37 protein-coding genes (1 of these 37 cut by a window edge) are annotated in these 40940 nt (G+C 72.6%); 10 read left to right on the plus strand and 27 right to left on the minus strand.

What is annotated here, in order from left to right; all coding sequences use genetic code 11:
• Positions 1-190, plus strand: the 3' portion of a protein-coding gene (locus ABZ479_RS24435) for a gamma-glutamyl-gamma-aminobutyrate hydrolase family protein (protein ID WP_500463544.1). The gene continues 533 nt to the left of window position 1, outside the view; 190 of the gene's 723 nt are visible here — the last part of the coding sequence; the start codon falls outside the window, past its left edge; the stop codon is at positions 188-190.
• On the opposite strand, the gene ABZ479_RS24440 is transcribed toward ABZ479_RS24435, so the two are convergent.
• Positions 174-626 (minus strand): GNAT family N-acetyltransferase, encoded by a 453-nt coding sequence (locus tag ABZ479_RS24440; RefSeq protein WP_500463545.1) that lies wholly within the window; start codon positions 624-626, stop codon positions 174-176. The genes ABZ479_RS24435 and ABZ479_RS24440 overlap by 17 nt on opposite strands.
• A gap of 886 nt (positions 627-1512) precedes the next feature.
• Here ABZ479_RS24440 and ABZ479_RS24445 point away from each other — a divergent pair.
• Complete coding sequence (locus ABZ479_RS24445) at positions 1513-4602, plus strand: alpha-L-rhamnosidase-related protein (RefSeq protein ID WP_500463546.1); 3090 nt, start codon at positions 1513-1515, stop codon at positions 4600-4602.
• A 78-nt stretch (positions 4603-4680) separates the two neighbouring features.
• Here ABZ479_RS24445 and ABZ479_RS24450 read toward each other — a convergent pair whose 3' ends face one another.
• The 3 genes from ABZ479_RS24450 to ABZ479_RS24460 form a co-directional block, all read right to left on the minus strand.
• A complete protein-coding gene (locus ABZ479_RS24450) occupies positions 4681-5457 on the minus strand; it encodes a helical backbone metal receptor (protein WP_500463547.1) in 777 nt (258 codons plus the stop codon).
• A 106-nt stretch (positions 5458-5563) separates the two neighbouring features.
• Positions 5564-7369, minus strand: coding sequence for an ABC transporter permease/substrate binding protein (locus ABZ479_RS24455; protein WP_500463548.1), 1806 nt, complete (start codon positions 7367-7369; stop codon positions 5564-5566).
• On the minus strand, positions 7362-8495 hold the full coding sequence (locus tag ABZ479_RS24460; RefSeq protein WP_500463577.1) for a quaternary amine ABC transporter ATP-binding protein: 1134 nt from the start codon (positions 8493-8495) through the stop codon (positions 7362-7364). The genes ABZ479_RS24455 and ABZ479_RS24460 overlap by 8 nt, the downstream gene beginning before the upstream one ends.
• Positions 8496-8679: 184 nt before the next feature.
• Here ABZ479_RS24460 and ABZ479_RS24465 point away from each other — a divergent pair, with 184 nt between their 5' ends.
• On the plus strand, positions 8680-9597 hold the full coding sequence (locus ABZ479_RS24465) for a 5'-3' exonuclease (RefSeq protein WP_500463578.1): 918 nt from the start codon (positions 8680-8682) through the stop codon (positions 9595-9597).
• On the opposite strand, the gene ABZ479_RS24470 is transcribed toward ABZ479_RS24465, so the two are convergent.
• Positions 9566-10924: a cytochrome P450 gene (locus tag ABZ479_RS24470; RefSeq protein ID WP_500463549.1), complete on the minus strand. Its 1359-nt coding sequence runs from the start codon at positions 10922-10924 to the stop codon at positions 9566-9568. The two genes, ABZ479_RS24465 and ABZ479_RS24470, sit on opposite strands and share 32 nt — an antisense overlap.
• A gap of 165 nt (positions 10925-11089) precedes the next feature.
• Between ABZ479_RS24470 and ABZ479_RS24475 the strand changes: the two genes are divergently transcribed.
• The 3 genes from ABZ479_RS24475 (at position 11090) to ABZ479_RS24485 (ending at position 13348) form a co-directional block, all read left to right on the plus strand.
• The gene (locus ABZ479_RS24475; RefSeq protein WP_500463550.1) at positions 11090-11947 is read left to right on the plus strand and encodes a siderophore-interacting protein; all 858 of its coding nucleotides are present in this window, start codon (positions 11090-11092) and stop codon (positions 11945-11947) included.
• Positions 11948-12052: 105 nt separating this feature from the next.
• A complete protein-coding gene (locus ABZ479_RS24480; RefSeq protein WP_500463551.1) occupies positions 12053-12280 on the plus strand; it encodes a DUF6011 domain-containing protein in 228 nt (75 codons plus the stop codon).
• A gap of 126 nt (positions 12281-12406) precedes the next feature.
• Complete coding sequence (locus tag ABZ479_RS24485; protein WP_500463552.1) at positions 12407-13348, plus strand: ADP-ribosylglycohydrolase family protein; 942 nt, start codon at positions 12407-12409, stop codon at positions 13346-13348.
• Between the two features lie 21 nt (positions 13349-13369).
• Here the strand turns inward: ABZ479_RS24485 and ABZ479_RS24490 are convergent, their stop codons facing one another.
• From ABZ479_RS24490 to ABZ479_RS24500, 3 genes are all read right to left on the minus strand, one after another.
• Positions 13370-14047, minus strand: coding sequence for a TetR/AcrR family transcriptional regulator (locus tag ABZ479_RS24490; RefSeq protein WP_500463553.1), 678 nt, complete (start codon positions 14045-14047; stop codon positions 13370-13372).
• A 324-nt stretch (positions 14048-14371) separates the two neighbouring features.
• Positions 14372-17203 carry a DEAD/DEAH box helicase gene (locus ABZ479_RS24495; protein WP_500463554.1) on the minus strand — a complete coding sequence of 944 codons (2832 nt, stop codon included), beginning with the start codon at positions 17201-17203 and terminating at the stop codon, positions 14372-14374.
• Between the two features lie 158 nt (positions 17204-17361).
• Complete coding sequence (locus ABZ479_RS24500; protein ID WP_500463555.1) at positions 17362-18630, minus strand: ABC transporter substrate-binding protein; 1269 nt, start codon at positions 18628-18630, stop codon at positions 17362-17364.
• 358 nt (positions 18631-18988) lie between these two features.
• On the opposite strand from ABZ479_RS24500, the gene ABZ479_RS24505 reads away from it, so the two are divergent.
• Both ABZ479_RS24505 and ABZ479_RS24510 read left to right on the plus strand, forming a co-directional pair.
• Complete coding sequence (locus ABZ479_RS24505; protein WP_500463556.1) at positions 18989-20239, plus strand: helix-turn-helix domain-containing protein; 1251 nt, start codon at positions 18989-18991, stop codon at positions 20237-20239.
• Positions 20236-21438 carry a PucR family transcriptional regulator gene (locus ABZ479_RS24510; protein ID WP_500463557.1) on the plus strand — a complete coding sequence of 401 codons (1203 nt, stop codon included), beginning with the start codon at positions 20236-20238 and terminating at the stop codon, positions 21436-21438. Before ABZ479_RS24505 ends, ABZ479_RS24510 begins: the two co-directional genes overlap by 4 nt.
• 26 nt (positions 21439-21464) lie before the next feature.
• On the opposite strand, the gene ABZ479_RS24515 is transcribed toward ABZ479_RS24510, so the two are convergent.
• The 11 genes from ABZ479_RS24515 to ABZ479_RS24565 form a co-directional block, all read right to left on the minus strand.
• Entirely contained in the window at positions 21465-22358 is an 894-nt protein-coding gene (locus ABZ479_RS24515) for a diacylglycerol kinase (protein ID WP_500463558.1), read from the minus strand.
• Between the two features lie 151 nt (positions 22359-22509).
• On the minus strand, positions 22510-23397 hold the full coding sequence (gene tatC / locus ABZ479_RS24520; RefSeq protein WP_500463559.1) for a twin-arginine translocase subunit TatC: 888 nt from the start codon (positions 23395-23397) through the stop codon (positions 22510-22512).
• A gap of 112 nt (positions 23398-23509) precedes the next feature.
• Positions 23510-23806: a Sec-independent protein translocase subunit TatA gene (tatA, locus tag ABZ479_RS24525; RefSeq protein ID WP_500463560.1), complete on the minus strand. Its 297-nt coding sequence runs from the start codon at positions 23804-23806 to the stop codon at positions 23510-23512.
• 307 nt (positions 23807-24113) lie between these two features.
• Positions 24114-24314, minus strand: coding sequence for a hypothetical protein (locus tag ABZ479_RS24530; protein WP_499603542.1), 201 nt, complete (start codon positions 24312-24314; stop codon positions 24114-24116).
• A 19-nt stretch (positions 24315-24333) separates the two neighbouring features.
• Complete coding sequence (locus tag ABZ479_RS24535; protein ID WP_500463579.1) at positions 24334-24603, minus strand: hypothetical protein; 270 nt, start codon at positions 24601-24603, stop codon at positions 24334-24336.
• A 29-nt stretch (positions 24604-24632) separates the two neighbouring features.
• A complete protein-coding gene (locus ABZ479_RS24540) occupies positions 24633-25580 on the minus strand; it encodes a helix-turn-helix transcriptional regulator (protein ID WP_500463561.1) in 948 nt (315 codons plus the stop codon).
• 18 nt (positions 25581-25598) lie between these two features.
• Positions 25599-26585 (minus strand): helix-turn-helix transcriptional regulator, encoded by a 987-nt coding sequence (locus ABZ479_RS24545; protein WP_500463562.1) that lies wholly within the window; start codon positions 26583-26585, stop codon positions 25599-25601.
• A gap of 195 nt (positions 26586-26780) precedes the next feature.
• On the minus strand, positions 26781-27152 hold the full coding sequence (locus ABZ479_RS24550; protein ID WP_500463563.1) for an FKBP-type peptidyl-prolyl cis-trans isomerase: 372 nt from the start codon (positions 27150-27152) through the stop codon (positions 26781-26783).
• A gap of 39 nt (positions 27153-27191) precedes the next feature.
• Positions 27192-28178, minus strand: a complete 987-nt coding sequence (locus ABZ479_RS24555; RefSeq protein WP_500463580.1) for an FKBP-type peptidyl-prolyl cis-trans isomerase — start codon at positions 28176-28178, stop codon at positions 27192-27194.
• Positions 28179-28290: 112 nt separating this feature from the next.
• Positions 28291-29652, minus strand: a complete 1362-nt coding sequence (gene pafA / locus ABZ479_RS24560) for a Pup--protein ligase (protein ID WP_431952161.1) — start codon at positions 29650-29652, stop codon at positions 28291-28293.
• Positions 29653-29661: 9 nt separating this feature from the next.
• Complete coding sequence (locus ABZ479_RS24565) at positions 29662-30909, minus strand: MFS transporter (RefSeq protein ID WP_500463564.1); 1248 nt, start codon at positions 30907-30909, stop codon at positions 29662-29664.
• A gap of 134 nt (positions 30910-31043) precedes the next feature.
• Between ABZ479_RS24565 and ABZ479_RS24570 the strand changes: the two genes are divergently transcribed.
• A complete protein-coding gene (locus ABZ479_RS24570; RefSeq protein ID WP_500463566.1) occupies positions 31044-32057 on the plus strand; it encodes a LacI family DNA-binding transcriptional regulator in 1014 nt (337 codons plus the stop codon).
• Positions 32058-32127: 70 nt separating this feature from the next.
• On the opposite strand, the gene prcA is transcribed toward ABZ479_RS24570, so the two are convergent.
• The 6 genes from prcA to arc form a co-directional block, all read right to left on the minus strand.
• Complete coding sequence (gene prcA / locus ABZ479_RS24575; protein WP_499603554.1) at positions 32128-32928, minus strand: proteasome subunit alpha; 801 nt, start codon at positions 32926-32928, stop codon at positions 32128-32130.
• 50 nt (positions 32929-32978) lie between these two features.
• Complete coding sequence (gene prcB / locus ABZ479_RS24580) at positions 32979-33824, minus strand: proteasome subunit beta (protein ID WP_500463567.1); 846 nt, start codon at positions 33822-33824, stop codon at positions 32979-32981.
• Positions 33776-34252 carry an endonuclease VII domain-containing protein gene (locus tag ABZ479_RS24585; RefSeq protein ID WP_500463581.1) on the minus strand — a complete coding sequence of 159 codons (477 nt, stop codon included), beginning with the start codon at positions 34250-34252 and terminating at the stop codon, positions 33776-33778. The genes prcB and ABZ479_RS24585 overlap by 49 nt, the downstream gene beginning before the upstream one ends.
• Positions 34253-34426: 174 nt before the next feature.
• Positions 34427-34645, minus strand: a complete 219-nt coding sequence (locus ABZ479_RS24590) for a ubiquitin-like protein Pup (RefSeq protein WP_500463568.1) — start codon at positions 34643-34645, stop codon at positions 34427-34429.
• 136 nt (positions 34646-34781) lie between these two features.
• Positions 34782-36293: a depupylase/deamidase Dop gene (dop, locus tag ABZ479_RS24595; RefSeq protein WP_500463569.1), complete on the minus strand. Its 1512-nt coding sequence runs from the start codon at positions 36291-36293 to the stop codon at positions 34782-34784.
• A gap of 207 nt (positions 36294-36500) precedes the next feature.
• A complete protein-coding gene (arc, locus tag ABZ479_RS24600; RefSeq protein ID WP_500463570.1) occupies positions 36501-38267 on the minus strand; it encodes a proteasome ATPase in 1767 nt (588 codons plus the stop codon).
• A 240-nt stretch (positions 38268-38507) separates the two neighbouring features.
• Here arc and ABZ479_RS24605 point away from each other — a divergent pair, with 240 nt between their 5' ends.
• Positions 38508-38798, plus strand: coding sequence for a ferredoxin (locus ABZ479_RS24605; protein WP_499603566.1), 291 nt, complete (start codon positions 38508-38510; stop codon positions 38796-38798).
• 4 nt (positions 38799-38802) lie between these two features.
• On the opposite strand, the gene ABZ479_RS24610 is transcribed toward ABZ479_RS24605, so the two are convergent.
• Together ABZ479_RS24610 and ABZ479_RS24615 are read right to left on the minus strand one after the other, a co-directional pair.
• A complete protein-coding gene (locus tag ABZ479_RS24610; RefSeq protein WP_500463571.1) occupies positions 38803-39390 on the minus strand; it encodes a hypothetical protein in 588 nt (195 codons plus the stop codon).
• A 161-nt stretch (positions 39391-39551) separates the two neighbouring features.
• Positions 39552-40457, minus strand: coding sequence for a tRNA (adenine-N1)-methyltransferase (locus ABZ479_RS24615; protein ID WP_499603570.1), 906 nt, complete (start codon positions 40455-40457; stop codon positions 39552-39554).
• Between the last annotated feature and the right edge of the window lie 483 nt (positions 40458-40940).

The following is a 40940-nucleotide window of genomic DNA, read 5'->3' on the forward strand; positions in this document are numbered from 1 at the left end:
CCGCGGGCTCGTGGTCGCCGCCCACGCGGAGGACGGCACGCCGGAGGCCGTGGAGCTGCCGGGCGACCACTTCGTGCTGGGGGTGCAGTGGCACCCCGAGATGGACGCGGACGAGCGGGTGATGCGGGCGCTGGTCGCTGCCGCGGCGGTCAGGGCTGCGGGCGGGGCCACGGTCAGAGCTGACGTTTGAAGCCGACGTGCGAGGCGGTGAAGCCGAGGCGCTCGTAGAAGCGGTGCGCGTCGGTGCGGGCCCGGTCCGAGGTGAGCTGCACCAGCGTGCACCCCAGCCGGCGGGACTCCTCGACCGCCCACTCGATCATCCGGGTCCCCAGGCCGTCCCCGCGGGCGTCGCGGTGCACCCGTACGGCCTCGATGACGGAGCGCGTCGTGCCGCGCCGTGACAGCCCCGGTATCACCGACAGCTGCAGCACGCCGGCGAGGGCGCCGTTCCGCTCCGCGACGACCAGGTGCTGGCCGGGGTCGGCGATGACGCGTTCGTACGCCGCGTAGTACGGCTCCAGGTCGTCCGGGGTCTCGCGGTTCCGTCCGAGGCCGTCGTCGGCGAACATCGCGACGACGGCGGGGATGTCGGGGCGGGTGAGGGGGCGGATGTGGAGGTCGCTCATGCGTGCAGCGTAGATCGTTGTGTGCCTGGTGGGTTGTGTGCGGCGCCGCTGTGGTTGCTGTTGGGTTCCTCCCCCACCCTCCCGCCCTCCCCCAGCCTTCGGCCGGGGGGACCCCCATCCGGCGCGGTTGGTGCGGGCCTCGCACCTCGTGTTGGGGTCGGGGCCGCGCCGGCGCACGTCCTCAACGCTCGCGGTTTACGTCAACATCCTTGGGCGCCGGGTCCGCCGCTCGTCGTTTCCGGGCGCACCCCGCCACACCCCCTCCGGCCGGTGTATGCGCACGACGGCCGGTGGGGGGTAAGGAGGCAGTCCGGGGCGCCCCGAACCACTCTCTGACCCCCACGGCCCCGCGGTTCCAGCCCCGCATCATTCGGCACCAGGTCCGCCACCCGTCTCCTCCGGCCTGCGGCCAGGGGGGGTACCCCGCCACACACCTCCCTCTTGTGCGGGCGCAGGGTGTCCAGTTGGGGGTACGTCGGACAGGTGCGGTGCCCCCGCACTGCCTTCTGACCTCCCACCGGCGGTTGTGCGCCCATACGACGGGAGGGGGTGTGTCGGGGTGCGCCCGGAAACGACGAGCGGTTAAGTGCGGTGCCGAATGACGTTGGCGTAAACCGCGAGCGTTGAGGACGTGCGCCGGCGCGGCCCTGACCCCACAACGACGTGCGCAGACCCGCACCAACCGCGCCGGGCAATCGGGCGGGAGGGCGGGGGAGAAACCCAACAGCAACCACAACGCACCCGCACACAACCACCGGCCGCAACCACACCCGGGCACATTGACAGTGGCCCGGAGGGCTCCCTAGGCTCGCCGTTCACAGGATTGAAACGTATCAATAACTCACGCACGCGGATTGAAACGTTTAAACCTCGCCGAAAGGTGCCCATGAAACGGCGTCCGCCCCTCCCCCGTCCCCTCCCCCGCCGCCTCACCCTCCTCGCCCTCTCCCTCGGCCTGACGCTCGCCGCCGCCGCGCCCCAGGCCTACGCCGACCACACGCCCCGCAACCACGCCCCCGGCGCGCCCACGGGCCTGACCGTGGACGACCGGACCGACCCGCTCGCCCTCGACGGCGCACCACGCTTCGGCTGGCTGCCGCGTGACGCCGACTCGGACGAGGTCCAGACCGCCTACCAGGTCGTCGTGCGCACCCCCGGCGGCCGCACCGTCTGGGACAGCGGCAAGGTCCGCGGTTCCGGGCAGTCCTGGGTGCCGTACGGCGGGCACGCGCTCACGCCCGGGACCGTGTACCAGTGGAAGGTTCGGACCTGGGACCGGGCCAGCGAGGCCTCCCCCTACTCGGCCGGCGCCTCCTTCGGCACGGGCCTGACGGACCAGGACTGGTCCGGCGCCCAGTGGATCCGCCGTCCCGCCACGGGCAACGACGCCAGCAACGAGTGGACGGCGGCCCGCAAGGTCGTACGGGTGTCCGCGGGCAGCCCCGTGGTCGGCGCCCGGGTGTACGTCGCGGCCTCCGGCGACTGGCAGGTCGACGTCGACGGCAGGACCGTGCAACGCAGTTCGTCCTACGAGTACGCCGGTGAGGGCTTCTACGACGTCGCCGCCCTCAAGGGCGTCAAGGCGGGCCGGGACCTGGCCGTGGGCGTGCTGACGCACTACTGGTCCTGCAAGTGCCAGGGCCGGGCCAACGGCCCGAACGCCCCCGAGGGGCCCTCCGGCCTGCTGGTCAAGGTCGTGGTGGAGCACGCGGACGGCACCCGTGACGTGGCGGTCTCCGACGGCAGCTGGAAGGTCCACCGCTACGAGCCGCAGCGGGTCGACACCCTGACCTACCGCAACGGCGACGCCGGCGACCGCGTGGAGTACTACGACGCCACCGCCGAGCCGACCGGCTGGAACACGTCCGGCTACGACGACTCCGCCTGGGCCCCCGCGACCGTCGTCGGCGCCCACCCGCGGCCGAACCCGGACAACTGCGCGCCCTACGAGGGCGCTTCGTCCCCGTGCGCCTTCACCCACCTGTCGGCGCTGCAGGCGCACCTCACGCAGGAGACCGTCCACCCGGTCTCCCTGCTGCACCTGCCCGACGGCACCGTCCTGGCCGACTTCGGGAAGGTGTACGCCGCGGTGCCCTCGGTACGGCTGCGTTCCGGCACCGCCGGCCGGCAGTTGACGTTCACCACGAGCTACCGCCGCAGCAACTCCACGCTGACCGCCGCGGTGCGCACCGGGGACACCTCCGTGACGCTGGTGAACACGGCGAACGTCCACGCGGGCGACGAGATCGTGGTCGACGCCCCCGCCACCGGTTACGGCGCCGGGCGTCCCGAAACGCGCACCGTCGAGGCCGTGGACGGCACGGCCGTGACCCTGGACCGTCCCCTGCGCGAGGACCACGCCGCCGCGACCTGGGTGGAGAACTCCCGCGCGGGGACGTCTGGCCTGGACACCCAGGGCAGCAACATGCGCTTCTTCTACACCGAGAAGGACGGCCCGCAGACCGCCCGGGCCTTCACCTACTGGGGCTGGCGCTACCTGCAGATCAGCGATCCGGGCGAGAAGCTGACCGCGCGCGACGTCAGCGCCGTCGTCCAGAACACCGACGCGGCGCACCCCGCCACGTTCCGCAGCAGTGACAACACCCTGGACCAGGTCTTCTCCCTGATGCAGCGTTCGGCGCTGCAGTCCGCGCAGAACGTCTTCCTGGACACGCCGACCCGGGAGAAGGGCCAGTTCCTCGGCGACACCGTCGACGAGTCCTTCGCGACGATGGCCGCGTCGGGCGAGCGCAGCCTGACCCGCCAGGCCATCGTGTCCTTCATGAACTCCCAGGCGCGCTACTGGCCGAACGGCGCCCTGAACTCCGTCTACCCCAACGGCGACGCCAAGCGGGACATCCCCGACTACACCGAGATGTTCCCCGAGTGGGTGATGCGCTACTACCGCACGACGGGCGACCGTGAACTGCTCACCCGGGCCCTGCCCGTGATGCGCAACGTCGCCGACTACGTCTCCGCCGCGGTGGACGACCGCGGCCTGGTCGCCGACCTGCCCGGCGGCAGCGGCGCCTACCTGCACGGCATCATCGACTGGCCCTCGCCGATGCGGTACGGCTACGTCACCGACGGCAACGTGAACCGCACCGTCGTCAACGCGCTCGGCGTCGGCGCGATGCGCTCGGTCGCCGAGGCCGCCGAGGCGCTCGGCGACCACGCCACCCGGGACGTCTACGCCGGCCGCGCGGACGAACTGACGGCGGCGATGCGCGAGCGCCTGCGGGACGGCACCGGGCTCTGGTCGGACGGGCTGTCCGCGGACGGCGCCCTGATCGCGCACCGGAGCGAGCACGCGCAGAGCTTCCCGCTCGCCTACGGCGTCGCGGAGCCCGCCGAGTACGCCGCGCTGGGCGCGGAACTGTCCCGGCAGGGGATGCGGCAGGGGCCGATGACGCTGCGGACGCTGCTGGAGGCGCTGCGGGTGACCGACCGGCCGGACACGCTGGTGCGGATCCTCACCGATCCCTCCGCGGACGGGCCGGCGCAGGTCCTCGCCGAGGGCGGCACCTTCCTGTGGGAGCAGTGGACACCGGGCTGCGCGAGCAGCGACTGCGCGCCCGGCCAGGTGTCGCAGAGCAGCAGCGAGAGCATGTCGCACGGCTGGGGCGGCGCCGGTGTCGTCGGGGTGCTGGAGGGTGTCCTCGGGATCACCGTGACCAGCCCGGGCGGCGCGTCGGTGCGGATCGCCCCGGCGGACGCGGGCGTGAGCCACGCCTCGGGCAGCCAGTGGACCGAGCACGGCACCGTCGGCGTCGACTGGCGGCGGAACCGGCACGGGGTGGACACGACGGTCGAGGTGCCGGTCAACGTGACGGCGACGGTCGCGCTGCCGGTGGTGGCCGGCGGCCACTACTCGGTTGCCGGCAGTGACGCCACGTACCTGGGCGTCGAGGACGGGCGGGCCGTCTACCGGGTCGGTTCCGGACGGACCGTCTTCAAGGCCGCGTCGCACGGCTGACCCGGCCCGCTCCCCGGCGTACGCGGTGGCTCCGGCCCCGCGTACGCCGGGGTGCGTCCGCGGTGGGGGCCGTCCGGCTCAGCCGCCGCGCCGGGCGGGGGCGGGGCCTGCGGGGGCCGGTGGGGCGAGGGCGGCGGCGAGCACGGCCGGCGCCTCGGCGAGGGAGGGGCCGTACCAGGTGAGGTGACGGCCGCTGACCAGGGCCGCGGGTATGTCCGGGAAGGCCTCGGGGCCGTCGTCCGCGGTGAAGCGGTACGGCTCGTCCGGGAGCACGACGAGGTCCGCGCCGCTCCCGGTGAGGTCGTCGACGGGCACCCGCGGGTACCGCTCCTGGTGGCCGCCGTAGACGTTCTCGACGCCCAGCCTGGCCAGCAGGTCGCCGGCGAAGGTGTCCCGGCCGAGCACCATCCAGGGGCGGCGCCAGACGGGGACGAACGCCGTGCGGGGGCGGGCGACGGGCGGCAGCGACGCCCAGGTCTTCTCCGCCGCGTCGAGCCAGGCCGGCCGCGGCAGCCCGCAGGCCTCGACGACCACGCGGTGCAGTTCCCGGAAGGCCTGCGGAAGGCTGCGCACCTCCGTGACCAGCACCGTCAGCCCGGCCGCGCGCAGCGCCGCGAGGTCGGGCGCGCGGTTCTCCTCCTCGTTGGCGATGACCAGGTCGGGAGCGAGCCGGACGATCTCCGCGATGTCGGGGTTCTTCGTGCCCCGGACCCGCGTGACGCGCAGGTCCGCCGGCTGGTTGCACCAGTCGGTGGCGCCCACGAGGAGGGCGGGCGCCGTGGTCGCCACCGCCTCGGTGAGCGAGGGGACGAGGGAGACCACACGCCGTGCGGGTCCGGAGTCGCGACGGGTCATGTCTCCACCGTATCCATCCCCGCCGGGCGGGGAGGGCCGGACGGCGCGGCTCCGGCACCAGGGAGGGGAAGTGCCGGGCGCCGCGCCGTCCGGGGCGGGGGGCCGGTCAGCCGACCGGGGCGAGCCGGTCCGTGAGGCCGGGGTGGGCGTCGAGCCAGTCGCGGACGCCGTCCTGCTCACGGCCCTGGCCGGCCTTGTGCACGGCGCCTTCCAGCCCGGTCAGTTCGTCCTCGCTCAGCTGGAAGTCCCGCAGCCACTTCGCGACCTTCGGCTCGTCGCCGGCGAAGCCGTCGCGGGCGAGGGTGTGGATGCCGTCGCCCTTGCCCCAGGCGCCGAGCGGGTCCTTCAGCTTCTTCAGGCCGTGCTCGTCGTAGGCCCAGTGCGGGGACCACAGGGTGACGACGACGGGCTCCTTCGCCTTGATGGAGCGGTCGAGCTGGGCGAGCATGCTCGCCGTCGAGCCGGTGGTGACCTGGTACTCGCCCTCCAGGCCGTACTTCTCCAGGACGGTGTCGTTGAGCATCTTCATCATCCCGGCGCCGGGCTCGATGCCGATGATCCGGCCGCCGAACCGCTCGCCCTTGCCCTTGAGGTCGGCCAGCGAGTCGATGCCCTTGACGTAGGAGGGCACCGTCAGTTCGAGCGAGGTGGAGCCGTACCAGGAGCCGTAGTCGTCCAGCTCGTTCTTGTACTTCTCCCAGTACGACCGGTGCGTGACGGGCAGCCAGGAGTCGGTCTCGAAGTCGACCCGGCCCGCGGACATGCCGGTGTACAGGGCGCCGACGTCGTACTGGGTGACCTTCGGCCGGTAGCCGCGCCGTTCCAGCAGTTCCTTCCACAGGTAGGTGGAGGCGACGCCCTCGTCCCAGGGGATGTAGCCGATGTCGACCTGGCGGCCCTTGCCGACGTCGTCGGCCTCGGGGACGGATGTGCCCTCGTCGCCGCCGGCGAGGACGCCCGTCCCGCCCGCGACCAGGGCGAGGGCGACGATGCCGACGACGGCGACGGAGGTCTGCGGGCGGTACTTCCACAGCTGCAGACCGCGCGGGGAGGCCGCGGCGGCCGCGGCCACGGCGCGCCGGCCGAGCGGGGAGACGCGGGTGCCGAGGGCGCCCGTGACGCGGTCGAGGTACATGGCGAGGATGACCACGGACAGGCCCGCCTCGAAGCCGAGGCCGATGTCGACCTGGCTGATGGCGGTGAAGACGGAGGCGCCGAGACCGCCGCCGCCGACCATGCCGGAGATGACGACCATGGACAGCGCCAGCATGATCACCTGGTTGACGCCCGCCATGATCGTGGGCAGCGCGAGGGGCAGCTGCACCCGCAGCAGGGTGCTGCGCGGGGCGGTGCCGAAGGCTTCCGCGGCCTCGACGAGCTCCTCGTCGACCTGCCGGATGCCGAGCTCGGTCATGCGCACGCCCGGCGGCAGGGAGAAGACGATGGTGGCGATGATGCCGGGCACCTGACCGACGCCGAAGAAGAAGATGCCGGGGATCAGGTAGACGAAGGCGGGCATCGTCTGCATGAAGTCCAGCACCGGGCGCAGGGCCGCGGAGACGGTGCGGTTGCGGGCCGACCAGATGCCGAGCGGCACGGCGAGCACGATGGTGATCACGGTGGCGACCAGCACCAGGGACAGGGTGTCCATGGCCTCGTCCCACTGCTGCACGGAGACGACGAGGGCCAGGCCCGCGAAGGCGAGCACGCCCGCGGTCAGTCCGCGCAGCCACAGCGCGACGATCGCGAGCATGCCGGCGAGCAGCAGCGGGGCGGGGGCCCGGAGCACGGCGTCCAGGCCGTCGTACATGCCGGAGACGACGGCGCTGATGACGTCGAAGAGCGGACCGAAGTGGTCGCGCAGGTAAGTGACGGCGCTGTCGGTCCAGTCGCCGAGCGGCAGCCTAGGCACGCGCCGCCTCCTTCCGCGGCCCGCCCGGCACTCTGGGCGCGGCTCCCTTCGCGGGCGAGGGGTCGGCGGCCCGGACCGGTTCGTCGGTGCAGGGCGTCACCGAGCCGTCGTGGTCGCCGAGGGCGGCCAGCAGCCCGTCCTTGGCGATCACGCCGACCACGTCGCCCGCCTCGTCGCGGACGGCCACGGGGTGCGGGACGCGCGCGCTGACCGGCAGGACGTCGGCGAGCGGGGTGCGCGGGGTGACCGTCTCGCAGCGGCACTCGCCCGCGTCGGGGCGGTGCGGCGGCCGCATGACGGTGCCGGCGGTCAGCACGCGGGAGCGGTCGACGTCGTGCACGAAGGAGCTGACGTAGTCGTCGGCGGGGCGCAGCAGGATGTCCTCGGGGGTGCCGATCTGGACGATGCGCCCGTCGCGCATGACAGCGACGCGGTCGCCCAGGCGCATGGCCTCGTTGAGGTCGTGGGTGATGAAGACGATGGTCTTCTTCAGGCCGCGCTGGAGCTCGAGCAGCTGGTCCTGCATGTCGCGGCGGATCAGCGGGTCCAGGGCGCTGAAGGACTCGTCCATGAGCAGCACGTCGGCGTCGGTGGCGAGCGCGCGGGCCAGGCCCACGCGCTGCTGCATGCCGCCGGACAGCTCGTCGGGCCAGGAGTCGCCCCAGCCGGACAGCCCGGTGAGCTCCAGGGCCCGCGCGGCGCGCTCCTCGCGTTCCCTGCGGCCGACGCCCTGCACCTCCAGGCCGTACGCGGCGTTCTGGAGCACGCTGCGGTGCGGGAAGAGCGCGAAGTGCTGGAAGACCATGCTGATGCCGTGCGAGCGCACCCGGCGCAGTTCGCGGGGGCTGAGTGCGGTGAGGTCCCGGCCGTCGAAGAGCACCCGTCCCGCGGTGGGCGGATTGAGTCCGTTGAGCGTGCGCAGCAGGGTGGACTTGCCCGATCCGGACAGGCCCATGACGACGAAGATCTCGCCCTCGCGGACGTCGAAGCTCGCGTCGATCACCGCGGCGGTCGTACCGCTCCCGCGCAGTTCGTCGCGTCCGGCACCGGCCTCCAGACGGCGCACGCCGTCCTCGGGGTCGGCACCGAACACCTTGTACAGATGCTCTGCCTGCAGCCTGTACACATACACCTCACGTGTCGTAGGGAGGACGACCGGCTGCCCCCGCGCGCTGGTCGTGGAGCGCTCCTGTCCCGCTCCGGGACGGCGGCTGCCCCGAGGCAAGCGGAGCAAACCGTTCCGTGACGGAGGTCACGGCGGCCGGGGTGTCGGCGGCGTGCGGCATCATCGGCATGTGACTCGACGCCTGATGCTCCTGGACACCGCCAGCCTCTACTTCCGCGCCTACTTCGGCGTGCCCGACTCGGTGCGCGCCCCGGACGGCACGCCGGTCAACGCCGTGCGCGGGCTGCTGGACTTCATCGCCCGCCTGGTCTCCGACCACTCCCCCGACGACCTGGTGGCCTGCATGGACGCGGACTGGCGGCCGCAGTGGCGGGTGGACCTGATCCCCTCCTACAAGGCGCACCGCGTGGCCGAGGAGGTGCCCGGCGGCTCGGACGTCGAGGAGGTCCCGGACACCCTCTCGCCCCAGGTCCCGGTGATCGAGGCGGTGCTGGACGCGCTGGGCATCGCCCGGGTGGGCGTCGCGGGGTACGAGGCGGACGACGTCATCGGCACCCTGACGGGACTGGCGGCGGGCCCGGTGGACATCGTCACGGGCGACCGCGACCTGTTCCAGCTGGTGGACGACGCCCGCGGGGTGCGGGTGCTGTACCCGGTCAAGGGCGTGGGCGCGCTCGACGCGGTGGACGAGGCCTGGCTGCGCGCCAAGTACGGTACGGACGGCCCCGGTTACGCGACCCTGGCGCTGCTGCGCGGCGACCCGAGCGACGGCCTGCCGGGCGTGCCGGGCATCGGCGAGAAGACGGCGGCGAAGCTGCTGGAGGCGTACGGCGACCTGGCCGGGATCATGGCCGCGGCCCACGACCCCGCCTCGAAGGTCACCCCGGCGCAGCGCAAGCGCCTCCAGGAGGCCCGGGAGTACGTGGCGGTCGCGCCCGAGGTGGTGCGGGTCGCCTCGGACGTGCCGCTGCCGGAGTTCACCCCGGAGCTGCCGCGCGAGCCGCGCCGTCCCGAGGAGCTGGCCGCGCTGGCCGAACGCTGGGGACTGGGCGGCTCGCTGCAGCGGCTGCTCAGCGTGCTGGGGCCGGAACGGGCCGGGTGACGGCGAGCACGTCGCGGTCGGGCTGGAGGGTGAGGCCGACGGCCGGCCCGATCTCCTCGTCGCCGGTGTCCAGGTGGAAGCGGCTGCCGAGGGTGGCCAGCACGATCACGGCCTCGACCATCGCGAAGCGCGCCCCGAGGCACGCCCGGGTGCCCCCGCCGAAGGGGAACCAGGTGTGGTCGGTGATCGTGTCGGGTGCGCCCTCCAGCCAGCGCTCGGGGCGGAACTCCTCGGGCCGCGGCCACCAGCGCGGGTCGCGGTGGGTGGCCCAGGGGCTGATCCAGACCTGGGTGCCGGCCGGTACGGGCTCGCCGCCCAGGGTGGCGCCCTCCTCGGCGACGGCGAGGTTGAGCCAGACCGTGGGACGTACGCGCAGGGTCTCCTTCACCACGGCCTCGGTCCAGCGCAGTTCCGAATAGTCGTCGAAGCCGGGGGTGCGGCCGCCGAGCACCCGGTGCAGTTCCCCGGTGAGCGCCTCGCGCGCGTCGGGGTTGCGGGACAGCAGGTGCCAGGCCCAGGTGAGGGTGGTGGCGGTGGTCTCGTGGCCGGCGTTGTAGAGGGTGACGGTCTCGTCCCGGATCTCCTTGTCGGTGAGCGGGACGCCCTCCTCGTCGACGGCGGCGAGCAACCGGCCGAGCAGGTCGTCGCGTTCACCGCCGGTCTCGCGGCGTGCGGCGACGATCCGGGCCACCTCGGCGTCGAGGGTGTCGACGGCGGCCTTGAAGCGGATCCGGCCCGGGGTGCGGAACCAGTCGGGCAGCATCGCGCCCAGTCCGCGGAACTCGGCGCCCATCTGCCGCTGCGCGACGTCCATGCAGCGGCCGATGACCTCCTCGCGGGCGGCGGCGTCGGTGCCGAACACGGTCCGTACGGCGATGCGCTGGGTCAGGCCGGTCATCTCGCGGCGCACGTCGATCCGTTCGCCCCCGTCCCAGCGGTCGGCGAGCTCCCGCGCGCAGTCGGCCATGGTCCGCGCGTACGCCCGCACCTGCCGGGGGCGTACCGAGGGCTGGACGAGGGAGCGCTTGCGGCGCCAGTCGGCGCCCTTGGCGACGACGACGCCCTCGCCCATCAGGTAGCGGAAGGACCAGCCGAGGTCGGGCAGGGAGAAGGTGGACTCGCGGGCCGACAGCAGTTCCCCGATGAGTGCGGGATCATTGAGGAAGCGCGCGGGGGTGCGGCCCATGGCCCAGGTGACCTGCCCGGCCCCGCACTCGCGGAGCGCGGTGAAGAAGGTGAGCGGGTCCTTGGCGAACTGCGGGAGGTTGCCCAGCAGTGGCAGTCCGCGCGGTCCTGCGGTGATCGCGGTGGCGGTGTCGGAACGCATGCGCGCGGGCCTCCCGGGTAGCGTCTGATCGCGTCCGTCCCATCAAAATCGCAGGACCACGGATCGGAACCGCCGTTCCAAGATCTCGTGATCTTTCCGAGACCGGGCTGCACGGGACGGGGCGAATGGGTTAGGCTTGCCTAACTTGATGCGAGGAGTGTGCTCATGGCAGACCGTCCGGTGCGCAGGAAGCCGCAGCTCAACCGCGCGCGGGTGCAGCACGTGGAACGGCTGTCCCCGCACATGATCCGCGTGGTGCTCGGCGGCGAGGGCCTGACGGGCTTCCCCGTCGGCGAGTACAGCGACCACTACATCAAACTGCTCTTCCCGGCCGAGGGCGTGCGCTACCCCGAACCCTTCGACATCCAGCGGATCCGCGCCGACTTCCCGCGCGAGCAGTGGCCGCGCATCCGGACGTACACGGTGCGCCGGTGGGACGCCGAGACCCGCGAGCTGACGGTCGACTTCGTCTACCACGGCGACGAGGGCCTGGCCGGCCCGTGGGCCGCACGCGTCCGGCCCGGCGAGGAGGTCCTCTTCCTCGGCCCCGGCGGCGCCTACGCACCCGACGCGGCCGCCGACTGGCATCTGCTCGTGGGTGACGAGAGCGCGCTGCCGGCGATCGCCGCCTCCTTGGAGCGGCTGCCCGAGGGGGCGCCCGCCCGCGTGTTCCTCGAGGTCTCCGGCCCGGAGGAGGAGCAGAAGCTCTCCACGCCCGGTGACGCCGAGATCGTCTGGGTCCACCGCGGCTCCGGCCGGGTGGGCGAGGCCCTGGTCCGGCTCGTGGCGGGGCTGGAGTTCCCGCCAGGTGACGTACAGGCCTTCGTCCACGGCGAGGCGGGCTTCGTCAAACAGCTCCGCCGTCTGCTGCGGGTCGAACTCGGCGTGCCGCGCGAGCGGCTGTCGATCTCGGGCTACTGGCGCACCGGGCACGACGAGGACGGCTGGCAGGCCTCCAAGCCGGAGTGGAACCGCCGCATCGAGGAGGAGCAGGAGAACCCTCCCCGGGCCCTGGCTTCCTGACGCACCGTCACTGCTTCCGCGGCCCCGGGCCTGCCGTGAGCACGTGAGCGCCCCGAAGCCGGCGGCACCCGCGCACACGGCGGCCGGCGCTGCCACACTGGCCCCATGGCCGCACCCGTACCCGAACCCTCCCCGCTCCCCGGCCTGATGACCGACGGGCAGCCGACCGGGGAGCGTCCGCGGGTCCTCTGCGCCGACTGCCACCGGCCGCTGACCGCGCACGACGCCCGGCTGTGGGGCCGCGGCCGCGGCTGCCGCCGCAAGCACGGCCTCGGCACGGCCCCCCGCGTCGGACGCTTCGACGTCGAACAGGACCGCCTGCCGGGCACGTAAGGCCCCCGCCCCACCGGACGGCGCGGCGAGCGCCTACGGTTCAACCGTGCACCCCACGCCCTGGAACCTCGTCGCCCCGGCCGTCATGCCCGCGCCGCCGCTCACCGCCGGCCCAGGAGGCGGGAAATGACGCCCCGTGAGGAACGCGCGGCGGGCGCGGTCGTCGGATCGGCCGTCGGCGACGCGCTCGGGGCGCCCTTCGAGTTCGGCCCGCCGGGCGCGTTCAGCGCCCGCTTCCCGGAGCCCGGCACGGGCCACGAGATGTGCGGAGGCGGCGGCTGGGACCCCGGGGAGGCCACCGACGACACGCAGATGGCGGTGCTCGTCGCCGACTCCCTGCTCGAACGGCGCACCCTCGACCTGCCCGACGTCTTCGCACGCTTCGTGCGCTGGGCGGCCGCGGACCCCAAGGACATCGGGCTGCAGACCGAGGCGGTCCTGCTCTCCGGGGACCCCTGGAACCTGGCGGCGGCGGTGCACTTCCAGACGAACCACCGGGCAGCCGGCAACGGCGCCCTGATGCGGGCCGCCCCCGCCGCCGTCCACTTCGCCGGACGGGGACGCGCGGTCTCCCTCGACGCGGCCCGCAGGCTGGCCGCCCTCACCCACGGCGACCGCGCCGCCTGGGAGGGCAGCGCGATCCTCCACGACCTCGTACGCGTCGCCCTCGACGGCGACGACCCCGTCGCGCCCGCCGTCGTGGCCGACGCCCTGGCGCAGGTGCCCGAACCCTTCCACGAGCGGTGGGCGGCCGTCCTCGCGCCCGGCTGGCACCCGGACCTGGCCACCGAGTTCAACGGCGCCGTGTGGCCCTGCCTCGGTTCCGCGGTCTGGGCCGTGCGGACCACCGGTGACTTGGAGGCCGCACTGCGCGCGGCCGTCGACGTGGGCGGCGACACGGACACCGTCGCCGCCGTCACGGGCACCCTCGCCGGCGCGGTGTACGGACTCACCGCCGTACCCGAACGCTGGACGGCTCCCCTGCACGTGCCGATGCCCGGCTCTCCGGGGCGTGTGCTGCGCCGTGCGGACCTGGTAGCCCTCGCGGTCCGGCTCGTCGGGGACTGAGCGGACGGCCGCCGGGCCGCGTCAGTGCGCCGGAAGTGCCTCGGCGGCGCGGTGCAGGGCGGGCAGGGCGCCGTCCGGGCAGCCGGCGGCGCGCAGTGCCGCGTCGGCGGTCGCAAGAGCAAAGGAGGCGGGGTCGGGGACCGGGCCGTCACGCCGGATGAGGATCACGCCCTCGATGAGGCCGAAGACGAGGCCGGCGCGGACGGCCAGTTCGGCGGCGGGCAGCGCGGCGCCCGGGGTCGTCGCGGCCAGCAGGGCGGTGTACGCAGCCTTCAGTTCGTCCCGGACGGCACGGAAGCCGGCGAAGCGCCCGGCACGGACCTCGGGGAGCAGGTAGAGCGCGCCGAGGTTGTGCGGGCCGTCGCAGAGCAGCGCGACGTCCGCCCGGCACAGCGCCCACAGCCGGGCCTCCGCGGGGGCGTCGGTGCGGGCGACGAGCGCATGGGCGAGGTCCAGGGACGGGCGGACGGTGCCCTCCAGGAGCACGGCGAGGAGGTCCTCCTTGCCGCCGAAGTAGTGGTACATCGAGGCCTGCCGCATCCCGGCACGCTCGGCGACGGCGCGGGTCGTGGTGGCCGCGTAGCCCTGCGTGGTGAAGAGTTCGGCCGCGGCGGTCAGCAGTTCCTCGCGGGCGGTCATGCCGCTGTCCGGCCTCGCCTGCGCACGCGGGCGCCCGACGCGCCGTCCCGTGGTGCTCACGCCCCGATCCTCGCACAGGGGCCCCCGTTCGGGTCCGTTACGGCGGGCGCGCCACCCACCGTGAGGAGGCGTGGTCACCGGCCATCTGCACTCGCGGACGGCAACGAGCCCGCGACCGCACGAACAACCAGCCCCGCTCCGGCGCCTGAACTTCAGCCGCCCACCGGGCCGCACCCCGCCCTCCCCATCCGCAGCCGGCGCCGCGCGCCCGCAGGGCGCGAGACGCCGGGACAGCCGGACAACCGGCCCCGACACCCGCACCCGCCGGGACCCCGCTCCGGCCAACGGCAGCCGAACACCGGCGCCGGGCGCGCCCCGCGGGCGTCAGCCCACCGAGGAGTACGCCACGACGCCCCGCAGCAGCCCGTCGACGGCCTTGCGGGCGTTGCGCCGCACCGGGCTGCCCTCGGGCGCGGCGTCGGCGATCTGGCCGAGGACGTCGATGAGTTGCTTCGTCCAGCGCACGAAGTCACCCGCGGGCATGTCGGCGTCGCGCAGCACCGCGTCCAGACCGTGGCCGGAGGCCCAGCGGTGGGCCGCCCAGGCGAAGCCGAGGTCGGGCTCGCGCTGGCCGACGCCTTCGGCCTGGTTGATGCGGTGGTCCTCCTCCAGGGCGTCAAGGCGGCCCCAGATGCGGACCATCTCACCGAGCGCCTGCTTGGCGCTGCCCGACGGCAGCCGCGGGGGCAGGGCGTCGTCCGCGGAGCGGGACTCGTAGACCAGCGCGGAGGCGCAGGCGGCCAGGTCCGCGGGACCGAGGCCGTCCCAGACGCCGTCGCGGAGGCACTCGCTGGCCAGGAGGTCGAGCTCGCCGTAGAGCCGGGCCAGCCGGCGGCCGTCGGCGGTGACCTGATCGGCCTCGAGGTAGCCGAGGTCGGTGAGCAGGGCGCAGATCCGGTCGAAGGTGCGGGCGATCGTGTTGGTGCGGCCCTCGATGCGGCGCTCGAGCTGCTTGGTGTCCCGCTGCAGCCGCTGGTAGCGCTCGGCCCAGCGGGCGTGGTCCTCGCGCTCGTCGCAGCCGTGGCAGGGGTGCGAGCGGATCTCGGTGCGCAGCCGGGCGATCTCGGTGTCGTCGGCGGCGGCCGAGCGCTGGCGGCGCTGCCGCTGCGGCGCGATGCCGGCCGTGCCGGCCTTGGAGCGCATGGCGGAGGCCAGGTCGCGCCGGGACTGGGGGCTGCGCGGGTTGAACGACTTGGGGATGCGCATCCGGTCCAGCGCCTCGACCGGCACCGGGAAGTCGATCTGCCCGAGCCGCTTGACCTGCCGTTCCGCGGTGAGCACCAGCGGACGGGGGCCGTCGTGGTGGAACGGGTCGTGCCGGTTGTGGTGGCCGGAGCTGCGGCCGGCGGGCACGCCCGGGTCGAGGACCAGCGCCAGGCCGGCGAACTTGCCGGCCGGGACGTGGATGATGTCGCCGGGACGGAGCTTCTCCAGCGCCTCGGAGGCGGCCGCCCGGCGCTGGTTGGCGCCCTGCCGCGACAGGTCGGCCTCGCGGTCCTTCAGCTGTCTGCGCAGCGCCATGTACTCGTCGAAGTCACCGAGGTGGCAGGTCATGGAGGCGCGGTAGCCGTCCAGGCCCTCCTCGTTGCGCTGCACCTGGCGGGAGATGCCGACCACCGATCGGTCGGCCTGGAACTGCGCGAACGAGGTCTCCAGCAGCTCCCGGGAGCGGTGCCGCCCGAACTGGCCGACGAGGTTGACGGCCATGTTGTACGAGGGCTTGAAGGAGGAGCGCAGCGGATACGTGCGCGTGCCGGCCAGGCCCGCCAGGTGGACCGGGTCGAAGGCGCGCTGCCACAGCACGACCGCGTGGCCCTCGACGTCGATGCCGCGGCGTCCGGCACGGCCGGTGAGCTGGGTGTACTCGCCGGGGGTGACGTCGGCGTGGGCCTCGCCGTTCCACTTGACGAGCTTCTCCAGGACCACGGAGCGGGCCGGCATGTTGATGCCCAGCGCCAGCGTCTCGGTGGCGAAGACGGCCTTGACCAGGCCCTTCACGAAGAGTTCCTCGACGACTTCCTTGAAGGTCGGCAGCATGCCGGCGTGGTGCGCGGCGATGCCCCGCTCCAGGCCCTCCAGCCACTCGAAGTAGCCGAGGACGTTGAGGTCCTCGTCGGGGATGGACTTGGTGCGCTCCTCGACGATGGCGCGGACCTTGGCCCGGTTCTCGTCGTTGTTGAGCCGCAGGCCCGCGTAGAGGCACTGCTGCACCGCCGACTCGCAGCCGGCCCGGCTGAAGATGAACGTGATGGCGGGCAGCAGCCCTTCCGCGTCCAGCCGCTCGATGACCTCGACGCGGCTGGGCGTCCAGATCCGGCGCTGCTGGCGGCGCTCCCGCTCGCGGTCGGCCTCGCGCATCTTGCCGCCGCGCCGGTCGCGGCGGTTGAAGGCGCGCTGGTTCTCCGTCCGGGCCAGCCGCACCAGGTCGGGGTTGACGGCGCGCTGCGCCCCCGGGCCTGCGCCCTGCTTCTCCTCGAACAGGTCGTACATCCGGCGGCCCGCCAGGACGTGCTGCCACAGCGGCACCGGGCGGTGCTCGGACACGATGACCTGGGTGTCGCCGCGGACGGTGTCGAGCCAGTCGCCGAACTCCTCGGCGTTGGAGACGGTCGCGGAGAGCGAGACCAGGGTCACGGACTGCGGGAGGTGGATGATGACCTCCTCCCAGACCGCGCCGCGGAAACGGTCGGAGAGGTAGTGCACCTCGTCCATGACCACGTAGCCGAGGCCGTCGAGCGCCTGGGAGCCCGCGTACAGCATGTTGCGGAGCACCTCGGTGGTCATGACCACGATCGGCGCGTCGCCGTTGACGCTGTTGTCGCCGGTCAGCAGGCCGACCCGCTCGGCGCCGTAGCGCTTGACGAGGTCGGTGAACTTCTGGTTCGACAGCGCCTTGATGGGGGTGGTGTAGAAGCACTTGCGGCCCTCGCCGAGGGCCAGGTGGACGGCGAACTCGCCCACGATGGTCTTGCCGGAGCCGGTGGGTGCCGCCACCAGCACGCCCTTGCCGTCCTCGAGGGCCCGGCAGGCCTCGATCTGGAAGGGGTCCAGCCCGAAGTCGTACAGCTCGCGGAAGCCCGCGAGAGCGGTGGCCTGCTCGGCGGCGCGGACCCGGGACGCCGCGTAACGCTCGGCGGGAGACATCTCGTCGTTCATCTTGAAAACGAGACTACCGGGCCGCACTGACAGTCGACATGATCTTTTTGCCGAAGCAAAACCCAGGGCGCGGGGGCCCGGGCGTGTCGCGCCCCGGGCGCCGCCCCCGCACCACGCCCCGGGCACCGCGCCGCGCCCGCGCCCCCGTCCCGGACGGCTCAGATCATGCGGGCGATGTACTCCTCCACCAACGGGACCTTGAAGGCGTCCTTCACCCCGGCCAGACCGCCGGGCACCCCCTTCGCCGGCTTGACGATGTAGCTCTGGGTGGCGCTGGGCCGCCACGGGTCGGAGAAGTCGAGGGCCGGGCCGAGCCCGGGGTCGAACCCCTTCAGCCCGCGGTGGGCGGCGATGATGCCCAGCCTGCTGAGGTCCTTGGCCTCGCAGGCCGACTTCAGGTCCTGGACGGCGACGGCCATCGTGTTGTGCCCGGTCTCCAGCCCCTGGTCCAGCGGGGCCCCCGGGTAGCGGCGCCGGTACTCCTCGACGAGCTCGACGGCCTCGGGGGAGTCGTCGGTCAGCGCCGGTGTCGGGGCGACGAGCTCCAGCATCTTCAGCAGCGCCGGGGCCGCGGGGGTCTTCAGCAGCTGCGGGTCGTAGCCGACGGCGCTGCCGAGGAACGGCACGTCGAGGCCGATCGCGGCGGCGGCGCCGACCGCCGAGGCGGTCTGCGGGGGGCTGGTGCTGATCAGGACCGCCTTCACGCCGGACGCGGCGAGTTCCTTCACCTGCTCGGACAGGTCCTCCTGGGTGGGTCCGACCTTCTTCTCCACGAGGACCATGCCGCGCCGCTCGGCGACGAACCTGGCCCCGCGCCGCGCGTTGCCGCCGTAGTCGCCGTCCAGGTAGAGGATGCCGATCCTGTCGTCCGGTCCGAAGCCCCGGGTGTCCGCCAGGTATTCGAAGCCGTTGACCATGTCGACGTCGTAGGTGGAGTTGATCGTCGTCAGGGCGGCCTGGCCGAGCAGGACCGAGGAGTAGCCCAGCGACGTCGTCATCAGGTCGTCGACCTCGATGCGGTCGAGCAGGGCGTTGATGATCGTCGAGCCGAGCAGCCCCGGCATCGCGGCGATCTTCGGCTCCATGCCGTTGTACTGGACGACGGCCGTCTCGACGTCGTAGCCGTGGTTGCGGACGAGCAGCTTGAGCTTGCGGCCGCACACCCCGCCCTTGGCATTGACCTGGTCGACGTAGAGCTTCTCGGCCTGCAGCACGGAGCGGCCCAGCGAGCCGTACGGGCCGGACAGGTCGGTGAGGACGCCCAGGGTGATGGTGGAGTCGGTCACGCCCGGCCCGATCTTCACGCCGTGCGCGTCGACCGGGCCGTCGTCGGCGACGTTGCCGGTGTCCCCGCCGCAGGCCGTGAGGGCGCAGGCGAGGGCGGTGGTGAGGACGACGGTGGGCCTGAGGCGCTGTTTCCGGGTCACGGTGTGCTGGCTCCTGGAGGGTGGGACCGCGGGGGGCCGCCGCGGACGCGGCCGGGGCCATCGCCCGGGGCCGGTGATGCGGGAGCTCCATGGGAAGAGATGACGGCCGGTTCGGCGAGGGGTGGCGGCGTTTCTGGTCGCGGTTCCCAACGGCCCGGGCGCCGGGCTGTGCAGCGGCACCGCCCGCGCCGTCCCGTTCGGCCACGTGTTCGCTGATGTGAGGGTTCCGTCCGGATGTCGGTCACGTTTGCGTCACCTGTCTTCCGGGCCCGCCTACCAGCCGGTAGGAATGCCGGTGCGGTGCCCGCCGACCTCGGGGCTCCGCGTCCCGCGCCCGGAGAGCCGAGAGGAAGACCCGATGGCCAGGCCCGCGCCGACGCGTCCGGTGAGCACGGCGGCTGCCACGGACACCCCTGGCCAGGGCCACCACGAGGTGCTGAGGGCCGCCGCGTCGCAGGTGCGCGGGCAGGTGGGGCCGGTGGCGGAGCACATCGTCGAGCGGATCCGGGACCGGCACCCGGCCTACCGGGAGCCCGCGCTGGCCCCGGCCGGGTTCCTGGCGGAGACCGAGGGGTCGGTGGCAGCTGTCCTGGACTCGCTCGCCGATCCCGGACGCTCGGCGGTGTCCGCCGAGTACCTGTCCTGGGTGGGGGAACGCCGGGCCTGGCAGGGCTTCCCGCTCGAGCCGATGATGGGCGCCTGCCGTACGGCCGGGGACGCGCTGTGGCTCGCGCTGGTACGTGCGGGGTCGGGCCAGGGTCCCGAGGGGACGCAGCTGATCGCCCGCGCGGCGGCGGAGGTCTGGGACCTGTTCGAGCGCGACAGCCGGCTGATGGCCGACGCCTATGTGCGGGCCCGCGGCGAGGTGACGTTCCACCGGCAGCGCGGCCGCAGGGCGCTGGAGGCCCTGCTCGCCGGGCGGCTGGACGCCGCGGGCCTCGCGGAGGCCGCGGACGCCCTCGGCCTGCCCGGGCACGGGCGCTTCGCGGTCGCCGTCGTCCGCGCCGCCGCCGGTGTCCGGCCGCCCGCACGTCCCCGCAGCGCGGTGCCCTCCCGGGTTCGGGTGCACCGCGCGTCGCTCCCGGCCGGCGGCGAGGTGCTGCTCGCCGAGCTGGACGACCTGGCCGTCGGCGACTTCGCGGCGGCGCTGGAGGTACCCCCCGGGACGCGGGCCGGGCTGAGCCCGGAGGTGGACCGGCTGGGCGAGGTCGGGCACGCCAGGGAACTGGCCGAACTGGCGTTGCGCACCTGCACCCGGGACGGCGAGGTGGCCGTCCTCGACCGCCGCTACCCGGCCGGGCTGCTCGCCCGCCGCCCGGACGTGGCGAGCGAGGTCGCCGCCGGAGTGCTGGGCGGCCTGCGCGAGGCCGACGCCGCGGAGGCCACCGTGCTGCTGGAGACCCTGGAGGCGTGGGTGGAGGCGGACGGCTCCGTCGAGCGGGCCTCGGCCGCCCTGTTCTGCCACGCCAACACCGTGCGCCGGAGGCTGCGGCGGGTGGAGGAGCTGACCGGCCGTTCCGTGGCGCGCCCGCGGGACGTGGTCCATCTGGCCCTCGCCCTGGACGCCGAGCGGATCCGCACGACGCACGACCCGGGAGCGGCCCGGTGACGGCGCGTCCGCAGGGGCAGGACGAGGCGGTGCGGGAGCTGCTGCGGACGGCGGCGCTGCGCATGAAGGAGCAGGTCGGCGAGGTGTCGGAGCGGGTCATGGCCCGGCTGCACGCCGAGGTCCCCGGTTTTGTGGACCACGCCGACGATCCCGACTGCTCCCTGGACGGCTTCGCGAGGATGATCACCATGCACCTGGACCGGCTCGCCGACCCGGAACGGGTCGCCGACGCGGCCCACTCCGTGCGCGAGGCCGGCCGGCGCCAGGCCGCGCGGGGCATGCCGCCGGAACTGCTGGCGCACGTCTTCGCCGTGGGCGGCGCGGTCGTGTGGCAGGGGCTGGTCGACACCGTCGCCGCGCACCACCCCGCCGGCATCCCGCTCATGGTGCATGTCGCCCCGCGCATGTGGGGGTTCCGGGAGCGCACGACGGCGATCCTGGCGGACGCCTACCGGGAGACCCTGGGCGAGGGCGGGGCCGCCGGCGGCGGGCAGGCCGTCCACGTCCTCGGCGCGCTGCTGGACGGACGCGCCGACAGCCTCGGCGTGCGCGCGGCGGCCCAGGCCCTGGGCGTGCCGGGCGACGGCCGCTTCGTCGTCGCGGTGACCAGCGTGCGGGCCTCGGCCTCCGGCACGCCGGGCGACGACGCCTTCCCGGTGGGCGCCGGCAGCCGGGTGCTGCGGGTGCCCCGCGGCAGGGGCGAGGTGCTGGTCGTCCTGCTCGGCGACCGCTCCCCCGGGGCGCTCGCCGCGCTCCTGGGCGCGGTCCCCGGAATGCGGGCGGGCGTCAGCCCGGTCGTACGCGGCCTGGCCGAACTGCGCCGGGCACTGACGCTCGCCGAACTGGCCCTGCCCACGTGTGCCTCCGACGGCGAGGTGGCGCTCTGGGAAGAGCGGATGCCGACGGTGGTGGCCGCCGCGGACCGGCGGCTCGCAGGCGAACTGGCCGAGCGCGTCCTCGGCCCGCTGCGGGAGCTCACCGACGAGGAACGCGAGTCGCTGCTGGGCACCTTCGCCACCTGGATGGAGTGCGACGGCTCGCCCCGCGCGGCCGCCGCACGCATGGACTGCCACCGCAACACGGTCCTCAACCGCCTGCGCCGTCTCGAACTGCTCACCGGCCGCCGCCTCACCCGCCCCCGCGAACTGGTCGACCTCGCCCTCGCCGTCGACGCGTTCCGCTCCGCTCCCGCGGCCTGAGCGGCCGGGCCGACGGCACCGCCCCGCTACCGGGGCGTCAGCAGCCGCAGGGCCCGCGGGACGGTCCGCGCGGTCAGCGGCAGGGGGCCGAGGGGCTCGCCGTCGGCGTAGCCGGTGACGCCCTCGGCGGCCAGGGTGACCGCGGCCGCCCGGTGCACGGTCACCACGGGGTGGGAGAGGTGGGTGCCCCGGTAGACCCGGGGGAAGACCCGCAGCAGCGTGCTGCGGCTGCACGGCCCGACCACGCAGACGTCGAAGCACCCGTCGTCGAGTTCGGCGCCGGCGCAGATCCGCATGCCGCCGCCGTACGAGGTGCCGTTGCCGACGGCGACGAGGGTGGCCTCGACCTCCCTCTCGGTGCCGTCGTCGAGGGTGATCCGGTACGGGACGGGGCGCAGCGCGGCCAGTTCAGCGAGCATCGCCACGTCGTAGCGGAGCCGCCCGCTGGGCCAGCGCATCCGGTTGCCGCGGTCGTTGACGCGGGAGTCGAAGCCGGAGGCGAGGACCGTGCCGAACCACCGGTCGCCGACGCGGCCGAGGTCGATCTCGCGGACGGACCCCTGCGTCAGCGCCCGGGCGACGGCCTCCCCGGCGACGGCGGGCTCGCGTACCGGCAGCCCGGTCGCCCGGGCGAAGTCGTTGCCGGTGCCGACGGCGACGACGCCCAGCGGCGTTCCGGTGCCGGCCACGGCCTGCAGGGCGAGCGACACCATGCCGTCGCCGCCCACCGCGACCAGTGCCCCGGTGCCCTCCGCGACGGCTTCGCGGGCCCGCGCGAGGGCGTCCGCCGCGTCGGTGCCGACGACGGTGCGCACGGCGAAGCCCGCCCGGCGCAGTGCGTCGGCGGCCGGTCCCGCGGCAAGGGCGCCCCGTCCGCGGCCGGCGGTGGGGTTGGCGACGATGGTGATCTCGCTGGTCACGCGCGGACCCTACCGTGCGGTAGCCGGAGCGTCGAGATCACCGGCGCCCCTTCTTCCGGAAGGCCCGCCGGCGCCGCCCGACGCCCGCGCCGTACGACGGCGGGGCCCCGCCCGGAGGTCCGGGCGAGGCCCCGCCGGGGGCCACGCGGTGTCAGGTCGCGTCGTCGAAGTCGCCGGAGCGGCGTCCGTCCTCGACGGGCCCTGCCTGCTCGGGCACGGAGGCCGAGACGCGCTCGCCGGGGCCGATCGGCTCCGGTGTGAGGTCCAGCTCGGAGGCCTCGTCGTCGGAGAGCCCGGCGTCGGGGTTGCGCCAGCGCCGGCGGCGGTCGTTCAGCAGGGAGAACGCGACCGCGCCGAAGTAGAGGACGACGATGGGGCCGGACAGGGCGATCATGCTGACCGGGTCGGTGGTCGGCGTCGCGACGGCACCGAAGACGAAGACGCCCATGACCACGGCGCGCCACCAGCCCGCCATGCGGCGGCCGGTGACCATGCCGACCATGTTCAGCATGACCAGCAGCAGGGGCAGTTCGAAGGCGATGCCGAAGACCAGCACCATACGGATGGTGAAGTCCAGTACGCCGTCCAGCTTCAGCAGGTTGGACGAGCCCTCGGGCGTGAAACTGATCAGCACCTTGATGCTGACCGGCATGATCTTGTAGGCGAGGAAGGCGCCGCCCAGGAAGAGCGGGAGCGCCGCACCCACGAACGCGTAGGTGTACTTGCGCTCGTGACGGTGCAGGCCGGGGGCGATGAACGCCCACAGCTGGTACAGCCAGACCGGGCTGGCGCCGATGACGCCGGCCATGAAACAGACCTGCATCGTGAGCGCGAACGGCGCCGTCAGCGAGTCGAACGTGACGATGGCGCAGTTGCCGCCGCTGCTGACGATCCCGGGACCGCACTTGGGCACCGGGGAGGCCAGGAACTCCAGGAGTTGCTGGCTGTAGAAGGCGGCCACGATCGCCACCACGACGATCGCGAGCACGCTCTTGGTGAGCCGGTTGCGCAGCTCGCGCAGGTGCTCCACGAGCGGCATGCGCCCCTCGGGGTCCTTCGACGGCTTACTGCGGGCAGACTTGAGCAACCCAGGTCCTCATCTCACGCGGTGGCCGGCGTCCCCGCCGGCGGACCGTACCTGTGCCGTCGTGTCAGCTCTGCGTCTGGCGCGGCTGCTGGGGCTCGGAGACCGGGCGGGCGCTGTTGACGTCACCGGGCGCGGCCTGGATGGTCCTCGGCGCGGCCTGCGCGTCGGTGGGAGCGTCGGCCTGCGCCGGCGCCTGCGGGGCGGCGGTGTCGTCCGACTTCATCGCCTTCGCCTCGCTCTTCAGGATGCGCATCGACTTGCCCAGGCCGCGGGCCATGTCCGGGAGACGCTTGGCCCCGAACAGCAGCAGAACGACGACAAGGATGAGGATGATCTCAGGGGCGCCGAGCCTGCCGAACATAAGCTTTACCTTCTCACCGAGGCGGCATGGGTTCTTGAGCAGCGAACCCCGGGTCCGTGGACACGGTGTCCGCTCTGGCAGCGATCGTAACGTGCGGGGGTAAACGCCTGGCAATCCCCCGGCGTCGTTGCCGTTGCCGCCCCCGCCGCGCTCTCCCGGGGCAACCTCAGCAGCGTACCTTCCAGGACGGGGAACGACGAGGGTGCGCCGGACAGCGCTTACCCGGCGTTTCCCGGCGCCGGCGACGGGGCGGTACGGCCCGGGACGGACGGTGCCCGGCCGGACGCCGCCCCCGGCGGGGCCGTGCTCAGCGGGACAGGTCGCCGGCGCCGCGCGCCAGCGGCTCCGCGGCGCGCCGCAGGTCCTCGGAGGCACGCAGCAGGCGGTCGCTGCTGCGCCCCACCTGCCGGGCGAGGCCGCGCACCTCGGCGTACACGCGGAGGGCGAGGACGCCGAGCACGAGCAGTCCGGCGGTCGCGAGGCCGACGTACAGGTAGAGCCACCACATGGCAGCCGAGCGTAGCGGTTCAGCCGGTGTGCAGCCGCATCGTGCGGACGCCGCCGTCGGTGAGCAGCTCCACGATGCGGTCGCCGGCCGGCTTGCGCACGGAGACGCCGCAGTCGGGGCAGGTGAAGGAGTAGAAGGTCGTACGGTGGCTGCCGCCGATGGCGAGCCGCAGGGCGTCGGCGGACAGCTCGAAGCTGGTCCGGCACTCGGGGCAGGAGGCCCGGAAGATCACCTCGGGCGGTTCCGCGGCGGGGTCGCCGGCCCGGCCGACCGCACCGAGGGTGTCCAGGATGTCGAGGTCGTCCACGCGGGCGCCCCTCACTCGCCGTAGGCCGCGAGGGCCCGGGCGGCGGCGTCACGGGCGCTGCCGGCGAGGTCGGCCGGGGACACGATGCGGCCGTCGCGGCCGAGCCGCAGCGCGAGACGGCGCAGCGAGCCCGGGTCGGGGGTGCGCAGGGTGATCCGCAGCCCGCCGTCGGGGAGTTCCTCGGCGAGGTCGTGCGGGTAGTACTCGGCCACCCACCGGCCGCCGGGGCCGACCTCGACCACGACCTCCGGGTCGTCGCCGGCCGGCTGCACCAGGCCCTGGGACAGGTCCCGCGGCTCGACCCGCGGCGGGTCGCTGGGCGTGTCCAGCAACCGGATCTCGGCGACCCGGTCGAGCCGGAAGGTGCGCCGGTCCTCCGACAGGTAGCACCAGCCCTCGAAGTAGGTGTGGCCGACCGCGAACAGGCGGATCGGGTCGACCTCGCGCTCGGTGAGCTCGTCGCGGGACGGCGAGTAGTAGCGGATCCACAGCCGGCGCCGCTCCGCGATGGCACGGTCGACGTCCGCGAAGACGCTGCCCTCGGACTCGAAGGTGACCGACAGCCGGGAGGACGCTCCGGCGGCCTCGCCGGCCGCGCCCTCGATCTTGGCGGTGGCGCGCAGCAGCGCCTGCCGGTCGCTCTCGCGCAGTCCCGGCAGGTTGGCGACGGCGCGGGCGGCGACCAGCAGCGCGGCGGCCTCGTCGGCGGCCAGCCGCAGGGGCTGGGCGACGTCGTCCACGTTGTGCCACCAGATCCGCTCGCCGTCGGTGTCGATGTCGAGCAGGTCACCGCCCCGGAAGCTCGTGCCGCACAGCGGCAGCACGTTCAGGTCGCCGATCAGCTCGGCCTCGGTGACACCGAACGCGCGGGCCACGTCGCTCACGCGGGCGCCGGGGCGCTCCCGCAGGTACGTGACCAGCGACAGCATCCGGCGCGTCTGGTCGATCGCGTTGGCCATCTCTCCGTACTCCCCCGCTCAGCCCTTGGCGACGGCGCGCAGCCGGTCCACGACGTCGGCCCGCAGTTCGTCGGGCCCCAGCACGACCACGTCCGGGCCGAACTCCACCAGCCAGGCGTCCAGTCCGTGCCCGTACGGGATCTCCAGCTCGTCCCAGTCGGCGTCGACCGGGAGTATCTCCACCGCACGGGCCCGCAGCGGGTACCCCGAGTCGCGGCGCAGCCGGATCCTGGCGGTCGCGGTGGCGCCCTCGCCGGCCCAGCTGGCCACCGTGGCGCGGACGTCGACGTGGTCGGGCACCTCGGTGGTGAACGCGCCGCCGCGGGTACGGACCCGGCCGGTGATCCTGGAGAGCCGGAAGACCCGCACGGCGCCCCGGTCGCGGTCCCAGCCGGCCAGGTACCAGTGGCCGCGCCAGCACTCCAGCGCCCACGGCTCGACCTGGCGCGGCTCGGGGCGCACCGCGTTGGCCTTGCGGTAGTCGAAGGCGACGGCGCGGCGCTCCCGGGTGGCGACCATCAGCGGCTCGAACGCCGGCTCCGGGGTGGGAATGCGGGGTTCCAGGGCGCTGTGCCCGGCCGGCTCCCGCACGGCGTCCTCGTCGCCGTCGCCGTCGTCCTCGTCGTGGAAGGGCACGCCCGCGGCCCGCAGCTTCTGCAGGGCGCCGCTGGCGGCCTCGGCGAAGCGCGCCTGCTGCCAGACCTTGGCGGCCAGGCTCAGCGCGGCCGCCTCCTCGGCGTCCAGGGCGATCTCGGGAAGCCGGTTGCGGTCGCGGCGGGCGAGGTAGCCGATCTCGCCGTCGAGGCTCTCCACCGTCTCGATGACCATGCCGAGCTCGCGCAGGTCGTCCTTGTCCCGCTCGAACATGCGGTTGAACGCCTCGTCGGAGCCGATCTCGTGGTACGCCTCGATGGACGCCCGCAGCTCCCGCTTGCTGACCGGGCGCCGGGTGTTCATCAGGCACAGCGCCAGGTTCATCAGCCGCTCGGCCTTGGCAATCGCCACTCGACGCAACCTTCTTCCTTCTTCAGCTCTCCGTCGAGACCCTATCGCGGCCGGGCCCGGCGGCTGAAGCGAAGGCCGGTTCCGGTGACCGCCCCCCACCGCGCCCGCTCCGGCGCCCGGCACGACGGAGCCCCCGCCGGGCCGGCGGTGCCGGTCGGCGGGGGCTCCGGATCGTGGCCGGGCCGGACGGGTCGGTCAGACCGACAGCAGGTCCACCACGAAGATCAGCGTCTCGCCCGGCTTGATCAGCGGGGTCGGGCTCTGGTTGCCGTAGGCGAGGTGCGCGGGGATGGTCAGCTCACGACGGCCGCCGACCTTCATGCCCTGCACGCCCTGGTCCCAGCCCTTGATGACGCGGCCGCCGCCGAGCGGGAAGGTGAAGGGCGAGTTGCGGTTCCAGCTGGCGTCGAACTCCTCGCCGGTGCTGAAGGCGACACCGACGTAGTGGACGGTGACGTTCTGGCCCGCCTTGGCCTCGGCGCCCTCGCCCTCCCAGATGTCCCTGATCACCAGTTCGGCCGGCGGCTCGCCACCGGGGAAGTCGATCTCGGGCTTCTCGATGCTCACGTACGTGCTCCTAAAGAGGTGCGGACAACCTGCCTAGTCTTACATCACCGCGAGGATGTCGAGGCTGAACACCAGGGTGGACTTGGCCGGGATGCCCGGCTGCTCCTTGTCGCCGTAGCCGAGGTCCGGCGGCACCACGAGCATGACGCGGCTGCCGACCTTCTTGCCCACCAGGCCCTCCTGCCAGCCCTTGATCAGCTGCTGCAGCGGGAACTGGGCCAACTGGCCGTTCTTGTAGCTGGAGTCGAACTCCTTGCCGCCGTTCCACACCACGCCCTTGTACTGCAGCAGCAGGGTGTCGGTGGGCTTGACCGGCCGGCCGTCGCCCTCCAGCACGTAGTTCGCGACCAGCTTGGTCGGCGCGGCCGTCTTGGGCACCTCGACGGAGGGCGCCGCGCCGTCGGTGTTGGTGCCGACCTTGGGCAGCTTCGCGTCGTTCTGCGGGACGGCCTTGCCCTTGGCGGAGCTCTTGGCGTTGAAGGTGTCCACCACGTCGACGACGAACACCAGCGTGTCCGTGCCCTTGATGCCGGCGTCCGGCTGGCCCTGCGCGCCGTAGCCCAGGTTCGGCGGGATCGCCAGCTCGACCCGGTCGCCGACCTTCTTGCCCACCAGGGCCTTGTCCCAGCCCGGGATGACCCGGCCCACGCCGATCGGGAAGATGGCCGGGGCACCCCGGTCCCAGGAGTTGTCGAAGACCTTCGCCGTGTCCCAGACCTGGCCCAGGTAGTTCGCCTGGAGGTAGTCGCCCCCGGCGACGGTCGTACCGCTGCCCTGGACCAGCGTCTTGACGGCCAGGTCCTTGCTCGGCTGACCCGGGCCCTTGGCGACCGTCGGCTTCTCACCGAACTTCGTACCGGCCGTGATGTCCGGCAGCGGGCCGTCCACGATCTTCACCGGCGCGGTCGCGGACGCGGAACCCGAGGGGGTGGCGCTGGTCGCGGACTTGCCGGACTTGTCGTCACCGCAGCCGGCGAGGGTGAGCAGGCCGGCAGGGACGGCGAGGAGAAGAGAGCGTCGGCGCACGGGGATCCCCATCAGGTCGATCTTGCGTTTTCTGGGCCGCGCGCCACTCTACGACGTGGGCGGGGCCCCGTACGAACACGTACGGGGCCCCGCGTCGTCCACGCCGACGCCGCTACATGCCGGCGATCAACTTCTCCACCCGGTCGTCCACCGACCGGAAGGGGTCCTTGCACAGCACGGTGCGCTGCGCCTGGTCGTTGAGCTTCAGGTGCACCCAGTCGACGGTGAAGTCGCGCCGCTGCTCCTGGGCGCGGCGGATGAAGTCGCCGCGCAGCCGTGCCCGCGTCGTCTGCGGCGGCACGGACTTGGCCTCGAAGATCTTCAGGTCGTTGCAGATCCGCTTGGCCTGCCCCCGCTTCTCCAGCAGGTAGTACAACCCGCGGCGGCGGTGGATGTCGTGGTAGGCGAGGTCTATCTGCGCGATGCGCGGGTGCGACATCGTGATGTTGTCGCGCGCCCGGTAACGCTCGATCAGGCGGTACTTCATCACCCAGTCGATCTCGGTACCGATCTTGTCCAGGTCACCGCTGGAGATCGACTCCAGGGTCCGGCCCCACAGTTCGAGGACCTGCTCGATGACACCGCTGCGGATGCCCCGCCGGTCGCAGAAGTCCACCGCCTTGGAGTAGTACTCCTCCTGGATCTCCAGGGCCGAGGCCTCCCGGCCCGAGGCGAGGCGGACCTTGCGCTGGCCCGTTATGTCGTGCGACACCTCGCGGATCGCCCGGATCGGGTTCTCCAGCGTCAGGTCCCGCATGACCGTGCCCGCCTCGATCATGCGCAGCACCAGGTCGGTCGCCCCGACCTTCAGCAGCATGGTCGTCTCGGACATGTTGGAGTCGCCCACGATGACGTGCAGCCGCCGGTAGCGCTCGGCGTCCGCGTGCGGCTCGTCCCGCGTGTTGATGATGGGCCGGGAACGCGTCGTGGCGGAACTGACGCCCTCCCAGATGTGCTCCGCCCGCTGGCTGACGCAGTAGACCGCGCCACGCGGGGTCTGCAGCACCTTGCCCGCGCCGCACAGCAGCTGCCGGGTCACCAGGAACGGGATCAGGATGTCCGCGAGGCGGGAGAACTCCCCGTGCCGGGCCACCAGGTAGTTCTCGTGGCACCCGTAGGAGTTGCCGGCGGAGTCGGTGTTGTTCTTGAAGAGGTAGACGTCACCCGCGATGCCCTCCTCGTGCAGACGCCGTTCGGCGTCCACCAGGAGACCCTCGAGGATGCGCTCCCCTGCCTTGTCGTGGGTGACGAGTTCCGTCACGTTGTCGCACTCGGGAGTGGCGTACTCCGGGTGCGAACCCACGTCGAGGTAGAGACGGGCGCCATTGCGGAGGAAGACGTTGCTGCTGCGACCCCATGACACGACACGGCGGAAGAGGTACCGCGCCACCTCGTCCGGGGACAGACGCCGCTGTCCCCTGAACGTGCACGTGACGCCGTACTCGTTCTCCAGCCCGAAAATGCGGCGGTCCATGATGAGACCTTACGCCTGATGCGTGGACCTCAAACCGGGTTCGACCACGGCGATTCGATCTTTTTCCGTCCCGGTTGCCGGCCCGGCGGGCATGAGGTAACGCCCACTGGCCAGCAGGACGGCCAGCGCCACCACCCCACCGGCCCCCGCCACGCCGAAGGCCGCCGCCGCTCCGCCGTACTGCGCGGCCGGGCCCGCCACCGCCGTCCCCAGCGCCGCGCCCACGCCGAACGTGGTGACGATCCATGAGAACGCCTCGGTCACCGTGCCCACCGGGGCGTGCCGGTCGACCACCACGAACGCGCAGGCCAGCGACGGCGCGAGGAACAGACCCGCCAGCACCGCCAGGCCCGCCATCAGCGGCACACCCGGCACCAGCGCCAGCGGCAGGTAGCCCACGGCCAGCCCCGCCATCAGCAGCCGCAACCGCCGCTCCGGGACCCCGGCCCACCGCCGCGCCCCGTACACCACCCCGCCCGCCAGGGCACCGGCACCGATCCCCGACAGCACGTAGCTGGAGACCATCCCGCCACCGTGGCCGTCCGCGTACGCCACCGCCGCCACCGCGATCGACCCCAGCGCCAGCCCCACGAAGAAGAACGAGCCGACCAGCGCCCGCATCCCCGGCGCCCGCAACGGCCCCAGCCAGTCCGGGGTGCGCGGCTGCGTCCGCCACGCCCGCGACGGCGGCGCGGTGACCACGCCCAGCGCCCCCGCCACACCGACCACCGCGATCCACAGCAGCGCCGCCGTCTCCGAGAACGCCGCCACGAGCAGCGTCACCAGCAGCGGCCCCACCGCGAACATGACCTCCTGCGCCGCCGCGTCCAGCGCGTAGGCGGCGTGGATGCGGTCCTCCCGCTTCAGCACGCTCGGCCACAGCGCCCGCAGCCCGCCCTCCAGGGGCGGCGTGAAGAACCCCGCCACCAGCATCGCGGCGTACGCCACGGGCAGCGGCCGGGGCCCGGAGAACGCGAAGAGCGCCATCCCGGCGGCCGAGGCCACCGCCGCGGGGAACATCACCCGCGGCTGCCCCAGCCGGTCCACCGCCCGGCCCAGCAGCGGCTGCCCCACGGCGTTGGCGAGGCCGTAGACCGCCGACAGCGCGCCCGCCAGGGCGAAGTCCCCGCCCTGCGCGCGGGTCAGCAGCACGATGCCCAGGGCCGCCGTCGCGTTCGGCAGCCGGCCGACCAGCGTCCCGGTCAGCAGCCGCAACGCGTACCGGGCCCGCAGTAGGTCCGCGTAGCCGGTCCCCATGGCCTCCCCTTCGCAAGTTGTACGTATAACGTCGTGGGTCATACGTACCATGAGCCCAGCCCACCGGTCCAGCCGCAGGACCCCCCGCACCCCGGCCCGAGACCCCCGACGACCACCCGAAAGAGGCCCCCACGGTGACCGACACAGCGCGCCCGACCTCACGCGACGTCGCACGCGCCGCCGGCGTCTCCCAGGCCACCGTCTCCCTCGTCCTCGGCGACAAATGGCGCGGCCGCGTCTCCGCACGCACCGCCGACACCGTCCGCACCGCCGCCCGCGACCTCGGATACCGCCCCAACCTCGCCGCCCGCAACCTCCGACTCGGCCGCACCCGCACCGCGCTCCTGGTCGTCCCCACCCTCACCAACGAGTACTTCGCCCGCGTCTACACCGGCGCCGCCCGCATCGCCGACGACCACGGCTTCGGCGTCGTCCTCTACCCCTCCCCCGAAGGCGTCGGCCCCGCCCGCGACCCCTTCGGCTCCGCCCGCGCCGCCCTCGACGGCATCATCGCCTCCTCCATGGCCGCCGACGCCCTCGCCGCCATCGGCGACGGCGGACTCCCCCTCGTCATGCTCGACGCCGACCCCGCCGGACCAGGCCCCGCCGCCACCGTCAACCTCGCCATCGCCGACGGCATGCGCCAGGTCGCCCACCACGTCCTCGACCTCGGCCACCACCCCCGCGACATCGCCCACCTCGCCGCCGACATCGACACCTGGACCTTCCGCGAACGCGCCCAGGCCCTCGCCGGCGCCCTCGGCACCACCCCGCCCACCGAACGCGCCCCCCTCACCTACGAGGACGCCCGCCGGGCCACCGAACGTCTCCTGGCCCGCCCCGGCCCGGCCCCCACCGCCCTCGTCTGCGACGACGACGTCCTCGCCGTCGGCGCCTGCAAGGCACTGCGCCGCCACGGACTGCGCGTCCCCCACGACGTCTCCGTCACCGGCTACGACGACTCCGCCCTCGCCACCGCCGTCGAACCCGAACTCACCACCGTCACCCTCCCCGCCGACGCCGTCGGCGCCGAAGGCATGACCGCACTCCTCCACACCCTCGCCGACCACCCCGTCACCGCCACCACCACCGAACTCCCCGTCCGGCTCGTCGTACGCGGCTCCACCGCCCCACCACGCCACCCCTGAGACGACCGACGCCCCGGCCGCCGAAAAGGCGACCGGGGCGTCGGGAACGGGCCTCGGCCCGTCACACCTCTCACACGTCCTCGTCGAGCTCCGGAAGGTCGTCGTCGCCCTCCACGGGAGCAGCCGACGGAGCCGGCTTCTCCGCCTTCTCCACCGAAGGCGCCGCCGCCCCCTCCCCCTCCAGCAGACGCGACAACTGCCGGCCCAGGATCCGCTTGAACTTGCGCTGCTGCGGCCGCGTACGGTCCAGCACCGCCACCTCGAGCTGCTCCGCCGTGAGCTGCCGGTCACTGCCGTTGCTGTCCCGGCTCAGCGACTCCACCGCCAGCTTCAGCGCCTCCGCCAGCGTCATGCCGTCACGGTGCCGCTGGTCCAGGTAACTGCCGATCTGATCGGAGTTGCCACCCACCGCCACCGCACCGTGCTCGTCCACGATCGAACCGTCGTGCGGCAACCGGTAGATCTGGTCCTCCGAGGAGTCCGCACCCACCTCCGCGACGATCAGCTCCACCTCGTACGGCTTCTCCCCCACGCTCGAGAAGATCGTGCCCAGCGTCTGCGCGTACACGTTCGCCAGACCACGCGCCGTCACGTCGTCCCGGTCGTAGGTGTAACCCCGCAGATCGGCGTAGCGCACACCACCGATCCGCAGGTTCTCGAACTCGTTGTACTTGCCCACCGCCGCGAAAGCGATCCGGTCGTAGATCTCACTGACCTTGTGCAGGGCGCGGGACGGGTTCTCGGCGATGAAGACGATGCCGTCGGTGTACTGCAGCACGACGACGCTGCGCCCGCGCGCGATGCCCTTGCGGGCGAACTCGGCACGGTCGGCCATGGCCTGCTGGGGTGAGACATAGAACGGCGTCGACACCGGCTATCCGTCCCTTTCTGTCAGTAGCGAGTGCATCTCGGACGACCAGCTCAGAGCAGCGCGGCCCGCGGGCCGTCCGGCAGCTCCAGCCGCCGCTCGTGGACGGCCCGGACGATCTCCGACGCCTCCGCCTCGGTCAGCTTGCGGAAACCCTCGTCGGTGATCACCGTGACGATCGGGTAGATCCGCCGCCCCAGATCCGGGCCACCGGTCGCCGAATCGTCGTCCGCCGCGTCGTACAGCGCCTGGACCACCAACGTCGTCGCCTGCGACTCCGTGAGGTCCGGCTTGTACAGCTTCTTCATCGAACCCCGCGCGAACACCGAGCCCGAACCCGTCGCCGCGAACCCGTGCTCCTCGGAACGGCCACCCGTCACGTCGTACGAGAAGATCCGCCCCTTCTCACGGTCCGTGTCGTAACCGGCGAACAGCGGCACCACCGCCAGCCCCTGCAGCGCCATCCCCAGGTTCCCCCGGATCATGGTCGACAGGCGGTTCGCCTTGCCCTCCAGCGAGAGCGTCGCGCCCTCGATCTTCTCGTAGTGCTCCAGCTCCAGCTGGAACAGCTTCACCATCTCCACCGCCAGGCCCGCCGTGCCCGCGATGCCGACCGCCGAGTACTCGTCGGCCGGGAAGACCTTCTCGATGTCCCGCTGCGCGATGACGTTGCCCATCGTGGCCCGCCGGTCACCGGCGAGCACCACACCGCCGGGGAAGGCCGCCGCCACGATCGTCGTACCGTGCGGCAGCTCGACGGCCCCCTTCACGGCGGGCAGGGTCCGGTTGCCCGGGAGCATCCCCGGCGCGTGCGCCCCCAGGAAGTCCACGAACGAGGACGAGCCAGGCGTCAGGAAGGCAGCTGGTAGACGCCCGGTGCTACGAGTGTTGGCTTCCACACGTTTCCTTCCAGGTAGTCCGCTGCACGGCGCAGCAGTTCTGGGTTGTCCTTAAACTGCCCCAGACCGCCGTTGCAGTTGAAGCAGAGCACTGATCGCACCTTACCCGTACGGTGATCGTGATCCACATGCTGCGGGCCGGGAGTTAGGCAGATCGGACAGATTCCGAACTGCTCCTTGATCTTCGCTTCGACGTCCTCGGCTCCGAGACCGTAGCGCCGCTTCAGGTGGTAGTGCCGGCTACCGCCGTGCAACCGGTCCCGGGACTCACGGGACCTCGCGTTCCGACAAGGTTTGCAGTAGGTGGCGAAGCCGGATCTGGTGTTGCGGTTTCGAGGGAAGGCCGTGAGCGGCAGAACCTGCTCACAGTCCGGGCATCGCCGGCGACCCTCGGGAACTGCCTCACGCGGACCGCGGGAGGGGCGCATCGTACGCCCCTCCCGTTCCGCACGCCGTCGCGCCGTCGCCGCGTTGCGGCGGCTGCCACACGGCTTGCAGTAGTACGACAGTCCGTCGGGCGAAGACTTGGACCGCCAGAAATCCGATGCCGCTTTCGCTTCGCCGCAGTCGCGGCACTGCTTTTCCGGCGCGTCCAAGTTGATCTACTCTCCGCCCTTCTGTACGAACGAACGTACGAAATCCTCCGCGTTCTCCTCGAGGACGTCATCGATCTCGTCCAGCACGGAGTCCACGTCGTCCGACAGCTTCTCGTGCCGCTCCTTGAGGTCGGAGGTGCCCTGCGCGTCCTGCGCGGTCTCCTCGACCTCCTCGGTCGAACGCGTGGCCTTCTGCTGCCCGCCGCCGGTGTCCTTGGTAGCCATGTGTCCCTCACCCCGCTCGGTGTCCATGTCCTACAAGATCAGACCCTACAAGGAGGGTCTGACTTCGGCCCCCGGTATTGCCCAACGTCCGGGGGCCACCCCGATGATTCCCGGTTCGGACGGATTTCAGCCCTGCTCAGCCGCCCGACAGGATCCGCACCAGCTCCTCCGCGGTGCGGCAGCGGTCCAGCAGCTCCTTGACGTGGTTGCGGGTGCCCCGCAGCGGCTCCAGCGTCGGGACGCGCTGCAGGGAGTCCCGGCCGGGGAGGTCGAAGATCACGGAGTCCCAGGAGGCCGCCGCGACGTCGTCGGCGTACTGCTCCAGGCAGCGGCCGCGGAAGTAGGCGCGGGTGTCCTCCGGGGGCTTGCTCATGGCCCGTACGACCTCGTCCTCGGTCACCAGCCGCTGGATGCGGCCGCGGGCCTCCAGGCGGTTGTAGAGGCCCTTCTCGGAGCGTACGTCCGCGTACTGGAGGTCGACGAGGTGCAGCCGGGCGGCGTCCCAGTCGAGGGAGTCGCGGCGCCGGTAGCCCTCGAGGAGTTCGCGCTTGGCGATCCAGTCGAGTTCGCCGGCGAGGCTCATGGGGTCGCCCTCGAGCCGGTTGAGCACGTCCTCCCAGCGTCCGAGGACGTCCTTGGTCTGGTCGTCGGCGTCGGTGCCGAAGCGGTCCTCGACGTACTTGCGGGCCAGCTCGCAGTACTCCATCTGGAGCTGGACGGCGGTCAGGGTGCGCCCGCTGCGCAGCGTGATGAGGCGTCGCAGGGTGGGGTCGTGGCTGACCTGGTGGAGGGTGCGTACGGGCTGGTCGACGGCGAGGTCGACGTTGATGAAGCCGTCCTCGATCATCGACAGCACGAGTGCGGTGGTGCCGAGCTTGAGGTAGGTGGAGATCTCGGAGAGGTTGGCGTCGCCGATGATCACGTGCAGCCGGCGGTACTTCTCGGCGTCGGCGTGCGGCTCGTCGCGGGTGTTGATGATGGGCCGCTTGAGGGTGGTCTCGAGTCCGACCTCGACCTCGAAGTAGTCGGCGCGCTGGCTGATCTGGAAGCCGTGTTCGTGGCCGTCCTGGCCGATTCCGACGCGGCCGGCGCCGGTGACGACCTGGCGGCAGACGAAGAAGGGCGTGAGGTGGCGCACGATGTCCGAGAAGGGGGTCTCCCGCTTCATCAGGTAGTTCTCGTGGGTGCCGTAGGACGCGCCCTTGTTGTCGGTGTTGTTCTTGTAGAGGTGGATCGGCTGGGCGCCGGGGAGCTGGGCGGCGCGTTCGGCGGCCTCGGCCATGATGCGCTCGCCGGCCTTGTCCCACAGGACGGCGTCGCGGGGGTTGGTGACCTCCGGGGCGCTGTACTCGGGGTGGGCGTGGTCGACGTAGAGCCGTGCTCCGTTGGTGAGGATGACGTTGGCGAGGCCGATGTCCTCGTCGGTGAGCTGGCTGGTGTCCGCGGCCTCTCGGGCGAGGTCGAAGCCGCGGGCGTCCCGCAGTGGGTTCTCCTCCTCGAAGTCCCAGCGGGCGCGGCGCGCCCGGTGCATCGCCGCCGCGTAGGCGTTGACGACCTGGGACGAGGTGAGCATGGCATTGGCGTTCGGGTGGCCCGGGACGGAGATCCCGTACTCCGTCTCGATGCCCATTACTCGCCGTACGGTCATGCGGCCCTCCTTGCCCGGCTGCGGCCCGTGGTGGGCCGGTCGCTCAAGTACCGCTTCGCGATGGGACCTCGTGCGGTACCGCTGAGCCTAGAACGCGATGGCGGTGGTGGGGAGATCATTACGCGCTTTCCTGGGTGGTGCCGGGGTGAAATGCTCCGGCTGCGGGTGCCCCTGCGTGGGCACCCGCAGCCGGGGGGTGGTCGCTTGTTACAGGTACTGGCCCGTGTTGGCGACGGTGTCGATGGAGCGACCGGTGTCGGCGCCCTGCTTCCCGGTGACGAGGGTGCGGATGAAGACGATCCGCTCGCCCTTCTTGCCGGAGATGCGGGCCCAGTCGTCCGGGTTGGTGGTGTTGGGCAGGTCCTCGTTCTCCTTGAACTCGTCCACGCAGGCGGCGAGCAGGTGGGAGACACGCAGACCGCGCTGGTTGTGGTCGAGGAAGGCCTTGATCGCCATCTTCTTGGCCCGGTCCACGATGTTCTGGATCATGGCGCCGGAGTTGAAGTCCTTGAAGTAGAGGACTTCCTTGTCACCGTTGGCGTAGGTGACCTCCAGGAAGCGGTTCTCCTCGGACTCGGAGTACATCCGCTCGACGACCGACTGGATCATGGCGTCGACGGTGGCCTCGGCGGACTCGCCGTGCTCGGACAGGTCCTCCGAGTGCAGCGGCAGGGTCGCGACGAGGTACTTGGAGAAGATGTCCTTGGCCGCCTCGGCGTCCGGCCGCTCGATCTTGATCTTCACGTCCAGGCGGCCGGGCCGCAGGATCGCGGGGTCGATCATGTCCTCGCGGTTGGAGGCGCCGATGACGATGACGTTCTCCAGTCCCTCGACGCCGTCGATCTCGGCGAGCAGCTGCGGGACGATGGTGTTCTCCACGTCCGAGCTGACGCCGGACCCACGGGTCCGGAACAGCGACTCCATCTCGTCGAAGAAGACGATGACGGGGGTGCCCTCGCTCGCCTTCTCCCTCGCACGCTGGAAGACCAGGCGGATCTGCCGCTCGGTCTCGCCGACGTACTTGTTCAGCAGCTCGGGGCCCTTGATGTTCAGGAAGTAGCTCTTGCCCTGGGGCTGCCCGGTGACCTCGGCGACCTTCTTGGCAAGGGAGTTGGCGACCGCCTTGGCGATCAGGGTCTTGCCGCAGCCGGGGGGGCCGTAGAGGAGCACGCCCTTGGGTGGGCGGAGCTCGTACTCCTTGAACAGCTCGGCGTGCAGGTAGGGCAGTTCGACCGCGTCGCGGATCTGCTCGATCTGGTTCCGCAGGCCGCCGATCTGGCGGTAGTCGATGTCGGGGACCTCTTCGAGGACGAGTTCTTCGACCTCGCTCTTGGGGACCCGCTCGTAGACGTATCCGGAGCGCGGTTCGAGCAGCAGCGCGTCGCCGGCGCGGAGGGTGCCGTCCAGCAGCGGCTCGGCGAGCCGCACCACCCGCTCCTCGTCGGTGTGCCCGATGACCAGGGCCCGCTCGCCGTCCTCGAGGATCTCCTTGAGGGTGACGATGTCTCCGATGCGCTCGAACTCCATGGCCTCGACCACGTTGAGCGCCTCGTTGAGCATGACTTCCTGGCCGCGCCGGAGGTCGTCCAGCTCGACGGACGGGCTGACGTTCACCCGCAGCTTGCGGCCGCCGGTGAAGATGTCGGCCGTCCCGTCGTCGTTCGCCTGCAGGAACACGCCGAATCCGGCAGGGGGCTGTGCGAGGCGGTCCACCTCTTCCTTGAGGGCCACGATCTGGTCGCGGGCCTCGCGGAGGGTGTTCGCCATCCGCTCGTTCTGAGCGGACACGCCTGCCAGGTTGGTCTGCAGCTCGACGATCCGCTCCTCGAGAATCCTCGTGTGCCGCGGAGAGTCGGCGAGCTTACGTCGCAGGACGGCGATCTCCTGCTCAAGAAAGGCGACCTGGCTCATGGGGTCTTCCGATCCACGAGCGGGTCGGCCGCCACGGTTGATGTCGTCGTCGTGGGCCGCCACGGTCCTCACCTCCTCCAAGGGGAGCTGGACGCTTCCAGACCCTACCTGGGCCAGTAGGGGTTGAAACCCCTAGATCACAAAGACGTCCTGGGTGTGTCCGATCTTCACCCTTGCGCACGTCCTCCCGCCAGGGAGATACCCAGCCATCACCATCCGAAAGCGGCCGGTTGTATCGTCGGTTCGGTCAACGCCCGTCATGGGCTGTCCCTTCCCGAACGATGAACGGCAGGCGAGGTACCGGTGAGCGAGGAAGTCGTCGAGGCGCTTGAGGTCTGGATCGATCAGGACCTGTGCACCGGGGACGGCATCTGTGTGCAGTACGCGCCCGAGGTGTTCGAGCTGGACATCGACGGGCTCGCCTACGTGAAGGGCGACGACGCCGAACTCCGTCAGGCACCCGGGGCCACGGTCCCGGTTCCCCTGCCGTTGTTGACCGATGTGGTGGATTCGGCCAGGGACTGCCCTGGCGACTGCATTCATGTGCGTCGGGTTTCGGACAGTGTAGAGCTGTACGGACCCGACGCGGAGTGATCCGTCACACGCCGCCGGCGAGCGGTCCCGGGATCTCGTAGTAGGTGCCGGACCGCCATTCCCAGCTGTAGTCGCGCTGCTGGTCCGGGCAGCACCGGGGCACGTCGTCGGTGGAGTAGCCGAGGACGGTGGCCCGTACGGTGCGGCCGTCGATCCGCAGTCCCTTGAAGCTGCGCTGCTCCTCGGGGCCGACGAGGGTCTCGGCGATGCGGGGGGTGCCGCCGGCGGCCGGATCCGCCGACAGCACGTACAGGCCACTGGGCGGGGTGCCGGTCTCGGAGTGGCAGCGGACGACGGCGACGGTCTCGGGGCGGCCGTCCCCGTCGAGGTCCGCGGAGGCGCGGTCCACGACGTCCACGGGGGCGCCGGCGCATTCCAGGGGGAAGTGGGCGGCGCGGGGGTCCGGGGGTGCCACGTCGGCGGGGGCGGGCTTGCCGGCCTTGGCGTCGGCGGCGGTTCTGCCCGTGGAGGCGCCGGCGGGCTGCACGAGGGCGGCGCTGCCTATGACGGCGGCGATCACCGCGGCGGTCGTGATCCAGTGCACCGAGCGGGCTCGGGTGTGCGGGAGGGCCGGCCCTGCGGATGGCTGCACGCGCCTGTCTCCTGTGGAGTTGGTCGAGCGGGGTGGCCAGCATCGTGCCACAGGTCACAGTCAGTTGGTACGACCGGGGCCCGTGTTGCGGGAGATGTCCGCGGGGTGTGGCGAAGCGCCGCCGCCGGGGTGTCCGGCGACGGCGCTTCGGGGTCGGGTGGTTACGCGCCGGTGGCCGGCTTGCCGCCGCCCGGGCCGGTGTAGTCCTCGCCGTACGCGCCGGGCGCGGGGCGCCTGCGCCGTACGGGGGGCTCGACGCCGTCGGCGAGGCGGCGTGCGGTGAGCAGGAAGCCGGTGTGCCCGATCATGCGGTGGTCGGGGCGTACGGCCAGTCCCTCGATGTGCCAGGTGCGGACCATCGTCTCCCAGGCGGACGGCTCGTTGAAGGTGCCGTGCTCGCGGATCGCCTCGACGGTGCGGGCGAGCTGGGTGGTGGTGGCCACGTAGGCGCAGAGGATGCCGCCGGGGACGAGTGCCTTGGAGACGGCCTCGAGGCATTCCCAGGGGGCGAGCATGTCGAGGATGACCCGGTCGACCTCGGTGTCGCTGAGGTTGTCCTGGAGGTCGCCGACGGTGAGCTGCCACGCGGGGTGCGGGCCGCCGAAGTACCGTTCGACGTTCTGGGTGGCGATCTCGGCGAAGTCGGCGCGGCGCTCGTAGGAGTGCAGCATCCCCTGGTCGCCGACGGCGCGCAGCAGGAACATGCTGAGCGAGCCGGAGCCGACGCCCGCCTCCACGACGCGTGCGCCGGGGAAGATGTCGGCCATCGACAGGATCTGCCCCGCGTCCTTGGGGTAGACCACGGCGGCACCGCGGGGCATGGACAGGACGTAGTCGGGGAGCAGGGGGCGCAGCGCGAGGTAGGCGACGTTTCCCGTGGTACGGACCACACTGCCCTCGGGGGCGCCGATCAGCTCGTCGTGGGGGAAGGAACCCTTGTGGGTGTGGAAGTTCTTCCCGGCCTCGAGCGTGAACGTGTAGTGGCGTCCCTTGGGATCGGTGAGCTGGACCTGGTCCCCGACCTTGAAGGGCCCGCGTCGGCGGGCGGCACCGGTCGGTTCGGACATGCCGACAAGCCTACCGTTCATTTTTTGAGGCTCGTTCGCCTCCGGGGCGCTCCCTTTTTCTCGGGGCTCGGTTCGCCTCCGGGGCGCCCTCTGCACCTGTCGACGGTCGACCGTGCTCGGCTCCTCGTCCCTCGGAGCCTCCGCGCGCTCTCCCTTTCGACAGGCGCGCGCCCCTTCGGCTCACTCGCGGGGGTGCGTGGGCGCCGTCCAGGCCTGCCGGGTCATCGCGGACGCCCCAGCGGTCGGCGCCCGTGCACATCCGACTACTGCCTCGGCAAGTGAGCCGAAGGGGGGCGCGCGCCTGCCGGGTCATCGCGGACGCCCCAGCGGTCGGCGCCCGTGCACATCCGACTACTGCCTCGGCAAGTGAGCCGAAGGGGCGGGCGTGCCTGCCGGGTCATCGCGGACGCCCCAGCGGTCGGCGCCCGTGCACATCCGACTGCTGCCTCGGCGAGTGAGCCGAAGGGGCGGGCGTGCCTGCCG

The sequence above is a fragment of the Streptomyces sp. NPDC005722 genome (assembly GCF_040630935.1).
In the GTDB taxonomy this organism is placed as follows: Bacteria; Actinomycetota; Actinomycetes; order Streptomycetales; family Streptomycetaceae; genus Actinacidiphila.

Bases quoted from the DNA above. Each gene is read 5' to 3' on its own strand.
- ABZ479_RS24440 (WP_500463545.1), bottom strand. From the start codon at position 626: ATGAGCGACCTCCACATCCGCCCCCTCACCCGCCCCGACATCCCCGCC.
- ABZ479_RS24445 (WP_500463546.1), top strand. From the start codon at position 1,513: ATGAAACGGCGTCCGCCCCTCCCCCGTCCCCTCCCCCGCCGCCTCACC.
- ABZ479_RS24450 (WP_500463547.1), bottom strand. From the start codon at position 5,457: ATGACCCGTCGCGACTCCGGACCCGCACGGCGTGTGGTCTCCCTCGTC.
- ABZ479_RS24465 (WP_500463578.1), top strand. From the start codon at position 8,680: ATGCTCCTGGACACCGCCAGCCTCTACTTCCGCGCCTACTTCGGCGTG.
- ABZ479_RS24470 (WP_500463549.1), bottom strand. From the start codon at position 10,924: ATGCGTTCCGACACCGCCACCGCGATCACCGCAGGACCGCGCGGACTG.
- ABZ479_RS24475 (WP_500463550.1), top strand. From the start codon at position 11,090: ATGGCAGACCGTCCGGTGCGCAGGAAGCCGCAGCTCAACCGCGCGCGG.
- ABZ479_RS24480 (WP_500463551.1), top strand. From the start codon at position 12,053: ATGGCCGCACCCGTACCCGAACCCTCCCCGCTCCCCGGCCTGATGACC.
- ABZ479_RS24485 (WP_500463552.1), top strand. From the start codon at position 12,407: ATGACGCCCCGTGAGGAACGCGCGGCGGGCGCGGTCGTCGGATCGGCC.
- ABZ479_RS24495 (WP_500463554.1), bottom strand. From the start codon at position 17,203: ATGAACGACGAGATGTCTCCCGCCGAGCGTTACGCGGCGTCCCGGGTC.
- ABZ479_RS24505 (WP_500463556.1), top strand. From the start codon at position 18,989: ATGGCCAGGCCCGCGCCGACGCGTCCGGTGAGCACGGCGGCTGCCACG.
- tatC (WP_500463559.1), bottom strand. From the start codon at position 23,397: ATGCCGCTCGTGGAGCACCTGCGCGAGCTGCGCAACCGGCTCACCAAG.
- tatA (WP_500463560.1), bottom strand. From the start codon at position 23,806: ATGTTCGGCAGGCTCGGCGCCCCTGAGATCATCCTCATCCTTGTCGTC.
- ABZ479_RS24530 (WP_499603542.1), bottom strand. From the start codon at position 24,314: ATGTGGTGGCTCTACCTGTACGTCGGCCTCGCGACCGCCGGACTGCTC.
- ABZ479_RS24540 (WP_500463561.1), bottom strand. From the start codon at position 25,580: ATGGCCAACGCGATCGACCAGACGCGCCGGATGCTGTCGCTGGTCACG.
- pafA (WP_431952161.1), bottom strand. From the start codon at position 29,652: ATGGACCGCCGCATTTTCGGGCTGGAGAACGAGTACGGCGTCACGTGC.
- ABZ479_RS24565 (WP_500463564.1), bottom strand. From the start codon at position 30,909: ATGGGGACCGGCTACGCGGACCTACTGCGGGCCCGGTACGCGTTGCGG.
- ABZ479_RS24585 (WP_500463581.1), bottom strand. From the start codon at position 34,252: ATGCGCCCCTCCCGCGGTCCGCGTGAGGCAGTTCCCGAGGGTCGCCGG.
- ABZ479_RS24590 (WP_500463568.1), bottom strand. From the start codon at position 34,645: ATGGCTACCAAGGACACCGGCGGCGGGCAGCAGAAGGCCACGCGTTCG.
- dop (WP_500463569.1), bottom strand. From the start codon at position 36,293: ATGACCGTACGGCGAGTAATGGGCATCGAGACGGAGTACGGGATCTCC.
- ABZ479_RS24615 (WP_499603570.1), bottom strand. From the start codon at position 40,457: ATGTCCGAACCGACCGGTGCCGCCCGCCGACGCGGGCCCTTCAAGGTC.